34 protein-coding genes are annotated in these 41,428 nt (G+C 64.4%); 16 read left to right on the forward strand and 18 right to left on the reverse strand.

What is annotated here, in order from left to right:
• Positions 1-232 precede the first annotated feature (232 nt).
• The 6 genes from NKH89_RS34105 to NKH89_RS34130 form a co-directional block, all read right to left on the reverse strand.
• On the reverse strand, positions 233-1,231 hold the full coding sequence (locus tag NKH89_RS34105) for an ABC transporter ATP-binding protein (RefSeq protein WP_023718925.1): 999 nt from the start codon (positions 1,229-1,231) through the stop codon (positions 233-235).
• 15 nt (positions 1,232-1,246) lie between these two features.
• The gene (locus NKH89_RS34110) at positions 1,247-2,308 is read right to left on the reverse strand and encodes a Gfo/Idh/MocA family protein (RefSeq protein WP_023718924.1); all 1,062 of its coding nucleotides are present in this window, start codon (positions 2,306-2,308) and stop codon (positions 1,247-1,249) included.
• Complete coding sequence (locus tag NKH89_RS34115; protein WP_023718923.1) at positions 2,305-3,144, reverse strand: carbohydrate ABC transporter permease; 840 nt, start codon at positions 3,142-3,144, stop codon at positions 2,305-2,307. The genes NKH89_RS34110 and NKH89_RS34115 overlap by 4 nt, the downstream gene beginning before the upstream one ends.
• Positions 3,145-3,156: 12 nt before the next feature.
• On the reverse strand, positions 3,157-4,080 hold the full coding sequence (locus NKH89_RS34120) for a carbohydrate ABC transporter permease (RefSeq protein WP_023718922.1): 924 nt from the start codon (positions 4,078-4,080) through the stop codon (positions 3,157-3,159).
• Positions 4,081-4,319: 239 nt separating this feature from the next.
• On the reverse strand, positions 4,320-5,579 hold the full coding sequence (locus NKH89_RS34125) for an ABC transporter substrate-binding protein (RefSeq protein ID WP_023718921.1): 1,260 nt from the start codon (positions 5,577-5,579) through the stop codon (positions 4,320-4,322).
• A 2-nt stretch (positions 5,580-5,581) separates the two neighbouring features.
• Positions 5,582-6,541: an N-acetylmuramic acid 6-phosphate etherase gene (locus tag NKH89_RS34130; protein WP_023718920.1), complete on the reverse strand. Its 960-nt coding sequence runs from the start codon at positions 6,539-6,541 to the stop codon at positions 5,582-5,584.
• Between the two features lie 199 nt (positions 6,542-6,740).
• Between NKH89_RS34130 and NKH89_RS34135 the strand changes: the two genes are divergently transcribed.
• Genes NKH89_RS34135 through nagA form a run of 4 tightly spaced genes read left to right on the forward strand, consistent with a single transcriptional unit; the run spans position 6,741 to position 10,595 of the window.
• Positions 6,741-7,619, forward strand: a complete 879-nt coding sequence (locus NKH89_RS34135) for a glucosamine kinase nucleotide-binding domain-containing protein (protein WP_352640347.1) — start codon at positions 6,741-6,743, stop codon at positions 7,617-7,619.
• Entirely contained in the window at positions 7,616-8,398 is a 783-nt protein-coding gene (locus tag NKH89_RS34140; protein WP_352911714.1) for a GntR family transcriptional regulator, read from the forward strand. The genes NKH89_RS34135 and NKH89_RS34140 overlap by 4 nt, the downstream gene beginning before the upstream one ends.
• On the forward strand, positions 8,395-9,426 hold the full coding sequence (locus tag NKH89_RS34145) for an SIS domain-containing protein (protein ID WP_352495468.1): 1,032 nt from the start codon (positions 8,395-8,397) through the stop codon (positions 9,424-9,426). The genes NKH89_RS34140 and NKH89_RS34145 overlap by 4 nt, the downstream gene beginning before the upstream one ends.
• The gene (nagA, locus tag NKH89_RS34150) at positions 9,423-10,595 is read left to right on the forward strand and encodes an N-acetylglucosamine-6-phosphate deacetylase (protein WP_023718916.1); all 1,173 of its coding nucleotides are present in this window, start codon (positions 9,423-9,425) and stop codon (positions 10,593-10,595) included. Before NKH89_RS34145 ends, nagA begins: the two co-directional genes overlap by 4 nt.
• A gap of 2 nt (positions 10,596-10,597) precedes the next feature.
• On the opposite strand, the gene NKH89_RS34155 is transcribed toward nagA, so the two are convergent.
• The 4 genes from NKH89_RS34155 to NKH89_RS34170 all read right to left on the reverse strand — a co-directional run bounded on the left by NKH89_RS34155 (position 10,598) and on the right by NKH89_RS34170 (position 19,039).
• Positions 10,598-12,121: a malonate--CoA ligase gene (locus tag NKH89_RS34155; protein WP_352911717.1), complete on the reverse strand. Its 1,524-nt coding sequence runs from the start codon at positions 12,119-12,121 to the stop codon at positions 10,598-10,600.
• Between the two features lie 39 nt (positions 12,122-12,160).
• Complete coding sequence (rpe, locus tag NKH89_RS34160; RefSeq protein ID WP_023718915.1) at positions 12,161-12,838, reverse strand: ribulose-phosphate 3-epimerase; 678 nt, start codon at positions 12,836-12,838, stop codon at positions 12,161-12,163.
• A 230-nt stretch (positions 12,839-13,068) separates the two neighbouring features.
• On the reverse strand, positions 13,069-16,821 hold the full coding sequence (locus tag NKH89_RS34165) for a DUF7929 domain-containing protein (RefSeq protein WP_352911720.1): 3,753 nt from the start codon (positions 16,819-16,821) through the stop codon (positions 13,069-13,071).
• A gap of 10 nt (positions 16,822-16,831) precedes the next feature.
• Positions 16,832-19,039, reverse strand: coding sequence for a hypothetical protein (locus tag NKH89_RS34170; RefSeq protein ID WP_502896985.1), 2,208 nt, complete (start codon positions 19,037-19,039; stop codon positions 16,832-16,834).
• 321 nt (positions 19,040-19,360) lie between these two features.
• On the opposite strand from NKH89_RS34170, the gene dnaK reads away from it, so the two are divergent.
• The 6 genes from dnaK (at position 19,361) to NKH89_RS34200 (ending at position 25,022) form a co-directional block, all read left to right on the forward strand.
• Complete coding sequence (gene dnaK, locus NKH89_RS34175; RefSeq protein WP_023718912.1) at positions 19,361-21,277, forward strand: molecular chaperone DnaK; 1,917 nt, start codon at positions 19,361-19,363, stop codon at positions 21,275-21,277.
• 212 nt (positions 21,278-21,489) lie between these two features.
• On the forward strand, positions 21,490-22,620 hold the full coding sequence (gene dnaJ / locus NKH89_RS34180; protein ID WP_023679852.1) for a molecular chaperone DnaJ: 1,131 nt from the start codon (positions 21,490-21,492) through the stop codon (positions 22,618-22,620).
• A 116-nt stretch (positions 22,621-22,736) separates the two neighbouring features.
• On the forward strand, positions 22,737-23,342 hold the full coding sequence (gene pmtA / locus NKH89_RS34185) for a phospholipid N-methyltransferase PmtA (RefSeq protein ID WP_352481404.1): 606 nt from the start codon (positions 22,737-22,739) through the stop codon (positions 23,340-23,342).
• A 62-nt stretch (positions 23,343-23,404) separates the two neighbouring features.
• Entirely contained in the window at positions 23,405-24,001 is a 597-nt protein-coding gene (locus NKH89_RS34190; RefSeq protein ID WP_352495461.1) for an NADPH-dependent FMN reductase, read from the forward strand.
• Positions 23,998-24,711, forward strand: a complete 714-nt coding sequence (gene pyrF, locus NKH89_RS34195; protein WP_023718909.1) for an orotidine-5'-phosphate decarboxylase — start codon at positions 23,998-24,000, stop codon at positions 24,709-24,711. The genes NKH89_RS34190 and pyrF overlap by 4 nt, the downstream gene beginning before the upstream one ends.
• A gap of 23 nt (positions 24,712-24,734) precedes the next feature.
• Positions 24,735-25,022: a DUF1330 domain-containing protein gene (locus NKH89_RS34200; protein WP_023718908.1), complete on the forward strand. Its 288-nt coding sequence runs from the start codon at positions 24,735-24,737 to the stop codon at positions 25,020-25,022.
• On the opposite strand, the gene NKH89_RS34205 is transcribed toward NKH89_RS34200, so the two are convergent.
• The 6 genes from NKH89_RS34205 to NKH89_RS34230 form a co-directional block, all read right to left on the reverse strand.
• A complete protein-coding gene (locus NKH89_RS34205) occupies positions 25,019-26,077 on the reverse strand; it encodes a D-alanine--D-alanine ligase family protein (protein WP_352481402.1) in 1,059 nt (352 codons plus the stop codon). The two genes, NKH89_RS34200 and NKH89_RS34205, sit on opposite strands and share 4 nt — an antisense overlap.
• Before the next feature lie 159 nt (positions 26,078-26,236).
• Positions 26,237-27,118: an SMP-30/gluconolactonase/LRE family protein gene (locus NKH89_RS34210; RefSeq protein ID WP_352481401.1), complete on the reverse strand. Its 882-nt coding sequence runs from the start codon at positions 27,116-27,118 to the stop codon at positions 26,237-26,239.
• On the reverse strand, positions 27,118-27,756 hold the full coding sequence (locus NKH89_RS34215; protein ID WP_023718905.1) for a 2-dehydro-3-deoxy-6-phosphogalactonate aldolase: 639 nt from the start codon (positions 27,754-27,756) through the stop codon (positions 27,118-27,120). The genes NKH89_RS34210 and NKH89_RS34215 overlap by 1 nt, the downstream gene beginning before the upstream one ends.
• Positions 27,753-28,703 (reverse strand): 2-dehydro-3-deoxygalactonokinase, encoded by a 951-nt coding sequence (locus NKH89_RS34220; protein ID WP_031193988.1) that lies wholly within the window; start codon positions 28,701-28,703, stop codon positions 27,753-27,755. The genes NKH89_RS34215 and NKH89_RS34220 overlap by 4 nt, the downstream gene beginning before the upstream one ends.
• Positions 28,703-29,470 carry an SDR family NAD(P)-dependent oxidoreductase gene (locus NKH89_RS34225; RefSeq protein ID WP_352789065.1) on the reverse strand — a complete coding sequence of 256 codons (768 nt, stop codon included), beginning with the start codon at positions 29,468-29,470 and terminating at the stop codon, positions 28,703-28,705. Before NKH89_RS34225 ends, NKH89_RS34220 begins: the two co-directional genes overlap by 1 nt.
• A 132-nt stretch (positions 29,471-29,602) precedes the next feature.
• On the reverse strand, positions 29,603-31,402 hold the full coding sequence (locus tag NKH89_RS34230; RefSeq protein WP_352481399.1) for a GtrA family protein: 1,800 nt from the start codon (positions 31,400-31,402) through the stop codon (positions 29,603-29,605).
• A gap of 130 nt (positions 31,403-31,532) precedes the next feature.
• Between NKH89_RS34230 and NKH89_RS34235 the strand changes: the two genes are divergently transcribed.
• The 6 genes from NKH89_RS34235 (at position 31,533) to NKH89_RS34260 (ending at position 36,380) form a co-directional block, all read left to right on the forward strand.
• Positions 31,533-32,540, forward strand: coding sequence for a glycosyltransferase (locus NKH89_RS34235; RefSeq protein WP_352495457.1), 1,008 nt, complete (start codon positions 31,533-31,535; stop codon positions 32,538-32,540).
• A gap of 7 nt (positions 32,541-32,547) precedes the next feature.
• Positions 32,548-32,922 (forward strand): GtrA family protein, encoded by a 375-nt coding sequence (locus NKH89_RS34240; RefSeq protein ID WP_352495456.1) that lies wholly within the window; start codon positions 32,548-32,550, stop codon positions 32,920-32,922.
• Positions 32,923-33,138: 216 nt separating this feature from the next.
• On the forward strand, positions 33,139-34,080 hold the full coding sequence (gene gshB, locus NKH89_RS34245; protein WP_352640352.1) for a glutathione synthase: 942 nt from the start codon (positions 33,139-33,141) through the stop codon (positions 34,078-34,080).
• 160 nt (positions 34,081-34,240) lie between these two features.
• The gene (locus NKH89_RS34250; RefSeq protein WP_352789071.1) at positions 34,241-35,773 is read left to right on the forward strand and encodes a YifB family Mg chelatase-like AAA ATPase; all 1,533 of its coding nucleotides are present in this window, start codon (positions 34,241-34,243) and stop codon (positions 35,771-35,773) included.
• Between the two features lie 92 nt (positions 35,774-35,865).
• A complete protein-coding gene (locus NKH89_RS34255; protein ID WP_352495471.1) occupies positions 35,866-36,189 on the forward strand; it encodes a hypothetical protein in 324 nt (107 codons plus the stop codon).
• Positions 36,093-36,380, forward strand: coding sequence for a GNAT family N-acetyltransferase (locus NKH89_RS34260; protein WP_352515833.1), 288 nt, complete (start codon positions 36,093-36,095; stop codon positions 36,378-36,380). Before NKH89_RS34255 ends, NKH89_RS34260 begins: the two co-directional genes overlap by 97 nt.
• A 201-nt stretch (positions 36,381-36,581) precedes the next feature.
• Here the strand turns inward: NKH89_RS34260 and NKH89_RS34265 are convergent, their stop codons facing one another.
• Together NKH89_RS34265 and NKH89_RS34270 are read right to left on the reverse strand one after the other, a co-directional pair.
• The gene (locus NKH89_RS34265; protein ID WP_352911728.1) at positions 36,582-38,753 is read right to left on the reverse strand and encodes a malate synthase G; all 2,172 of its coding nucleotides are present in this window, start codon (positions 38,751-38,753) and stop codon (positions 36,582-36,584) included.
• Positions 38,754-39,043: 290 nt separating this feature from the next.
• Positions 39,044-41,071 (reverse strand): hydantoinase/oxoprolinase family protein, encoded by a 2,028-nt coding sequence (locus tag NKH89_RS34270; protein WP_023718895.1) that lies wholly within the window; start codon positions 41,069-41,071, stop codon positions 39,044-39,046.
• Between the last annotated feature and the right edge of the window lie 357 nt (positions 41,072-41,428).

Here is a 41,428-nt window from a genome sequence, read left to right on the forward strand (position 1 = left end):
TGGCCCGTCTGCTTCACTGCCATCGCGATTCCCTCAGACCGTCCACCTCAGAGAATCACAATCAGCGAATTACGCAACAGGCCCCTTGTGGGAGAAGGTGGATCGGCGCGCAGCGCCGAGACGATTGAGGGGTGTTGGAAGGAACTCCAACGCCTCATTCCGTCTAGCACCTCTCATCTGACCGAGCTTCGCTCGGCCACCTTCTCCCGCAAGGGGAGAAGGAAGAGGGGCGCTACTTCATCACCTTGCCATCCGCTCCAAACCGATAGGTCTTTACCGGATCCGGCGTCGCATAGAGCGTGGTGCCGGGTTCGGCATTGTAGACGCCAAAAATGCGCACGGTGATCAAGCCGGCCTTCTCGCAGTCGAGATAGAGGTTGGTGTCGGCGCCGAGGTGCTCGGCATGCACGACCGTGCCTTTCCAGGCGCCGGATTTGGGATCGACGGTCAAATGTTCGGGCCGGACGCCGATGGTCTTTGCCGTTTCGCCAAGCCTGGTGCCGTCGACGAAATTCATCTTCGGTGAGCCGATGAAGCCGGCGACGAATTCATTTGCCGGCGAATTGTAAAGCTCCATCGGGCCGCCGATCTGCTCGATCTTGCCTGCGTTGAGGACCACAATCTTGTCGGCCAGCGTCATCGCCTCGACCTGGTCGTGGGTGACATAGATCATCGTCGCCTTCAGCCGACGGTGCAGCTGGGCGATCTCCAGCCTGGTGTTGACGCGCAGTGCGGCATCGAGGTTCGACAGCGGCTCGTCGAACAGAAAAAGCTTGGGTTCGCGCACCACGGCGCGGCCGATGGCGACGCGTTGACGCTGGCCGCCGGACAATTCGGCCGGGCGCCTTTCGAGGTAGGGCTCCAGCGACAGCATCGACGAGGCGATGCCGATGCGGCGGTCGATCTCGGCCGCCGGCGTGCCCGCCTGCTTGAGGCCGAGGCCCATATTGTTCTTCACCGTCAGATGCGGGTAGAGCGCATAGGTCTGGAACACCATGGCGATGCCGCGCTTGGCCGGCGGCGTGGCGGAAACGTCCGCCCCGTCGATGACCACGCGGCCCGAGGTCGAGTCCTCCAGCCCGGCAATGACCCTGAGCAGCGTCGACTTTCCGCAGCCGGATGGACCGACGAAGACGACGAACTCGCCATCCGTCACCTCGAGGTTGATGCCCTTCAGCACCTCGACCGGCCCAAAGGCCTTTTTCACGTTCTCGATGTTCAGCGAGCCCACGGCTTCGTCCCTGTTCTAGAGTTTCACGGCGAGGCCGCTGCGCACGCTCTCGTCGGCGGCAAGGCAGACGGCGAGCGACTTCACCGCGTCGTCCATGTGGCGGCCAAGATCGAGGTCCTCGCGGATCGCCTTCAGCACAAACGCCTGTTCGAGGTCACAGAGGTCCTGATGGCCGGGCTCGCCTTCCATCGACAGCATCTCGTCCGGTTTGGCGAACTTGCCGTCCGCGCCGGTTGCAGCACTGTGCAGGCGGATGGTCGAGGTCTTGGTGTGGGTGTCGATGTCGTCGGACCTGACGCCCTCCTTCATGACGATCGACACGCAGCCGTTGGGCGAGATCACGTCTTTGACGAAGAAAGCCGTCTCCGAAATCATCGGCCCCCAGCCGGCCTCGTACCAGCCGACCGAACCGTCGTCGAACAGCACCTGCAGGTGGCCGTAATTGTACATCGTGGGCGCAATCTCGTCGCTCAGCCGCAGCCCCATACCGCGCACCTCGACCGGCCTGGCGTCGGTGATCTGCAGCATCACGTCGAGATAATGCACGCCGCAGTCGACGATCGGCGACGTCGTTTGCATCAGCTGCTTGTGCGTCTCCCAGCTGTGTCCGGAGGATTGCTGGTTGAGATTCATGCGGAACACGTACGGGCCGCCGAGCTTCCGCGCCTCGGCGATCAGCCTGATCCAGGACGGGTGGTGGCGCAGGATGTAGCCGATCACCAGTTTCTTGCCGTTGGCCTTGGCCGCGGCTACGACGCGTTCTGCGTCCGCGACCGTCGTTGCCAGCGGCTTTTCGACAAAGACGTGGCAGCCAGCCTCGAATGCCTTGACCGCATAATCGGCATGGCTGTCGGAATAGGTGGCGATGCAGGCGACGTCAGGCCGTTCGTCACGCAGCGCCTCGTCGAATGAACGCCGGATGCCATAGCTCGAAAGCCCTTCCGGCAGCGGCACATCCGAGCGGTTGACCAGTGCGGTAATCTGGAAGCCCGGGTTGGTGTGATAGGCCAGCGCATGGCTGCGCCCCATATTGCCGAGCCCGGCGACGACGACGCGAAGGGGTGTTTGCGAACTCACTTGACCGCTCCCGAAGTGATGCCGCGGATCAGCTGCCGCGAGAAGATGACGTAGAGGATCAGCACCGGCATGATCGCCAGCGACAGTGCGGCCAGAATGGCGTTCCAGTTGGTGACAAACTGGCCGAGGAACAGCTGCGCGCCGAGCGTCACCGTCTTGGTCTCCTCCGACGGCGCCAGGATCAGCGGGAACCACAGGTCGTTCCAGATCGGGATCATGGTGAAGACCGCGACCGTCGCCATCGATGGCCGCACAAGCGGCAGCACCAGCCGGAAGAAGATGGTGTATTCGGACAGGCCGTCGATCCTGCCGGCATTCTTCAGATCGTCGGAGACTTGCTTCATGAATTCCGACAGGATGAAGACGGCGAGCGGCAGGCCTTGCGCCGTGTAGACCAGGATCAGCGCCGTCAGCGTGTTGACCAGCCCGCTCGCCACCATCAGCTGCAGGATGGCGACGGTGCCGAGGCGGATCGGGATCATGATGCCGAGCGCCAGGTAAAGCCCCATCAGCGAATTGCCGCGGAAGCGGTATTCCGACAGCGCGAAAGCCGCCATGGCGCCGAACAGAAGCACGAAGAACAGCGAGGCGACGGTGACGACAAGGCTATTCTGGAAATAGTGGATGAAGTCGCCCTGGCCGATCACCGTGGTGTAGCCGATCAAGTCGAAGGTCCCTGGCGTCGGCGGCGTCAGCGGCGCGCCGAAGATACCGGCACGTGATTTGAACGAATTCATGATCACGAGGATCACCGGAAACAGCGCGATCGCGGTGTAGGTCAGAAGGATCGCATGCGCGCCGATGGTGCGGGGCAGCGAACGGGTTGCGGTGCTCATGGTCACGCTCCCCTAAAACTGGTAGCGACGCAAGCGCGTCTGCACGAGGAATAGGTAGACGCAGACGCCGCCGAGGATGATCAGGAACATCATCGTGGCGATCGCCGCGCCCATATTGGGGTCGCCGACCTGCAGCTGGAAACCGAAGAAGGCGCGGTAGAGGAAGGTGCCGAGGATATCGGTCGAATAGTTCGGCCCGGCCAAGGCGCCTTGCGCCGTGTAGATCAGGTCGAAAGCGTTGAAATTGCCGACAAAGGTCAGGATCGAGATAATGCCGATCGACGGCAGGATGAGCGGCAGCTTGATCTTCCAGAATTGCGCCATGCCGGTGATGCCGTCGCATTCGGCGGCCTCGATCACCTCTTCGGGGATGGACAGCAGTGCCGCATAGATCAGCATCATCGGGATGCCGACGAACTGCCACACTGAGATCAGGCTGAGCGCGGTCAGTGCATATTGCGCCTTGCCGAGCCAGGGCGTGAACAGGCTTTTCAGGCCGACAAGGTCCATCATATGCGGCGCCACGCCCCATAGCGGCGACAGTATCAGCTTCCAGGCGAAGCCGACGATAACGAAGGACAGGATCGTCGGCACGAAGATTGCCGTGCGGTAGAAGGCGGAAAACCGCAATCGGGGGCTGGACAGAAGTGCTGCCAAAAGGACGCCGATCGGGTTCTGCACCAGCATGTGGATGATGAAGAACCAGACATTGTTCCGCAGCGCGTTCCAGAAATTGACCGACCAGTTGGGATCACCGAACAGCATGCGGAAATTTTCCAGTCCGACGAACACCTGCGACTGGTTGATGTTGCGGAACAGCGACAGCTGCAGCGTGCCGGCCAGCGGCAAGATCATGATCGCCGTGTAGACCAGCAACGCCGGTGCCAGGAAAACGCCGATATGCCAGCGGAACGGTCTTTTCGGTGCTGCGGCCATGCGTTCGGTCCCCGCCGATCAGGTCTTGCTATTGCCGTCAAAAGCCACGGCGCCTCCCTCCCCCTCGAGGGGAGGGTGCCTCGCGAAGCGAGGCGGGTGGGGTCGGCCGAGGCAGCGCGCCATCGTCGTTCGACCGTGCTTTCCAGCAACGATCAAGCTGCCGCCTGCCTCGACCGACCCCCTCTGTCGCCTTTGGCGACATCTCCCCTTCAAGGGGGGAGATATCGCTTCGCCGCGCCTTACTTCGCCGGCTTGTACCAGCTGTCGAGGCCGTCCTGCAGCTTCTTGGCGGCAGCTTCCGGCGTGTCGGTGCCGTTGATGACGTTGGCCGATTCAACCCACGTCTCGTTTTCGAGGTTCGGCGTGCCGCGCGACAGGATCTGGTAGGTCGAGCGGATCGTCGACTTGCACTTGCCGCGCCAAGAGACGAATTCCTGGGCCAGCGGGTCTTCCATCTTCACCGGCGTGTTGTTCAGGCTGAAGAAGCCGGGCAGCGCGTTGGCGTAGATGGTAGCGAAATCCGGCGAAGCCACCCAGGACAGGAAGGTCTTGGCCGCATCCGCGTTCTTCGAGGCCGCATTGAGGCCCATGCCGATATCGGTGTGGTCGGAGATGTAGCAGGTGTCGCCGGCCTTCTGCACCGGCGGCGGGAAGGCGCCCATCTTGAATTGCGCCTGCGTGTTGAACAGGCCAATTTCCCACGAGCCGGCCGGGTAGATGGCGGCGCGGCCGAGCGTGAACAGGTTCTGGCTGTCCGGATAGGTCTGCGCCTCGAAGCCGTCGCCGAGATAGTCCTTCCACTTGGCCAGTTCCTTGTAGGGCTCGACCCACTGCGGATCGGTCAGCTTCTGCTCGCCCTTGATCAGCGCCAGGCGGCCTTCCTCGCCCTTCCAGTAATTCGGGCCGATGTTCTGGTAGCCCATGGTCGCGGCTTCCCAGAGATCCTTGGTGCCCATCGCCATCGGGATGTAGGTGCCGTCGGCCTTGATCTTGTCGAGCGCAGCGTAGAACTCCTCATTGGTCGTCGGCACCTTGATGCCGAGCTTGTCGAAGGCGTCCTTGTTGTAGATGAAGCCATGGATGACCGAGGCCATCGGCACGCAGAAGCTCGACTTGCCGTCGTCGGTCTGCCAGGCGGCCTTGGCAACATCGGAGAAGTTCTCCATGCCGGGCAGCGTCGAGATATCGGCGAGATTGCCCTTCTTGAAGAGTTCCAGCGATTTGTCGAACGGGCGGCAGGTGATCAGGTCGCCGGCCGAGCCGGCGGCGAGCTTGGCGCCGAGGGCGGCGTCATATTCGGTCGGCGCCGACGGTGCGAACACCACCTTGATGCCGGGGTTCTTGGCCTCGAAAGCCGGGATCAGCTTGTCCTTCCAGATGGCAAGGTCGTCGCCGCGCCAGCTTTCGATGTTGAGCGTTACGTCGTCGGCATAAGCCACCCCGGCGGTGCCGAGAATGCTGGTGCCGAGAAGAAGTGCCGTCAGTAGCTTCGTTGTCATGCTCAGTCTCCCTGTTGACCTTTTTCAGGTTCGGTTTTGATGAGAACGGAGGCATTGCGCCCCTTGCTCCCCTCGATCGCGGAAAGGGCTGGTCGCAGCTTGTGGCCGGTCCCTTCCAGTATCTTCTCGGCCGCATCGGCGCTGGCGGCGCCGGCGGCGAGCAGAATAGCGGTCTTGACGACGCCGCCGCTCTTATCGAGCAGGCGCGCCGCCTCGTCCTTGTCGCGCCCGCTGACGGCGGCAACGATGCGTGCGGCGCGGTCGCGCAGCTTGATGTTGTCGGCCGTGAGGTTGACCATGTAGCCATCATGGACATGGCCGAGATGGATGGCTGCCAGCGTCGACAGCATGTTGAGTGCGATCTTCTGGGCGGTGCCGGCGCCCATGCGCGTCGAGCCGGCAATCAGCTCGGGCGGCGTTTCGAGCAGGATGGCGATGTCGGCCAGCCGCAGCAGCAGCGCATCCCCGTTGTTGGCGACAGCAATGGTCGCCGCGCCGCGGCGCCTGGCATCCTCGATCGCCCTGACAGCATAAGGCGTCGAGCCGCTGGCCGAGACGGCGATCAGGCAGTCGCCCTTGCCAACGCCGGCGGCGGCGACCGCTGCCGAAGCTTCGTCAGTGTCATCCTCCGGCCCGCCGGCCAGTGTCTTGAAAGCTTCGTCGCCGCCAGCGATCAGGATGGCGATACGGTCGCGCTGGATGCCGAAAGTGCCCGGCAGCTCCAGCGCATCGGCCAATGCCATCAGGCCCGAGCTGCCGGCGGCCGCATAGGCGAGCTTGCCGCCGCTTTTCAGTCTGCTTGCGATGATTTCGGCTGCCGCGGCAATGGCAGGAATGGCGCCGTGAACGGCCTTGGCGGCCTCGATCTGCGCGTTGGCCAAAGAGGAAAGGACGGCTTCCGGGGCCTGGATATCCAGTCCCTCGGCATTGTGGTGAAGCGCTTCGGTGCGCGTTTCGGCCATCCGCTTTCCTCCAATCGAGAAAACCATACCAAAAAAATACCACTTGTCCACACGCATTAATCAAATCCTTGCGGTGGCGCAGGCTTGCGGACGAAATCAGCTGATTTTCCAACAAACTACGCCTTAACTTTTTTGAAACGGAAATTAATCCTTGGCTATTGGTATTTTATTGGTATTATCCGTCTGGAGGAGAAATCGCGTGAAATTCGTGCTCGGCATCGATGGCGGCGGCACCAGCTGCAGGGCGGCCCTTGCAACGGCCGATGGCAGCGTCCTCGGCCGCGCCAAAAGCGGCGCCGCCAACATCCGAACCGATCTCACCGGCGCCAGGGCCAACATCGTCGACGCGGCGCAGCAGGCCTTTGTCGCCGCGGGCAGAGATCCCGGACTGATCCCGCAAACTCCGGCCATTCTCGGCCTAGCCGGCGCCAATGTCGGCACCTACAGGCAGCAGCTCGAAGCGATCTTGCCGTTCCGCATCAGCCGTGTCGAGACCGACGCCGAGATCGCGCTGGAAGGCGCGGTCGGCTCCGGTGACGGCGCCATGGCCATACTCGGCACCGGCACCGCCTATATGGCGCGCAAGAACGGCCGATCGCGTGCCATCGGCGGCTGGGGGTTCCAGGTCGGCGACCAGGGCAGCGGCGCCCGCATCGGCCGCGACCTGCTCGAGCAGACGCTGCTCGCCTATGACGGCATCCGCGAAGGATCGCCACTGACGCAGGCCATGCTCGCCATCTTCCGCAACAATCCCGAGGATGTGGTCGAATTCACCACCAATGCCAAGCCCGGCGATTTCGGCGGCTTCGCACCCAAGGTGTTCGAACATGCCGAAAAAGGCGACGTCGTCGCTATCTGGATCCTCGACAAGGCGGTGGCCGATGTCGAGGCAGCACTTGGCGTGCTCGACCTTGGTGGCGACGATCCGCTCTGCCTGCTCGGCGGCCTGGCGCCGCTTTACGCGCCGCGCCTGTCGGCGCGCTACCGGGCGCTGCTGAAGCCGCCGCTCGACGACGCGCTGGGCGGCGCGGTTCAGATGGCGGTTCGGATTTTTACGAAGGCGGAGGCGGCGCGATGAGCGACGCCGCCGACCAGATTTTCGCGGCGCTGAGACAATCGTCGCAGAGTGGCGCGCCACTCTATCTGCAGCTGAGGAAAAGCATCGAGGACGCCGTCAAACGCGGGCTGATCGGACCGGGCGATGCGCTGCCTTCCGAGCGCGACATCGCCAGCAAGGCCGATATTTCGCGCGTCACCGTGCGCAAGGCGGTGCAGGACCTGGTCAAGGGCGGCATCCTCGTCCAGCGTCATGGTTCCGGCACCTTCGTTGCGCCGCGCATGGAGCGCGTCGAGCAGTCCCTGTCGATGCTGACCTCGTTTACCGAGGACATGGCACGGCGCGGCATGGCGGTGCGTTCGGCCTGGCTCGACCGCGGCCTCTATCCGCCATCGCCCGACGAGATGATGGTGCTCGGCCTAGCGTCGAACGAATTGGTGGCGCGCGTCGCGCGCCTGCGCATTGCCAACGACACGCCGCTGGCGATCGAGCGCGCCTCACTATCGACAAGCGTGCTGCCCGATCCGGCGGCGATCGGTTCGTCGCTCTACGCGGCGCTGGAAAAGACCGGCAACAGGCCGGTGCGGGCGGTGCAGCGCATTTCCGCCACCAATCTCGGCGATGGCGACGCGCATCTGCTGGAAGTGCCGCCGGGCATTGCCGGCCTGCACATCGAGCGTATCTCCTGTCTGGCGAGCGGCAAGGTGATCGAGTTCACCCGCTCCATCTACAGGGGCGACGCTTATGATTTCGTCGCCGAACTCCGGCTGAGCGAGCCGGGCGAAGAGGGCAGGCCATGACCGCAACAATGACCCATATGCGGCGCGAGATCGAGGAGATCCCGGAGGCCACCGCCCGCCTGCTCGACGGCTCGGCCGCCGTGCTGACGGAAGCCGGGCGCGGCATTCGCGAGCGCGACCCGAATTTCATCGTCACAGTGGCGCGCGGCTCGTCCGACCATGCCGCGACCTTCATGAAATATGCCGTGGAGCTGACCGCGGGCCTGGCGGTTGCATCGGTCGGCCCGTCGATCGCCTCGATCTATGGCGCCAAGCTGAAGCTGGGCGGCTCGGCCTGCCTGGCGATCTCGCAGTCGGGCAAGAGCCCGGACATCGTTGCGATGGCGCGAGCGGCGCGGGCCGGCGGTTCGCTGACCGTCGCCATCACCAACACCGCCGATTCGCCGCTCGCGCGGGCTTCGGACTACGCGATCGACATCCTTGCCGGACCGGAGCGCAGCGTCGCAGCGACGAAGACCTTCGTCAATTCGGCGGTCGCAGGGCTCGCTCTGATGGCGCATTGCACCGGCGACGACAAACTTCTGGCAGCACTTGCCCGCTTGCCGGAGCATTTTCGGAAGGCGATCGCTTGCGACTGGATGGCGCTGGCCGGGGCACTCGAGACGCCGAACTCGCTGTTCATCCTTGGCCGGGGCCCGTCGGCGGCGATCGCCAACGAGGCGGCGCTGAAATTCAAGGAAACCTGCGCCATGCATGCGGAAGCCTATAGTGCCGCCGAAGTCATGCACGGCCCGCTGGCGCTAGTCGGTCCCGGCTTCCCAGTGCTGGCGCTGGCTGCCCGCGATGCGTCCGAACCATCCGTCGCCGAGGCCGCCGACAGCCTGGCCGGCAAGGGCGCCGCTGTCTTTGTGACTTCGGACAAGGCAAAGAAGGCGCAGCCTCTGCCGCATGTCGCCACCGGTCATCCGCTGACCGACCCGCTGACACTGATCGTGTCGTTCTATGGTTTCGTCGAGGCTTTTGCCCGCCATCGCGGCCTCGACCCAGACACGCCGCCCAATCTGCGCAAGGTGACGGAAACGCTATGAGCGATCGCTTTGCGCTGACCGGCGCCCGGATATTCGATGGCGATGACTGGCACGACAATGCGGCGCTTGTCGTGCGCGACGGCCTCGTCGAGGCCATCGTTGCCGCCGGCGCCGTCCCATCCGGTGTTGCGCCTATCGAGACCGGCGGCGGTATGCTGGTTCCGGGTTTCGTGGATTTGCAGGTCAATGGCGGTGGCGGCGTCATGCTCAACGACCATCCCGACGTCCCCTCGATCGAGACCATCTGCCGGGCGCACGCGCCCTTCGGCACGACGGCGCTATTGCCGACGCTGATCACCGACACGTCCGAGATCACCGCCGCGGCGGTTGCCGCCGGAGCAGAGGCCGCACAACGGAAGGTGCCGGGCTTCCTAGGCCTGCATCTCGAAGGCCCGCATCTGTCGATCGCCCGCAAGGGCGCACATGACCCGGCCTTGATCCGGCCGATGCTAGATCCCGACCAGGCGATGCTGATCGCGACGCGGAAAAACCTGCCGGTGCTGCTGACTACGGTGGCGCCCGAATCCGTCGAGCCCGACCAGGTATCGGCGCTCAGCAATGCCGGCGTCATCGTCAGCATCGGCCATTCCGATACCGACTATGCCACGGCCCGCACCTTTTCCGAGGCCGGCGCAACGGTGGTCACCCATCTTTTCAACGCGATGAGCCAGATCGGCAATCGCGAGCCGGGGCTGGCGGGCGCGGCAATCGATACCGGCACATTCTATGCCGGCATCATCGCCGACGGTATCCATGTCGATCCGGCCACCATGGCCATCGCCTTGCGCGCCAAGCAGGGGCCGGGCAAGATCCTGCTCGTCACCGACGCCATGGCGACGATCGGCACCGACATGACCTCGTTCACGCTGAACGGTCGCACCATCCACCGCAAGGATGGCAGGCTGACACTTGCCGACGGCACGCTGGCGGGCGCGGATCTCGACATGATTTCCGCGGTGCGCTTCGTGCATCGCGTGGTCGGTCTCGACCTCGACGAAGCCTTGCGCATGGCCTCGCTCTATCCGGCGCAGGCGATCGGCCAGTCGCACCGGCTCGGGCGCTTCGCCAGGGGAACCGCCGCCAACATCGTTTCGTTGTCGGACGATCTGGACATGAAAAGCGTCTGGATCGACGGCGCCAGGGTTTTTGCAGCCAGCCCTGCTTGTTAGGGTTAGCCGGCTTTGGACGTATAGAGGTCTTTGTAGGCTTCGCGCAGCAGGTTCTTCTGCACCTTGCCCATCGTGTTGCGCGGCAGTTCGTCGACGAAGATCACCTGTTTCGGATGCTTGTACCTGGCGAGGTGCCCAGCGATGGCCTCGATGATCGCGGCGGCGCTGATCGTCGAGCCCGGCGCCCTCACCACGATCGCCGTGACACCCTCGCCGAAATCCGGATGGACAACGCCGATGACAGCGCTTTCGGCAACACCGGCAAGAGCGTCGATCTCGCTCTCCACTTCCTTCGGGTAGATATTGTAGCCGCCGGAAATGATCAGGTCCTTGCCGCGGCCGACGATGTGGACATAGCCGTCGGCATCGATCAGCCCGAGATCGCCGGTGATGAAGTAGCCGTCGTCGCGGAATTCCGCCCTGGTCTTTTCCGGCATGCGCCAGTAGCCGCAAAAGACGTTCGGGCCCTTGACCTCGATCATGCCGACCTCGCCCCGGGCAAGTGTTTCGCCGCCATCGGGATCGGAGATGCGCAGGCAGACGCCGGGCAAAGGGAAGCCGACCGTGCCGGCACGCCGCTCGCCCTCGTACGGGTTCGACGTGTTCATGTTGGTCTCGGTCATGCCGTAGCGCTCGAGGATGGCGTGGCCGGTGCGCTCGCGCCACGCTCTGTGCGTCTCGGCCAAAAGCGGTGCCGAGCCGGAAATGAACACCCGGATGTTTTTCGCCGCTTGCCGGTTCAAACCGTCCTGCTGCAGCAGGCGGACGTAGAAGGTCGGCACGCCCATCAGCGCGGTGGCGCGCGGCAGTAGCGAGACGATGCGGGTCGGGTCGAATTTGGTTTCGAACAGCATCGAGGCGCCGGCCATCAGGACGACATTGGTGGCGACGAAAAGGCCATGCGTGTGGAAAACCGGCAGCGCGTGAATCAGCACGTCTGCGGCAGTGAAGCGCCAGAGGTCGACCAGCACCCGCGCATTCGAGGCGAGGTTTTCGTGGCTGAGCATGGCGCCTTTCGAACGGCCGGTGGTGCCGGACGTGTAGAGGATCGCGGCAAGGTCGTCCGGTCCGCGCGCCACATCGTGGAAGTCCACGGCCGCCTCAGAGGCTCGATCAGTCAACGAACCCTCGCCCTTGCTGCCGAGTGTCGCGACCGCAGCGCCCGAGGTCTGCGCCAAAGCGCCGATCTCGCCCGCTCGCGCCGGGTCGCAGACGACCAGTCGCGGCTCGGCATCCCTGAAGAAATAGTCGAGCTCGGTCAGCGTATAGGCGATATTGAGCGGCAGGAAGATCGCGCCGGCACGCAGGCAGGCGAGATAAAGGAAAATGGCCTCCGGGCTCTTCTCGACCTGAACGGCGACGCGGTCGCCGGCTTCGACGCCCAGCTGCGACAGCGCATGCGCCAGTTGAGCGGAGCGCGCCAGCGTCTCGCCATAGCTGATCGAGCGCCCATCCTCTGTCTCCATCAAAAGGCGTTCGGGCGCGGGCATCCGGGCACGGAAAGCATCGAACAGATGGTTGCTCATATTTCCCCCCGAGCGGCTGGTCCGGCCGGACGGCAGCGGTCAGCCGGCCGCCTTGTCCGCCGCTGCCCTGATTGCCTCGATGTTTGCCCGGTAGGCGTCGACGCTGCCGCCCTTGAAGATAGCCGCGCCGGCGACCAGCACGCTGGCGCCGGCCGCGGTGACAAGGGGCGCAGTTTCAGGCGAAATGCCGCCGTCGATCTCGATCCGGATCGGCCGGTTGCCGATCAGCGCCTTCACCCGCTTCACCTTGTCGACGATCGCTGGAATGAAAGCCTGGCCGCCGAACCCCGGATTGACCGTCATGATCAGGACCAGATCAAGCCGGTCGAGCACGTATTCGATCATCGTTTCCGGTGTCGCCGGGTTGAGTGACACGCCGGCCTTCTTGCCAAGGTTTTTGATCGTCTGCAGCGAGCGGTCGAGATGTGGCCCGGCTTCGGCGTGCACCGTGATGCCGTCGCAGCCGGCCTCGGCGAAGGCGGCCAGATAGGGGTCGGCCGGCGCGATCATCAGATGGCAGTCGAAAAACGCCTCGGTGCGGTTGCGGATCGCCTTGATCACCGGTGGCCCAAACGTGATGTTCGGGACGAAATGCCCGTCCATGACGTCGAGGTGGATCCAGTCGGCGCCGGCGGCCGTCACCGCCTCGACCTCGTCGCCGAGCTTCGAGAAATCGGAAGCAAGCACCGATGGCGCGATCAGGGTTTTTTTGCTCATGATGCGGCCTTCCCGTACGCCCCGGTTTGCGGACCCTCTGTCTGTATCGACTGCCTAGACCATGAGTCCGGAAAGTGGAAGCCGGTTTGTCCTTCCGCCGATGCAGCGGCTTCAGGTTTGCGCTGCCTTCTCATCTGCCCGCTGAAGAAAAACCCCGCCGGATCGCTCCGGCGGGTATTGGGTGACGAGTACGGTCACTGTTTGAAGTTCTGGATTTCCCGCGCCGTATCCTATTGCTCCGGCTGCGGCTTGCGCCTTGGCACGACCTGCTGAGGAACATTCGGATTCAGCAGCAGGTTCGGCTCAAGCGTCGATTTCCTGCGGACCGGGACGCAGTCCGGATATCGTCCGACCGTTCCGATAGGGCAGCGCCGCTTGATGATCGGCTGGCACTGGCCATTGATCGGCCGCGCGCCCGGTGCGCATTCCAGCCGTGGTTTGCGGCAGGCGCCGTCGCGCAGCTCTGTCCCACGCGGACAGACGCAGGCGCCGCGCTTGTTGTGGATCTGGCCAGGTATCGGGCACTCCACCACAACCGGCTTCTTGCGCCTGCAGGCATTGCCCTGCAGTTCCGTGCCCCGGGGGCAGACGCAATCGCCGTTGGCGTCGTGGATCTGACCACGGATCGTGCACTGCTTGGGCTGCGGCCGAATTGGCCGGCAGGCATTGCCCCTGACTTCCGTGCCCCTCGGGCAGATGCAATCGCCAGCGGCGTTATGGATCTGGCCCCGAATGGTGCACTGTTCGGGTTTTGGCTGGATTGGCCGGCAGACATTACCCCTGACTTCCGTGCCCCGCGGGCAGACGCACTCGCCGTTGGCGTTGTGGATCTGACCACGAATGGTGCATTGCTCGGGCTGCGGCTTGTTGCCCACGCAAGCGCCGTTCTCCAGCTCGGTCCCGCGCGGGCAGACGCAGCGTCCGTCCTCGGTACGGATCTGGCCTTTGAGGAGAACGCAAGGTTTTGGCTTCGGCACGATGACCGTGCCGCCGCCGGATGAGCATTGGCCGTTACGGAAGGTCGTGCCTGGCGGGCAGACGCAGTTGCCGGCGTCGTTCATGACAAAGCCTTGCGAGCATTCCTTCTTCACCTCATGCGTGATGATGAAGGGATGGCAGGCATAGGCCTTGCCGCGATCGCCCTGCACATTGGCGGCACCACGAGACAACACGTCGCCACCGCCTTGCACCGACGTGTTCGGAGACAGCACGCCGACGCAGTTCTGGCCGTTGACAGTGCCCTGCAGATTGGTCAGACGGCCATCGTCGGGAATGATCACGGTCACATTGTGCACATGGCTTTCCCCGGCGCCGAGCGTCAGTTGGGCGATGCAGGACAGAGGCAAGGTTGCCGGCTCCGGCGAGCAGCCGAAGGGCGGATCGATCGAGGTGATCGCAACGCCTTCCAGCCGGCCGAGGCCTTCGACGCCGATCGCATCGCCGATGCGAACCGGACCGGAGAAGGCGCTCGTCCCATCGTTCGTGATGGTGATCTCGAACGAGCAGGGCTGGCCGGGCTTGCACTCGGCGTCGCCGGTCTTCTCGACCCGGATGGTCGAGGCACCGCCGCCCTTGGCGCAGGCCTGGCCGATCGGATAGACGATATCGTCTCCCGGAGCCGGGCCGTAGGAGCCGCGTGCGCAGTTCTCGAATTCGCCGTTCGCAGCAACCGTCACGTCGAAATGGCGGCTGGTTCCAGGCGTCATAACGGCGCCGGGAATCTGGCACGACAGCGCATTGGCCGGAACCGGTCCGCAAGCCCATTCCGCGCCGTCTGGGGTGACGCTCTGGATCTGGACCGGCGCTCCGCCGGCTATCAGCGTCGCGGCATCGTTGACCCGCACCGGACCGGTCGGGGCTGTGGCGCCGAGGCTGATGACGGTAATGCGGCAGGAAACGACCGCAGCACCGGCCAGCGAGCCATTGCACACCTTGGTGATGCGCATGGCCGGCTGCCCGCCATTCGGATGACGGATGCGTTCCTTGGCGCAGGCCCTGTTGTTGGTGATCTCGTTCTCACCGGGAATGGCCTTCACCTCGGCGCAGTTCTCGACACTATCGGGCCGGAAGTTGGCCGGCATCACCGCCCTGACGAAGATCGGCGTCGAGGCGCCCGGCATAAGCGCGATGCCGGGATTGTCGCAGCGGAACTTGCCGGAACCGTTCGGTCCGCACGTCCATGGCGGCGTCGGGCCGAAGGTCGAGGATGCCGGCGCGCCGCCCGGATAGCTATCGACGACCGTCAGCGGCCCATTGTAGGGGACGCTGCCATTGTTGATGATGTCGATCACGAAGGTGCAGACGCCATCGGCCGAACAGAATTCGGTGCGGGCGCGCTTCTTCAGGATCAGGTCGACCTTCTTCTCCACCGGTGGCCGGCAGTCGCGGTCACGATCGCCACGGCGGCAGACCGGGATCGACGCACAGCCGCGGTCGTTTAGCTGGCTGCCGAAAAGCGGCTTGCCGCTGGCGCCGTAATTGTAGGTGGCGCAGTTGCGCAAAACGCTGCCTTGCCAGCCTGCGGCCGGCTTGAAGCCAAGCTTGAGGTCGACTGAGGCGCCCGGATTGAGCGTGGTCACCGGATGAGTGCAAATCATCGGGGTGATTCCAGGCGCGCAGACCCAAGGCGGGTTCGGCCCTGAATCGAGGGTGGAGCCGGCCGGCAGGGTGACTTCGTCGAGCACGATCTTGCCGTGGTAGGGCGCATCGCCGACATTGGTGACCCTGATGGTGAAGTCGCAGCCGCCCGCCATCGTGCAACGTTGCACGTCGGCACGCTTTTCGACTTTCAGATCCGGTTCCTTGTCCTTCGGCGGGCACCTCTGGTCACGCGGGATGACGATGTCGACGGTCTGCGTGCAGCACAGGCCCCAGCCCTCCTTCGGGCCGGCATAGGTTTCGATACCGGTGACGATGATGTGGATAACGTCGCCGGGTGAAGCACCGACGATCTTCCAGTTGAGCACACCGCCGCCGGCCGGCACCAATTGGGTGTCGGGAATGATTGTGATGCCGGGTGTCGTCGTCGAAAGCTGCACCCATTTGCCAGCCATCTCTGGGCCGACCGGCATATGGTAGATGAAGGCGCCGCCGCCGGGCACGCAATCGACCGTGCCTCGCTCCACCTTGAAGCATTCACGATTGCCAGGAGGTGGAGGCGGTGGGTTGCACTCGGTGACGTCGATCTTGATCGACGTCTTTGCACCCGTGAGATAGTTGCCGTCGTCCGGCTTGCCCGGGTCCTGCGACGGAATTTCGACGCCAGCACCGCGGTCGCCGCGGCTCACCTTGATCAGCCCCTGGTTATCGACGATTGCCGGCGACGGAAACGCCGCATGGTCGATCTTGGCGGTGATCTGGAAGGTGATGGCGCGCTCGTTCGCAGCGCCGATGCCGTCGAGGTCGCTGGCGGAAATCCGGAAATCGGACACCGTCGCCGTATCGTCCGGGCCAGCCGAGCTGCTGATCGCAGCGCCGGGCAGCGGTCCGCCGGATGCGTCGGCGCCGTCGCCGGTCACATGCACGCCGACAATCCGCAGGCCGTGCGGGAGTTGGTCCCTGAAGTCGAGCCTGACCTTTTTCAGCATGGCCGCGAGGCCCGGGCCGGCAAAACCCTGCGGATTGCCGCGCAAGCCAAAGCTCAGCGAGTATACGACATAGTCGCAGCCTCTCTGGCCGCCTTTCTTGGTGAAGAAGGGCACGATCCGGCCCGGCTCCGGGTTGACGATGCGAGGATTGTCGAAATCGAGCTTGGGATCTGGAATGACAGTGCCTGCATCGGCAGGCTTGGCCTTGGCCGGAGCAAGGTCTTCAGCGAAGCCTTGCAGCGGGCTCAGCATGGCGACCGCGATACCGGCCGCCATCAGCCAGCGCGCGCCGCGCCTGGCGAGTGACAGGGGTTTCATGATGGTCTCCATGACGAATGATTGTTTGCCGGTTGATTGGCTGCTCGTCGCAAGCGGGGACTGTGCAAGATTGCTCATCTTCCCCTTCTCACGGTTCGCAGCTGACGGCTGGGGTTCTGAGCGGCAAGGTCATCTTGCAGCAAGGGTAGTAGCCACCCTTGTCGCGGTCGGACTGCCTGTAGAAGCAGAGCCCGACATCGACCCTGTCGCCAGGATAATGGCCGGTGATACCGATCGTGAATGGCGCGCCGGGCGCATGCGACAGGGGCGAAGTCACCCCGACGCCAGGCGTCCTGGACAGAGCCTTGATCGAATCGCCGCCGAAGCCGGTATGGTCATGAAGATAGAGATCGGCCTCGAGGCCGGAGGGCGTGCAGAAATACTCGACATCCTCGACATCAAGGCAAGGAGGCAGATTGCCGGGGGGCGGGAAGTCCGGCGGATAGAACGGTGGCAGATAGCCGCCCGGCACCTGCTCGTAATAGCCGGCACGGCCTTCGCAGGGGCGCCAGACCTCGACGTCGCCGACATGGCCTTCCACTTCCGGGTCTTCGAAATAAGTGTCGAAATCGACGAACCACGAGCCGAAAGGCGGCACGTTGGCCGGCCTGACCAGCGCCGTCGGCGTGATCTGCACGCCGTGCACGGCAAGCGGCCCCCCGGCTGCGAGCTGTTCGGCGAGCGCCGGGTTGTCGCGCAACTTGTCGCCGGTATCGACCAGCGTGTCGGTGCAGATGCCGGTATCGAGATTGCCTTCGGAATCGTAGCCATATTGCAGGTCGAGGCCGCCGGCCGACTGCCGGTTGTCTTGCGGGAAGCCGACCGCATATTCCTGCGGCACTTCCACCCAGACCGATTCCGTTGCCGGATCGTCCGGATTTTCGCGCCAGTAGCGGATGACCTCACCCTTGCCGGAATCGGCGAACTGGCTGTAGTCGTAGCGGTTTTCCACCGGGCCGCGCTGAGCCAGATACATGAAGCCCTTGTTGTCAAAGGCGATGTCGGTGACCGCGTAATCCTTGTCGGCCTTGACGGCCAGCTCCCAGCGCGGGTCGCCGAAGCTGCCGTCGCCGGCAATGCCCACCGACCAGATCTCCGCCTTTTCCCCGACCGAGTAATAGAGCCGGCCGCCACGATAGGCGACCGACCAGACGCGGCGCTCGTCCTGTGTGTAGCCCCAGCTATCGGGGTCCTCGCTGTCGAAGGCAGCACCCTGGATGTCCATCACCGAGCCGTCGTCGGCGACTGGGGGCAGCCCGTGCGCCGGGCGGCCGGCGACGCCGTGGTCGAACGTGTCGACTAGCGCGCCATTGGCGTCGATGCGGTGGATAAGGCCGGTGTCGAGATCGCTGGCGAAGAACTGGCGGTGGATATTGTCGAAAGTGACGTCGCCGATGCCGGGACCGCTATTGGCGTCGATATCGGCGAATTTCGAGACGGCGCCGGTGATGCCATCGATCTTCCAGATCGTTCCGGGGCCGCCGCCGTTTTCGGTGCCGAACTGGCCGTCCATGAAGACCGCGTCAGCCGTGCCGCGGCGCTGCCGCTCCGGCCGGCCGTCGGCATCGCCGTCTGGTGTGACGATGCGGATGCCGTGCAGCGAGGTGGCGCCGGCATAGAGGTTTGGAATGGCCGAGGGAACGCCGTCGCGCACGCCGTCGTCATAAGTGATGCCGAACACCTGGCCGATTTGCTCGGCCGTGACCTCGAAGGGTGGCGGGGTGAAGACCAATTGGCCAGACGCCGGCCCGCCCAGCCTTGAAACGTCGAAGACGCGCAAGGTTGCGCGCGCCGTGTCGATGAAGGTCTCGTCGACCGGATCGACGCCCGGCGGCAGGCCTTCCTCGAAATTGGGGATGATGGTGCCAGAGAATCCGGTCACTGCCATCGAGCCGGGATAGATGATCTGGGTTTCCTGGGCCTGTGCCGAGCCGCCGAGCCAGAGCCCAGCGGCGAGTGCCAAGGCCGATAATCCGCTGGCAGCCTGGATTGCGCGGCGCAAATGGCCGGCACGAGAGCGCACGGACGCGCCATGGTCGCAAGACATGGATCTCCCCCCACAGGTCATGGGAGAAACATCCGGTCTCGGCGCGCAAATCAGGGCAAGGCGCGGCGTTCCGGCACGTTCATCCCTGATCGAATTGTCTGCTTTCCTCACCGTCATGATACGCCGGCGTCCGCGCAGGGTCAACGGAACCAGCGGAAAGCCCAGCGCATCGACCCGGTCCCGAAGGCGACTGTCGCGCTGAGTTCCTGCTGTTCCCGGAGACCATCGAGCCTCTGGATCTGTGGTCATGGGGCTTTCCTTTCCGGGGCCGCACCACGCGGCACCTGAGCGTCAGTCGCGAGGTGAGGCGGAAAGGTTCATGGACCGGGGCCGGGCCGGCTGGATCACGGCCGGAAAATACGGGCCTGCCGGTCCCGAATCCGATCAACCGCGATGAATGGTGAACGCCTTGCGCAGAATGCTTGCGCGCCACGCAGCCTGTTCTTATATACGCGCCAAGCCGTCCAGCGCCGAATGCCGGTTGCCGGAGCGGAATTTCTTGTGAACAGGGGCTTTCGTCGGAACGCCTGTACGGGTCCTGAGAGCCTGCTTAGCGGAGAGATTAGAGAAATGGCAAAAGTAATCGGTATCGATCTGGGAACAACCAACTCCTGTGTCGCCATCATGGACGGCAAGGAATCCAAGGTCATCGAGAATGCGGAAGGCGCGCGCACGACCCCTTCGATCGTCGCCATCAACAGCGACGGCGAGCGCCTCGTCGGCCAGCCGGCCAAGCGCCAGGCGGTCACCAATCCTGAAAACACCATTTTCGCGGTCAAGCGCCTGATCGGCCGCCGCTATGACGATCCGGTGACGGAGAAGGACAAGAAGCTTGTCCCCTACAAGATCGTCAAGGGCGACAATGGCGATGCCTGGGTCGAGGCCGGCGGCAAGAACCAGTCGCCCAGCCAGATCTCGGCGATGATCCTGCAGAAGATGAAGGAAACGGCGGAAGCCTATCTCGGCGAAAAGGTCGAGAAGGCGGTCATTACCGTTCCGGCCTATTTCAACGACGCCCAGCGCCAAGCCACCAAGGATGCAGGCAAGATCGCCGGCCTGGAAGTGCTGCGCATCATCAACGAGCCGACGGCGGCAGCACTTGCCTATGGCTTGGACAAGAAGGAAGGCAAGACGATTGCCGTCTATGACCTTGGCGGCGGCACGTTCGACATTTCGGTGCTCGAAATCGGCGACGGCGTGTTCGAAGTGAAGTCGACCAATGGCGACACCTTCCTCGGCGGCGAGGATTTCGACATGCGTTTGGTCGAATATCTGGCGGCCGAGTTCAAGAAGGAACAGGGTATCGACCTGCGGAACGACAAGCTCGCCCTGCAGCGCCTCAAGGAAGCGGCTGAAAAGGCCAAGATCGAGCTGTCGTCCACCACGCAGACCGAGATCAACCTGCCCTTCATCACCGCCGATGCCAGCGGCCCTAAGCACCTGACGCTAAAGCTGACGCGTGCGAAGTTCGAGAGCCTTGTCGAAGATCTCGTCCAGCGCACCATCGAGCCCTGCAAGGCGGCGCTCAAGGATGCCGGCCTCAAGGCCGCTGAGATCGACGAGGTCGTTCTGGTCGGCGGCATGACCCGTATGCCCAAGATACAGGAGATCGTGAAGCAGTTCTTCGGCAAGGAACCGCACAAGGGCGTCAACCCGGATGAGGTCGTCGCACTTGGCGCTGCCATCCAGGCCGGCGTGCTGCAGGGCGACGTCAAGGACGTGCTGTTGCTCGACGTGACGCCGCTGTCGCTCGGCATCGAGACGCTGGGCGGCGTATTCACGCGGCTGATCGAGCGCAACACGACGATTCCGACGAAGAAGAGCCAGGTGTTCTCGACGGCTGAGGATTCGCAGTCGGCGGTGACCATCCGCGTCTTCCAGGGTGAGCGTGAAATGGCCGCCGACAACAAGGCGCTCGGCCAGTTCGACCTGGTCGGCATCCCGCCTGCGCCGCGTGGCGTGCCGCAGATCGAGGTCACGTTCGACATCGACGCGAACGGCATCGTCAACGTTTCGGCCAAGGATAAGGGCACCGGCAAGGAGCACCAGATCCGCATCCAGGCGTCTGGCGGCCTTTCGGACGCTGACATCGAGAAGATGGTCAAGGATGCCGAGGCCAATGCCGAAGTCGACAAGAAACGTCGCGCACTGGTCGAGGCCCGCAACCAGGCCGAGGCTCTGGTGCATTCCTCGGAGAAGTCGCTGAAGGACTATGGCGATAAGGTCTCGGAGACCGACCGCACGGCGATTGCCGATGCGATCGCGGCGTTGAAGACCGCTGCCGAAGGCGATGATGTGACCGAGATCGAGGCCAAGACGCAGACGCTCGCCGAAGTCTCGATGAAGCTCGGCCAGGCGATGTACGAGGCTTCGCAGAAGGAAGCCGCCGAGGCCGACGCCAAGGCTGATGCCGCCAAGGACAGCGATGTGGTCGATGCCGATTTCGAGGAAATCGACGAAGACGACGAGAAGAAGAAGTCGGCCTGAACCGCCTGACGGTACAGGTAAGCAAAAAGCCCGGCGCACAGCCGGGCTTTTTTGCAACCCTTTGCCGGAAAAACGCCGAGCTACCCGAAAAAATGCGGACAAAGCCTCGTAGACACTGGCATCCCGACTCCATCACACCTAAATCGGAACAGCGTGCCGGCAAACGACGCAACGATACTTCAAGACGTTGACTATCCGGACTGCGGGAAAACATGAAAGCTGATTTTTACGAAACGCTGGGCGTGCAAAAAGGCGCCGACGAGAAGGAGCTCAAGAGCGCTTTCCGCAAGCTGGCCATGCAGTTCCATCCCGACCGCAACCCAGGCGACCATGCCTGCGAGCACAAATTCAAGGAAATCAACGAAGCCTACGAAACGCTGAAGGACCCGCAGAAGCGCGCCGCCTACGATCGCTTCGGCCACGCCGCCTTCGAGCACGGCGGCATGAATGGCGGGGCGCAAGGCTTTGGCGCCGGCGGCTTCGCCGACATTTTCGAGGACATTTTCGGCGACATGATGGGCGGGCGCCAGCGTCGCTCGTCCGGCGGTCGCGAGCGCGGCGCCGACCTGCGCTATAATATGGAAATCACGCTGGAAGAGGCATTTTCCGGCAAGACCGCGCAGATCCGCGTGCCGGCATCGATCTCCTGCTCGGAATGCTCGGGCAGCGGCGCCAAGCCCGGCACCCAGCCCGTCACCTGCTCGATGTGCAACGGCCACGGCAAGGTGCGCGCCACGCAAGGGTTCTTCTCGATCGAGCGCACCTGCCCGCAATGCCAGGGGCGCGGCCAGACCATCAAGGATCCATGTCCGAAATGCGCCGGCCAGGGCCGCGTCACCGAGGAGCGCTCGCTGTCGGTCAACATCCCTGCCGGGATCGAGGACGGCACCCGCATCCGGCTTGCCAATGAGGGCGAGGCCGGCCTGCGCGGCGGCCCATCGGGCGATCTCTACATCTTCCTCGCGGTCAAGCCGCACGAGTTCTTCCAGCGCGACGGCGCCGATCTTTATTGCAAGGTGCCGATCTCGATGACGACGGCAGCACTTGGCGGCTCGTTCGAGGTGACGACATTGGACGGCACCCAGACGAAGGTGAAGGTGCCGGAAGGCACCCAGAACGGCCGCCAGTTCCGCCTCAAGGGCAAGGGCATGCCGGTGCTGCGCCAGCCCAATATCGGCGACCTCTACATCCAGACCGTGGTCGAGACGCCGCAGAACCTTTCGCGCCGCCAGCGCGAATTGCTGGAGGAATTCGAGCAGCTTTCCTCAAAGGACAATTCGCCCCAGTCGAGCGGATTTTTCGCCCGCATGAAGGACTTTTTCGAAACGTTCGGCGAGCATTGAAGCTGATCCCTGGAAACGCTTCCCGAGCGTCATCAACACCTTATCCGGGGATTCGCCTTGTCTTGCACCTCGTAGCTGCTAAGTAGCATGCGAGGGAGCGTTGAGGAGGACTTTCGATGACGCGTAGTCCCGGACTGCGAAAGACGCTGGCGGAAAAGTTCGACGACGAACTGAAGTTCTTCAAGGGCTGGATCGACAAGCCGAAGGCGGTCGGTTCGATCGTCCCGACCAGTTCCATCACCGCGCGCAAGATGGCCTCGATCGTCAATCCGAAATCCGGCCTGCCGGTGCTCGAGGTCGGGCCTGGCACAGGCGTCATCACGCGCGCCATCCTCGCTCAGGGCATAAAGCCTGAAAATCTCTACGCGGTCGAATATTCCACTGATTTCGTGCGCCATCTGCGCCAGCTTTATCCAGGCGTCAACGTCATCGAGGGCGACGCCTTCAATCTCGACGCGACGCTCGGTGACAAGCGCGATCTGGTCTTCGATTCGGTGATATCGGGCGTGCCGCTGCTCAACTTCCCGGTCGCCCAGCGCATCGCCTATGTCGAGAGCCTGCTCGACCGCATCCCGGCGGGCCGGCCGATCGTGCAGCTGACTTACGGGCCGCTGTCGCCGATCCCGCCGGGCCGCGGCGACTATACGGTCGAGCATTTCCATTTCGTCATCCGCAACATTCCGCCGACGCAGCTTTGGATCTACCGACGCGGGGCCGCCTGAATTGCAGCGTTGGGTTTTGAATAGCACTTGTCTTATACCCATCGGGTGACAAGGCAGACCCCATGGCTGTGATCCCGAAAATTCTCGTCGTCGCCGGTTCGGTGCGCAGCGGCGCCTATAGCGCCAGGACCGCCGACGTTGCGCAGAAGGAACTTGCCATGCAGGGCGCGGAGGTGACCCGCATCTCGCTCGCCGACTATCCGTTGCCGATCCTCGACCAGGATCTGGAAAAGGAAGAAGGCATTCCCGAAGACGCCGTCAAGCTCGGCCGGATGATCGCCGCCCATGACGGGCTGCTGATCGCGACGCCCGAATATAACGGCTCCATTCCACCGCTGCTCAAGAACACCATCGACTGGGTAAGCCAGCTGCGCAAGGATGGCGGCCGGACGTTCAGGCCGCTTGCCGGCAAGGTTGCCGGCCTCTGCTCGTCTTCCAACGGACCCTTCGGCGGGATACGCTGCATCAACCATCTGCGCGCCGTTCTGGTGCGCTGCCGGATGGAGGTGGTGACACCGGAATGCTCGGTGCCGGAGGGCGGCAACGCCTTCGACGACGAGGGCAACTTCAGGGACGAGAGACTACGCCAATCGATGGAGCACCTATGCCGAACGCTGATCGAAACCTCGCGCATGCTGTCGACGCGGATCGAGGCATGATCCCGGACGCCGCGCATGCCGACACAATGCAGGAAAGGCTGATCGTCGGCCTCGACCTGCCGACGCTGAAGGAAGCCGAGAAAGCGGTGCGCGAGCTCGACGGGATCGTCTCCTTCTACAAGATCGGTTACCAGCTCGCCTTTGCCGGCGGGCTCGACTTCGCCCGCGAGCTGGCCAGCGGCGGCACCAGGATCTTTCTCGACATGAAGCTGCTCGACATCGATAACACGGTGGCCAAGGGGGTCGACAACATCGTCAGGATGGGCATGAGCATGCTGACCATCCATGCCTATCCGAAGACGATGAAGGCGGCGGTCGAGGCTGCGAAGGGCAGCGACCTTTGCCTGCTCGGGGTCACCGTGCTGACCTCGATGGACGAGCAGGACGTGATCGACGCCGGCTATGAATATGATCCGCATACGCTGGTGCTGAGGCGCTCCGAGCAGGCGCTACATGCCGGCATGGGCGGCATCGTCTGCTCGGCCGAGGAAGCGGAGGCGGTGCGCCGCATCGTCGGCCCCGACCTGGCCGTCGTGACGCCGGGGATCCGGCCCACGGGCAGCGACCATGGCGACCAGAAGCGGGTGGTGACGCCGGCGCAGGCGATCCGCAACGGCTCCAGCCACCTCGTGGTCGGCCGGCCGATCGTCGGCGCGGCCGACCGGCGGGCGGCAGCTGAAGCCATCCTCGATGAAATGCGCTCGGCATAAGGACCAAAAACCAGGAGAAACCGATGCCCAAGGGATACTGGATCGCTCGCGTCGACGTGCGCGATGCGGAAGGCTACAAGGACTATGTCGCAGCCGCCAAGCTGGCCTTCGACCGCTTCGGCGCCAAGTTCCTGGCGCGCGGCGGCGCGCATGAGAAGGCCGAGGGGCCGGGCCGCGACCGCAATGTGATCATCGAGTTTCCGTCGCTTGCGGCGGCGCATGACTGCTACCACTCGCCCGAATACCAGCGCGCGGTCGCGATCCGCCAGAAGGTGGCTGATGGTGAAATCGTGCTGGTCGAGGGGATTTAGGCGCGAAGTCGGTTCATCGCGGTCTCGGCCATCGCATTGGCGAGGCTCAGGCCCCATTGCTGGCGACAGTAATCGCGGAAATCGAAGCAGGGCAGGCCGGGGCAGACCTCGAACTCGATGAGGTGCACGCTGTCGTCGGCTTCGACCCGGAAGTCGATGGAAAACACATCCCGCAGGCCAAGCCCGACCATCAGGCTTTCGGCGATGCGACGAATTCTTGCATCGGCTCGAGGCTGGCTGGCGCCAACGGGAAGCAGCAACGGCTCAGCGTAATTTCCCGCGGCTTTCGCCGCTACACCGGTATCGCCGTAAAGCGCCAGGCTGTCCTGCATGGTCTGGAAATCGCTGCCCGAATCGACAAGGGCGATGCCGATCGCCTCGGCGCCGGTATCCGGCTTCAATCCGAGAAAACTGGCGCGCGCGTTGCGGCCGGCGACATAGGGCTGGACCACGACATCGTCGCGATAGGCGGCGAAGACGCGCCGGCTAAGCTCCAGCGCGTGGCCGAGATCGTGGCAGCGCGAATCCGGCCAGATGCCGATCTTGGCGCCGAGCCGGTTCGGCTTGACGAACCAGCCGGCGGGCGAGTCCGGCGGCGCGACCAGCCAGGCTCCGTCACGGGCAAGGCCCGCCCGCGGCACCGGCAAGCCAAGCGCGCCGAGCACGGCGCCGGAACGGAACTTATCCTGACAGAGCGCAAAAAGCGCATCGTCGGCGCCGATCGCCTTCAGGCCGTTCAGCCGTGCCAGAGCTGGTGCCGCGCCGCCGCGGAAATAGGCGATGCCGTCGGTCAGTGTCCAGACGAGCGTGGTCTTCGGGTCCTCGCCGGCGAGAACGCTTGCGGCGGCGTCGAGTGTCACCGGCGCAAACGACAAGCCGCGCTTCTGGCAAGCGGCGGCAAGTGCGTCGAATTCAGCAGCGATGTCGGTCGATTGCGCCAGATAGGAGGCGATTTCGACGGCACGCTCCGGCACGTGGTTATCGGCGACCAGCCGATCGAAGCAGGCCTTTTCCGGCTCGTAGACAAGGATCAGCTTCGGCTTGCGGCTTGACATGGGTGGAACGGCTCCTGGCAGCACGATTGCCTACCATCGCACGGGGAACGCATTCGGCTTGCGCGGAACCGACGTTGATCGGACGCCTGCACGACAGCAAGCGCACCATCTTCTTGTTTGACCATGATCTTTTCCGAACCAAAGGTTCGGGACCATGGTCTAGCCAATCAGCACGCGCGGCTCGAAGCGACCATTGACTGGAATGTCGAGCATAAACGTCATGCCGGCTTGCGGGTCGAGCAGGCGCTGCTTCTCGCTCTTGCCGGACCAGGCGGAGGTGACCGCGATCCGGTCGGCATTCCTGCCGACAAAAGCCGGACAGGACGGCTGCGTCGCCGGCATCGCCACCGAACGGACAAGCTTGCCGTCGGGTCCATAGGCTTCGACGACGCTGCCGCCCCAGCAAGCGTTCCACAATATGCCGTCGCGGTCGAGCACCGAACCATCGATATAGCCCTTGGCCGAACGGTGATCGACGAAGACCTTCGGTTCGCCAACCGGCAGGCCGGTCGCAGGATCGCAGCCGACGCGCATCAACAGCCCGGTGCTGGTGTCGGTATAATGGGCGATGGTCCCATCTTCGGAAAAGCAGATCGAATTGGGCACCGTGAGATCCGCATAGAGCCGGCGCAGCTCGCCCTTGAAGAACCAGTAGATAGAACCGGCGGCCTTCTCCTCGCCCTTACCCATGGTGCCGACCCAGAGGGCGCCGCAAGGGTGAACGCGGGAATCGTTCGAGCGGGTGACCGTATTATCGGCCTCGATCGGCGTGTGCAGCGTCAGCTTGCCGGTCGCGACATCGCGGACATGCAGGCCGGTCTCGGTGGCGATCAGCTGGCGTTGGTCGTCGACGATGGCGATGGCGCTGGCCATCTGACCGAGCTCGTGGATTTTGACCGCACCGCCGGACAAGCGCTGTTCCAGGAGCTGGCCGTTGACGATGTCGAACCAATAGAGCGTGTCCGTGGCAGGGTCATAGCTTGGCCCCTCGCCGAGTTGGCAGACATGGTCGGAAAAAACCGAAACGATGGTCTCGCTCATCATGCCGCTCCAAACGCCGCGTCCCAGGCCACGACCGCAGCCTTCGCCCGTGCTGCCACTTCGTCGATGCTCATGCCCGGCTTGAACAGGCTGGAGCCAAGACCGAAGACGGTGACGCCGGCCGCTTTGTAGCCGGCAAAGTCCTTGTCCGAAACGCCGCCGACGGCGCCGACCAGCACACTGGCTGGCAGCACCGCGCGCATCGCCGAAATGCCCGCCGCGCCAAGCACGCTCGCCGGGAAGAATTTCAATGCCGAGGCGCCGAGCCGGATTGCTTGAAATGCCTCGGTCGGCGTGAACACGCCGGGCATCGTCACCATGCCGTACTGCATGGCACGGCCCATGACCTCGGCATCGATATTGGGGCTGACCAGCAGCCGCCCGCCGGCCTTGTGCAGACCGTCGACATCGGCGGCGGTGAGCACCGTGCCGGCGCCGACCAGCGCCGTCGGAGGAAGCGCTTCGACAATACTGGCGATGGAAACAAAAGGCTCGGGCGAGTTGAGCGGCACCTCGATTGCTTCGATGCCGGCGCCGAAGATCGCCTGGCCGATCGCCACCGCCTCGCTTGGCTTGAGGCCACGCAGGATCGCGACCAGACCCCGCTTGAGCTTTGGAAAAGGTGCGGTTTCGGTCATGCGGCAACTCCATTTTTGGCGATCATGCCATTTTCGCGCGCGGCTTCGGCAAGGCCGGCACGCACCGCCTCATCGGCGTCGACCGCCCTGAAAGCGAGCCCGGCAAGGCCGAGCGCCTCGGCATAGAGCCTGCCGAGTGCGCCCGATGCGATCAGCACGACGGGCACGGCGCTTGCCCCATAGCGGCTATTTGCCGAAGCGATCTCGCCGCCGATCAGCAGGCCGGACAGAGAGGCTGCGGCATCTTCGGGCTTCAGGTCCTGCAACAGGCTGGCGGCGCGGATCGAGAACAGTCTTGAAACGATGTCACCGCCCTCGGCCAACGCCTTCAGGCACCAGTCCCGGAAAAACGGACTTTCGGCGGCAACCGGCTGCGGCGGCTCGCCCAGCGAATGGCGCAGGATCGAGTGCGCAGCCAGCACCGAAAACAGCTCGCCGGTCGGCCAGGTGCCGAAGCCGGCAATGGAACCGTCCTCGACCAGCACCCATTTCGAATGGGTGCCGGGCATGCAGACGAGGTGGCGTCCCTGTGCCGGCAAACCGGCGCCGGCAAGCTGCGTTTCCTCGCCGCGCATGACGTCAGGCGCATCGGCAAGGCGTTGGGCAAGGCCGGGCACGATGCGGATGTCGCGGCGCTGGCCGGGGATGCGGGCAGCGCCGGCGAGGATAGCGCCGATCGGCGCCGGCACGCTGACATAGGGCGCCTCCAGCCAGCCCTGGCGCGAACCGGCCATCCCGCAAATGATGACCGGCAGCGCCTCGGGGGCACCCATGGCAGCCAGATGCCCTTCGAGAACGGACGAAAATCCTTTAGCCTGGGCGGTGATCAGCCCGTCATCGCCGCGCCGCTCGGCGAGAACCTTGCCGGCGCCGTCGAGCAGCCACACCCTCATCCGGGTGGTGCCCCAGTCGACGGCCGCGACAGAAGGGGCCTTGCTCGATGAGATCACAGGAACCCCCCGTCGACGATCAGCATCTGCGCGGTCAGCATGCGTGAAGCATCCGACGCCAGGAACAGCACGGTGCCGACAACGTCTTCCGGCTGCATCACCTCTTTGATGCACTGCTTGGCGACGTGGGCGGCGAGCGCCTGTTCGGTGACCCAGAGCTTTCTCTGTCGCTCGGTGATCACCCAGCCGGGCGCGATTGCGTTGACGCGAATGCCGTCGACGCCGAGCTTGCCGGCAAGACCCTTGGTGAGGCCGACGATGCCGGCCTTGGCGGCGGTATAGGCCGGCATATCGGGATGGTTGATGAGAAACGAGGTCGAGGTGAAATTGATGATCGAGCCGCCACCGGCCCGCTTCATGCCCGGCGCCACCGCCTGTGCGCTGAAGAAATGCGGGCGCAGGTTGATGGCATGATTGTTGTCCCAGAACTCGACCGTGACGTCTTCGACGGCATGACGGTCATCCTGCGCGGCATTGTTGACCAGCACGGTCACGTCGCCATGCGCCTCGGCGGCTTTGGCAACTGATAACCGCAATGCCTCGATATCGCGTATATCGGTCTTGAGATAGAGCGGCCGCCGGCCGAGCTCCTTGTCTAACCGATCGGCCAGCGCCAGGCTCGGACGGTCGGCGATATCGATAAAGGCGACCTTTGCCCCCTGGCGGATAAATCCCTCGGTCAAGGCGGCTCCAATGCCGGAGCCGCCACCGGTGATCAGCACCGAAGCGCCTTCGAGGTCGGCAAAGTGTGCCGATGGCATCATGAATTCTCTCCCGGTCCAACGATCTCGGTCTGACCGGCGCGCATCCTATCCAGCCATGTCGGGCGGGCAAGGGCGAAAGAGTGGATAGTCGGGACTTATGTCCGACAAAAGGCCGCACGCGCCCCCGATCGATCAGCCGCCCAGCCGGACGTGGTACAATTCGACGGCGGCTCCGCTGGTCCCGGCAACCGGCTCAAGCCATTCCGGTACGCTGCCGCGCATCAACCCGGCGAGAAAACCTGCCGGCGCCTTGGCGGCGAGGAGCTTGCTTTCGGGGCTGCCGGGGCACAATGCGACGAGGCCGACGTGATGATCCGCCAGGATTGTCCTGGCATCGGCATCGGACCCAAGGAAGGCATCGAGCGCCAGCAGGTTGCCGGCGACGTTGCGATGATAAGGCCCGGCGAAGACGCGGTGTCCGGAATAGGCCAGGATCGGCGATCCGAGATTGGAAATTGCCAGCACCGTGGTGCCGGGCAGGCGGCCAAGCGCCGCAAAGGAGGCCATGCGCTGGCAAGCGACATCGGCGCCGTCGCCATTATCGGCGGCGGTATTGCTGTCCTCGAAGGCGACCGAGGTCGCCGCGGCAGCCCCAGTCCAGACGGCATTCACCGAAACCAGCCAGACGGCGGCCATGCGCAGCGCCACGCCGCGCGACGGGCTGGCCTCGGCCCGTTGACGCCATTTGGCAATCCAGGCAGCAAGCGGGATGACGGCGAAGGCGATCGAGAATGTCGAACCGCGCACCTGCCAGGCACTGACGATGAAGGCCACGACAAGCAGCGTGCCGACAAGGCTGTCCTGCCGCCGCCAGCCGCCACGGCCAAGGCGAAGCGCCATCAGCACGAGCGCGATGAGCGGCGTAGCATAGCGCGCCACCACCCCGGCCGGATCTTCAGCGAGAAGCTTGAACAGCGATTGCGCCTCGTCGATGTGATCAAGCCATAGCTCCTTGAGGCGCGGATCGAGGTTGGCATAGGGCGCTGCCAGGCATTGCGGGAACAAAAAGACGACGACTGCGGCCAATATCAGGGCAAGCAGGCCAAGCGAGGCGATGCGCCGTTGGCGCGTGCGGCCAGCGGGCTCGACCGACGCTATCGCCGCAAGGCCGGTTCCGGCAATCGCTGCGACGACGAACTGCACGGTCGAGAAGGCGTCGCATTGCGCCTGACCCCAGGCGGACGGTGCGATGGTGGCGACAAAGACGAGAGCGGACACGCCGGCAAAGCCGAGGCCGAAATCCCTGGCAATCGGCCTCTCGCCATCGGCGTCGAGGGCAAACAGCGTGGCGACAGAGGCGCCGATGGTGGCGACATAAGGCGCGGTTTCCATGCCGACGGCCAGCATCAATCCGGCGCACAGGCCGGAGAGTAGTGCCGCCGGCCTGCGCAACGGCGCTTCAAGCAGAAGGCTCAGGCTGGCCATGCTCAGCATCAGCTGGACATTGTGGTGATCGAGCGCGCCAGGCGAAAAAATGCCGAGGAAGTGCAGTGCGGCGGCGCCGACGACGACAGCGGGCAGCACGGCGCCGTCACCGGCAAAGCTGCGCGCGGTGCGAGCGGTGAAAAACACGGTCAGGCAAAAGAGCAGCGCCGGCCACAGCACTTGCGCAAAATTCTCGGCAAAGACCGTGCTCCCGGTCAGGGCCGACACGGCCGTGATGGCGGCGATCGGCGCATCGACCAGCCGCGACCAGTGCATGACGAAGCCGCCTTCCAGGCCCATCCTGTACTGGTGCAGATCGAACCAGCTTTGGCCGGCCAGCATGTCGCGAACTTCGACAAGGCGCAGCAGATTGTCGTTGTCGCCGCCGGCATTGGTCAGTTCCGGGAAACCGGCAAAGGCATTGACGGCAAGCGCCAGCAGCGTGGCAAGCAGCGCCAGCGCGATATCGGACCTCCAAATGGAGGCGCCATCGTCGGCTGTGCTCATATCAGGACCTTTGGAAGGAATACGGGGCGGTTTAAACCTAGCCTTAACAGCTTCAATAAATAGTAAAGCCGCCCCGAGCGAGGCCGGCGTTTGAGCGGTCAGGGACCTCACAGGGCATCCGGAGACGAAAATGCCACAAGAAGTGCGCCATGAGCCGAGCATCGCCGTGCTCCTGCCTTGCTACAATGAGGAGCTGACGATCGGCGAAGTGGTGCGGCGCTTTCGCGAGACGCTGCCTGCCGCCGCGATATATGTCTACGACAACAATTCGCGCGATCTGACGGCGCTCCGAGCCCGCGCCGCCGGCGCCATCGTGGTGCGCGAGCCGCGCCAGGGCAAAGGCAATGTCGTGCGCCGCATGTTCGCCGACATCGAGGCCGACATCTATCTGATGGCCGACGGCGACGGCACCTATGCGCCGGAGGACGCGCCGCAACTGATCAACGCGCTGCTGACCGAGCGCTCCGACATGGTGGTGGGCACCAGGCGCGGCGTCGCCGACGATGCCGGCAGGACTGGCCATGCCTTCGGCAACCGCATCTTCAACAGCCTCTACAAGCGGCTGTTCGGCTCGGACTTTACCGATATCTTCTCGGGGTACCGCGCCTTCACCAGGCGCTTCGTCAAGAGCTTTCCCGCCGTTTCCGGCGGTTTCGAGATCGAGACCGAAATGTCGGTGCACGCCTCGCAGCTCAAATTGCCGGTGAGCGAGATCGGGCTCGACTATGGCCGCCGGCCGGAAGGCTCCTCGTCGAAGCTGTCGACCTTTCGCGACGGCGCGAAGATCCTGTGGATGTTCGCCATGCTGATGAAGGAGACACAGCCGCTGCGTTTCTTCGGCGCTTTTTCGGTGTTCTTCCTGGCATCGAGCCTGTTCCTGATGGCGCCGGTGCTGATCGAGTTCGCCGAAACCGGGCTTGTGCCGCGCATGCCGACCTGGGTGCTGTCGGTCGGGCTGCTGCTGCTGTCGATGCTGGCGGCGGTGACCGGGGTAATCCTCGATTCGGTGTCGCGCGGCCGGGCCGAGCAGAAGCGCATCTTCTATCTGTCGATGCCTTCCGGTCGCGTCGAACGTGAACGTGCAAGCGCCCTCGCGACTTTGAAGGCCGGACCGGGCAAGACCCCGCGCGCGGCCTAGAGCCTGAATGGGACGCCTCGCCCGCTTCATTTTCGCCGGCGGCATCGGCTTCGTCGCCGACGCGGCGGCGCTTTGGCTGGTGCTGACGATAGCGCCGCTCGGACCATTCGCGGCTCGCATCATTTCGATCGGTTTTGCCCTGTCCGTCACCTGGTTGATCAACCGCCATCTGACGTTTTCGCCTTCCAGCCGCGGCATCGCGCAAGAGGGCGCACGCTATGGCGGCGTCGGCATTGCCACCAGCGTCGTCAATTATCTCGTCTATTGCGCCATCCTGTTCGCGCTGCCGACGGTGTCGCCGCTCATCGCCCTTGCGGTCGCCTCGCTGATTGCCATGGCGCTGTCCTTCCTCGGCTATTCCAAGCTGGTCTTCGATCGCTGACGGCACATCGCATTGGGATCTGCGCCAAACGAAGCGCAGCCTCATCATGACCTTGGCCGATTGGCAGAAGCCGCCGATTTCCTTATATCGCTGTCGTCGATGCATCGGCGCGAAAATCGGAATCGATTTTCGGACAGCACGATGCATGGATTCAAAAGTGTTGGAGCGTACTTTGTGCATCCAAGTGGATCGCTGCAAGTGCGCCGGAGAGCTGCCATGCCCCTGAAAGTCGCCGTCCAGATGGACCACATCTCCACCGTGTCGATTGCCGGCGACACGTCGTTTGCGCTGTCGCTGGAAGCGCAGCGGCGCGGCCACCAGCTGTTCCACTACACGCCCGACCGGCTGTCGCTGCGCGACGGCAAGGTGTTTGCCCGCATCGAGGCGATGCAGGTCCGCGACGAGAAGGGCAGCCATTATTCACTGGGCGAAGAAATCCGTACCGATCTTTCGGAGATGGACGTCATCCTTTTGCGGCAGGATCCGCCCTTCGACATGAACTACATCACCACCACGCATATCCTCGAGCGCATCCATCCGAAGACGCTGGTGGTCAACGACCCGGCCTGGGTGCGCAACAGCCCGGAAAAGATCTTCGTCACCGAATTTCCCGACCTGATGCCGGACACGCTGATCACCAAGGATCCGCTCGAAGTCGCCGCCTTCCGCAAGGAGTTTGGCGACATCATCGTCAAGCCGCTCTACGGCAATGGCGGCGCCGGCATCTTCCACCTGCACGAGGCCGACCGCAACCTCGCCTCGCTGCTCGAAATGTTCGGCCAGATGTTCCGCGAACCCTACATCGTGCAGCGCTACCTCAAGGAGGTGCGCGCCGGCGACAAACGCATCATCCTGATTGACGGCGAGCCGGTCGGCGCCATCAACCGCGTGCCGGCCGAGCACGATTCGCGCTCCAACATGCATGTCGGCGGCCGCGCCGAAAAGACCGAGTTGACAGAGCGCGAACGCGAGATCTGTGCCCGCATCGGCCCGTGGCTGAGGGAGCGCGGCTTCATCCTCGTCGGCATCGACGTCATCGGCGACTACATGACCGAGATCAACGTGACCTCACCGACCGGCATACGCGAAGTGAAGCGCTTCGGCGGCGCCGACATCGCCAGCCTGTTCTGGGATGCGGTGGAGGGCAAGCGTAACTAGTCTCGCTTCGGAGCGGCCGCGTTGCAACCCATTGGAGCCGCTGCGTTCAGCCGTTCCCCAAATGTTCTTGCCTTCGCCGGAAATCTGTGGTTGTCTCCGGTGACGCCGTTCGCGGCATGATCGCAAGGGCTTGGGGCAAGCCTGCAGCCGGGGTGAAGACATGGTGGCGCGGGTTCGCACGGTTGCTTTCCAGGGCATCGAGGCCGTGCCGGTCGACGTGCAGGTGATGATCGCGCCGGGCAAGGTCAACATGCACATCGTCGGCCTGGCCGACAAGGCTGTAGCCGAAAGCCGCGAGCGGGTGCAGGCGGCGCTGCATGCATCCGGCCTGTCGATGCCGTCGAAGAAGGTCACCGTCAATCTGGCGCCTGCCGACCTGCCCAAGGAGGGCAGCCATTACGATCTGCCGATCGCGCTCGGTTTGATGGCGGCACTCGGCGCCATTCCGGGCGACATGCTGGCCGGCTATGTCGTGCTTGGCGAATTATCGCTCGACGGCACCATTGCCGCGGTGGCCGGCGCGCTGCCGGCGGCGATCGGCGCCAATGCCGAAGGCAAGGGCCTGATCTGCCCGTTTGCCTGCGGGCCGGAAGCGGCGTGGGCCGGCAAGGATTTCGACATATTGGCGCCGCGCAGCCTGATCGCCATCGCCAATCATTTTCGCGGCACGCAGGTTCTGTCGCGGCCGGAAGCCGGCATCCACGCCTCGGCGCGCGACTTGCCCGACCTTGCCGACATCAAGGGCCAGGAGACCGCCAAGCGGGCGCTGGAAGTGGCGGCGGCCGGCGGCCACAATCTGCTGATGGTCGGGCCGCCGGGGTCGGGAAAATCGATGCTGGCCCAGCGGCTGCCGTCGATCCTGCCGCCGCTTGCGCCGAAGGAATTGCTCGAAGTCTCGATGATCGCCTCGGTGGCCGGCGAACTCGGCGAAGGCAAGCTGACCGACCGGCGGCCGTTCCGCGCGCCGCACCATTCGGCCTCGATGGCGGCGATGGTCGGCGGCGGCCTGCGCGTGCGGCCGGGCGAGGCCTCGCTTGCCCATCACGGCGTGCTGTTCCTCGACGAGTTTCCGGAATTTTCGCCGCAGGCGCTCGATGCGCTGCGCCAGCCGCTGGAGACCGGCGACTGCATGATCGCGCGCGCCAATCATCGCGTCACCTATCCGGCGCGTATCCAGCTTGTCGCGGCGATGAACCCGTGCCGTTGCGGCATGGCCGGCGAGCCGGGCTATCGCTGCCTGCGCGGCGACCGCTGCCGCACCGACTACCAGGCGCGCATTTCCGGCCCGCTGCTCGATCGCATCGATCTCAGGATCGAGGTACCGGCGGTTTCGGCCAGCGATCTGATCCGGCCGGACCGGGCGGAGAAGAGTGCAGCCGTGGCACTGCGCGTCGCCCGTGCCCGTACGATCCAGCGTGAGCGTTTCGAACGGCTCGGCGCGACCTCCGCCACCACCAACGCGCATTGCTCACCGTCGGTTATCGAGGAGATCGCCATGCCCGATGCCGCCGGCCTGTCGCTACTGAGGGACGCCAGCGAAAAGCTCGGCTTTTCGGCAAGAGCCTACCACCGCGTCTTGAAGGTGGCGCGGACGCTGGCCGATCTCGAGGCCAGCGAAACGGTCGGCCGCATCCATCTGGCCGAGGCGATTTCCTACCGCATGAGCTCGGAGCGGATGGCACAGGCGGCGTAGTGCTTCTGCTGCTCGCTGGAAGTACGGTTGCGGGTTCGCGCCCGATGATCGCATATGTTACGGTCATGCACCTAACCGGGGCTGAGGCGGGGATGATTTCTGTTTCGCCGGCACGCAGTGCCGAAGACTTCGAGACCATGGCCGGGCTTTGCCGCAAGCTTGCACAATGGGATGTCGACGCCGTGCAGCCTTACGGCGTCTCGGAGGAGGACGTGAGGACCATCTTCCACCCCGAAAGGAGCGGCAGTTCGCTGGCAGCGAAGTTCGGCGCGCCAGATGCCATGGCGTTTATCGCGCGATCGGAGAACCTACCGGCGGGCTGCCTCGCCTTGACCAGTTCGACGACCATACGGCGGAGATTCACAAGTTTTTTGTCGACGCGTCGTTTCGCGGAAAAGGAATCGGCCGGGCGCTGATGGGGGCCGCGCTGGCGGAGATCCGGAAAGGCCGAATCCGGACGGTATTGATCCACACGACGTTCTACATGAAAAACGCCATTGCCGTGTATGAGTCGTTCGGCTTCAGGCCCTGCCCGCCCTTCCGTGAAACCCCGGAGCCGGTCAGACATACCGATATTTTCATGTCGTGCTCGATCTCGCCCGCGTGAGGTTAGAGGCAGCCGCGGTGTGGAGGACGCGGCGTCCCTCGACTTGCCCTATTTTTGGAAATCGAACCTGGGCCCCGATGATCCTCTTCCTGAGGCGCATCGTCAGAATGGGCGTTGGCGCACTTCATGCAGGACCCCTCCCGGCCCTTCGGGTCACCCTGCCCTCAAGGGGAGGGGGACGCCGGCTCCCGCGCCTTCGCTTCAGGCGCCTTGCTTCGCCTTCAGTTCCAGCCGCCGCGCGTGCAGCACCGGCTCGGTGTAGCCGTTGGGCTGGACGCGGCCTTTGAAGACGAGGTCGCAGGCGGCGAGGAACGCGATTGAATTGTTGAAGTCCGGTGCCATCGGCCGGTAGAGTGGATCGCCTTCGTTCTGGCGGTCGACGATCGCCGCCATGCGTTTCATCGTTTCCATGACCTGATCGGGCGTGCAGACGCCGTGATGCAGCCAATTGGCGATGTGCTGCGAGGAGATGCGCAGCGTGGCGCGGTCCTCCATCAGGCCGACGTCGTTTATGTCAGGCACTTTCGAGCAGCCAACGCCCTGGTCGATCCAGCGCACGACATAGCCCAGAATGCCTTGCGCGTTGTTGTCTAGCTCCTTCTGGATGTCTTCAGGCGACCAGTTCGGCCGCCTTGCTACCGGCACCGACAAGATGTCGTCGAGCCTGGCCTTGGGCCGGCTTTTCAGCGCCTTCTGCACGGCCTGGACATCGACCTTGTGGTAGTGCGTGGCGTGCAGGGTTGCCGCCGTCGGCGACGGCACCCAGGCGGTGTTGGCGCCGGCCTTAAGGTGCGCGATTTTCTCGGCCAGCATCGCCGCCATCAGGTCGGGCATCGCCCACATGCCCTTGCCGATCTGGGCGTGGCCGGCCAGCCCGCATTCGAGCCCGGTATCGACGTTCCAGGCTTCATAGGCGGCAATCCAGGCGGCCTGCTTCATGTCGCCCTTGCGGATCATCGGGCCGGCTTCCATCGAGGTATGTATCTCGTCGCCGGTGCGGTCGAGGAAGCCGGTGTTGATGAAGACGACGCGGTCCCTGGCGGCGCGGATCGCCTCCTTGAGGTTGACGGTGGTGCGCCGCTCCTCGTCCATGATGCCCATCTTGATGGTGTTTTTCGCCATGCCGAGCAGCGCCTCGACGCGGTCGAAAATCTCGACGGCAAAGGCAATTTCCTCCGGCCCGTGCATCTTGGGTTTTACGATATACATCGAGCCGGCGCGAGAATTGGCGCGGCGCCCGTTGGGGCCAACATCGTGCAGCGCGATCAGCGCCGTCAGCGCCGCATCCATGATGCCTTCCGGCACCTCATTGCCGTCGCGGTCCGATATCGCCGGATTGGTCATGAGGTGGCCGACGTTCCTGACCAGCATCAGCGAGCGGCCGGGCACGGTCAGCGTGCCGCCATCGGGCGCGGTATAGGTGCGGTCGGGGTTGAGCCTTCGGACAAAGCTCTTGCCGGCCTTGGTGATCTCTTCAGCCAGGTCGCCCTTCATCAGGCCGAGCCAGTTGCGGTAGACCAGCACCTTATCCTCGGCATCGACGGCCGCCACCGAATCCTCGCAGTCCTGGATGGTTGTCAGCGCCGATTCCAGCACGACATCGGCAATGCCGGCCGGATCGGTGCGGCCGATCTGGTTGTTGCGGTCGATGGCGATTTCGATGTGCAAGCCATTCCTGACCAGCAAGACGGCTTCGGGGTCGGCGGCATCGCCGCGATAGCCGGCAAACTGCTTGGGGTCGGCAAGCGTGGTGGCGCCGCCGCCCTCGCCCAGCCGCAACATGCCGTTGGCGACCGAAAGCCCGTTCACGCCGGCCCATTTGCCTGTCGTGAGCGGCACCGCCTCGTCGAAGAAGCTTTTCGCCCAGGCGACGACCTTGGCGCCGCGCGCCGGATTGAATTTGTTGCCTCGCTCGGCGCCGTCCGTCTCCGGGATGGCGTCGGTGCCGTAGAGCGCATCATACAGTGAGCCCCAGCGCGCATTGGCGGCATTCAGCGCATAACGCGCATTCATCACCGGCACCACCAACTGCGGCCCGGCGACCAGCGCGATTTCCGGGTCCACATTTTCGGTCGTCACGCTGAAGGCCGGCCCCTCGGGCAGGAGATAGCCGATCTCGCGGAGGAAGCTCTTGTAGGCCTCCATGTCGACGGGCGCGCCATTGTCGCGGTACCAGCGGTCGAGCTTGTCCTGCATGGCATCGCGTTTTTCGAGCAGCGCCCGGTTTTTTGGCGAGAGATCATGGACGATCGCCGAAAAACCGCTCCAGAATGCCTCCGCTTCAATGCCGGTGCCCGGCAACGCCTCGTTCACGACAAAATCATGAAGCTCGCGGGCAATCCGCAATCCGGCGATCTCGACGCCATCGGTCATCAGGGCTTCTCCAGACGAAAGGCTAGGCCGGGCCTTTGGCATGTCGCGGTTGCAGGGTCAATTCGGCATAGGTGAAGGTAGGGCGTTTTCGCCGTTGCAGGAGCTGCCAATCTCCCCACTTGTGGGTGAGATGCCCGGCAGGGCAGAGGGGGGCGTGAAGGATCGCCGACCTTGCCATTTACGACCAGCCGCAAGTCTGAGGTGTTACCGCGAAAGACTGAGACGTTGGCGGGACAGCGCGCCCCTCTGTCCTGCCGGACATCTCCCCCTCGAGGGGGGAGATCGGCTAATCACACCGCCATCCTTGGCCTGCCCGACGCGACCGCCACGACATGCGCCTCGATGAACATGCGCTGGCCCTCGACGGTGGAGACGCGGAACTCGCTGGCGATTTCGATCTCGGCGCTGTCGGTGCCGGCGTCCTTCGCCCGCCCGGCGGCAATAGCGCGCACATCTCTCTCCGCCGCGGCGATCGCCGCCGCCTCGTCGTTGAAATCGCGCACGCTTTCGCCTGAGGCGACACGGAACAGCCCTTCCTTGGGCTGGCTGACCCGCGCCTCGGCCGAAACCCGGACCTGGCCGACGACGGCGCCGAGCGCATTGGCCACATCGGTATCCTCAGGCACCACGCAGTCATTGCCGACCAGCTCGGCCAGGCCGGCATAGTGCAACGGCGCCGAGGCGCCGAGGCCGATGACCGGACGGTCGAGCGCGACGCTGAGCCGGGCGATGCCGGGATGGGCGTCGACGGCGCGCTGGACCAGCGCGTGGGCGACGGTCGCCGCGCCATCCAGCCCATCCTCGGCGAAGGCGGTCTCGAGGATGACTTCCGCCGACAGGCGGGTCAGCGTGGTCAGCACCCGTTCCGAGATCGCCTCCGGCGAGGCGGCGATGAACTGGCCGCGGCCGTCACGCCTGCGCGCGAACAGCTCGGCACCCAGACGCGCCGCAGCCAGATCCCAATTGGCCTGCCTGCCCAGCACATGCGCGGCATCCGACGGCGTGAAGCCGGCGACATGCACCAGCCCGCGCGACACCAGCCGGTTCAAGGTGGCGTTCTGGGCATTCGAAGTCAGCAATCTGTCGAGAGCCTGCGGCACGGCACCGATCAGCTCGTAAAGCTTGGCTTCGGCACCGGTCAGTCCGGCCGCGAGCCGCTCCGGCACGCCGGTGCGCACCGCGAGGCGGCCATCCATGCGGCCGGGATTGGGTGCGCGCAGCTGGCGTTCCAGTTCTGATGTGACCGCGTCGCCATGCATCATGCCGGCCAGCGCCAGCGGCACCAGGCGGCGCGGCCCGAGCAGGATCTTCGGGTTGAGCGCGCCGTCCTCCAGCGCCACTTCGGAATCGCCGCCGAGGCCAAAAGTGCGCATGGCGACGGCCTCGACCATGGTGCGGAAGCCGCCGACGGTGGCGCCTTCCGGATCGAGCCGCGGCCGGCCCTTGTCCAACACCGCGACGTCGGTGGTGGTGCCGCCGATATCGGAGACCACGGCATTGTCGAGGCCGGTCATGTGGCGGGCGCCGACAAGGCTGGCGGCCGGGCCGGACAGGATCGTCTCGATCGGCCGCTGGCGGGCAAAGGCGGCCGAGACCAGCGCGCCGTCGCCGCGCACCACCATCAGCGGGGCGGCGATCTTGCGCGCGGCCAAAAAACCTTCGGTTGCCGCGACCAGCCGGTCGATCATCGAGATCAGCCGGGCGTTGAGCAAGGTCGTCAGTGCCCGGCGCGGGCCGCCGAGCTTGGCCGACAGCTCGTGGCTGGCGGTGACCGGCAGGCCTGTTATGTCGCGGATCAGGTCGCGGGCGGCAAGCTCGTGCGCCGGGTTGCGGGTAGCAAAATAGGCGCAGACGGCAAAGCCGGACACCGACTTTTCCAATTCCGGCAAAGCTGCCTCCAGCCCGGACAGATCGAGGCTCGCCGCATTGCCGTGGACATCGTGGCCGCCGGGGCAGAACACCACCGGATCGGTGCCGAGCGCCGCCTTCAGCCCGTCGCGGGCAAGGTCGCCCTCGGCAAAACCGATCATCACAAGTGCTACGCGGCCGCCCTGGCCCTCGACCAGCGCATTGGTGGCAAGCGTCGTCGACATCGACACCAGCTTAATCGCCGCCGGGTCGGTGCCGGCTTTTTGCAGCACCGCATCGACCGCGCCCGATATGCCGACCGCCAGGTCGTGACGGGTGGTTAGCGCCTTGGCCTTGGCCAGAACTTTTCCGCCGGGGCCGCCGGCCTCCGACCACAGCACCGCGTCGGTGTAGGTGCCGCCGGTGTCTATGCCGAGGAACAGGGGGGAGGGTTTGAGCTTGGCGGTCATTGGCGGGTCCGGAGAATTCGTCTCCGCCCCTTAGCGGATACCGGCCGATCGATAAAGCCGCGATGGCTGGGCCACGGGCGAACACGCTGCAGGCTCGCCCAATGCCGGCGGGACAGCACCCCCCTCTGTCCTGCCGGACATCTCCCTCTCAAGGGGGGAGATTGGGTGTCACCCACGCTCTCGCAAATTTTCAACGCTGCAAACAGGGTGGCCGCCGGCGAAGCTGCCAATCTCCCCCCTTGAGGGGGAGATGTCCGGCAGGACAGAGGGGGGTGTGACGGATCGCAACCTTGGCAATTACCCGACAAACCCCACGCGCTTGTGGCTGCCATCGCAGAACGGCTTGTTGGCGGAGTG

The organism is Mesorhizobium sp. M0923 (assembly GCF_040319365.1).
Taxonomy (GTDB): domain Bacteria; phylum Pseudomonadota; class Alphaproteobacteria; order Rhizobiales; family Rhizobiaceae; genus Mesorhizobium.

Bases quoted from the DNA above. Each gene is read 5' to 3' on its own strand.
- NKH89_RS34115 (WP_023718923.1), bottom strand. From the start codon at position 3,144: ATGAGCACCGCAACCCGTTCGCTGCCCCGCACCATCGGCGCGCATGCG.
- NKH89_RS34120 (WP_023718922.1), bottom strand. From the start codon at position 4,080: ATGGCCGCAGCACCGAAAAGACCGTTCCGCTGGCATATCGGCGTTTTC.
- NKH89_RS34125 (WP_023718921.1), bottom strand. From the start codon at position 5,579: ATGACAACGAAGCTACTGACGGCACTTCTTCTCGGCACCAGCATTCTC.
- NKH89_RS34130 (WP_023718920.1), bottom strand. From the start codon at position 6,541: ATGGCCGAAACGCGCACCGAAGCGCTTCACCACAATGCCGAGGGACTG.
- NKH89_RS34140 (WP_352911714.1), top strand. From the start codon at position 7,616: ATGAGCGACGCCGCCGACCAGATTTTCGCGGCGCTGAGACAATCGTCG.
- NKH89_RS34145 (WP_352495468.1), top strand. From the start codon at position 8,395: ATGACCGCAACAATGACCCATATGCGGCGCGAGATCGAGGAGATCCCG.
- nagA (WP_023718916.1), top strand. From the start codon at position 9,423: ATGAGCGATCGCTTTGCGCTGACCGGCGCCCGGATATTCGATGGCGAT.
- NKH89_RS34155 (WP_352911717.1), bottom strand. From the start codon at position 12,121: ATGAGCAACCATCTGTTCGATGCTTTCCGTGCCCGGATGCCCGCGCCC.
- rpe (WP_023718915.1), bottom strand. From the start codon at position 12,838: ATGAGCAAAAAAACCCTGATCGCGCCATCGGTGCTTGCTTCCGATTTC.
- NKH89_RS34165 (WP_352911720.1), bottom strand. From the start codon at position 16,821: ATGAGCAATCTTGCACAGTCCCCGCTTGCGACGAGCAGCCAATCAACC.
- NKH89_RS34170 (WP_502896985.1), bottom strand. From the start codon at position 19,039: ATGACCACAGATCCAGAGGCTCGATGGTCTCCGGGAACAGCAGGAACT.
- dnaK (WP_023718912.1), top strand. From the start codon at position 19,361: ATGGCAAAAGTAATCGGTATCGATCTGGGAACAACCAACTCCTGTGTC.
- dnaJ (WP_023679852.1), top strand. From the start codon at position 21,490: ATGAAAGCTGATTTTTACGAAACGCTGGGCGTGCAAAAAGGCGCCGAC.
- pmtA (WP_352481404.1), top strand. From the start codon at position 22,737: ATGACGCGTAGTCCCGGACTGCGAAAGACGCTGGCGGAAAAGTTCGAC.
- NKH89_RS34190 (WP_352495461.1), top strand. From the start codon at position 23,405: ATGGCTGTGATCCCGAAAATTCTCGTCGTCGCCGGTTCGGTGCGCAGC.
- pyrF (WP_023718909.1), top strand. From the start codon at position 23,998: ATGATCCCGGACGCCGCGCATGCCGACACAATGCAGGAAAGGCTGATC.
- NKH89_RS34200 (WP_023718908.1), top strand. From the start codon at position 24,735: ATGCCCAAGGGATACTGGATCGCTCGCGTCGACGTGCGCGATGCGGAA.
- NKH89_RS34205 (WP_352481402.1), bottom strand. From the start codon at position 26,077: ATGTCAAGCCGCAAGCCGAAGCTGATCCTTGTCTACGAGCCGGAAAAG.
- NKH89_RS34210 (WP_352481401.1), bottom strand. From the start codon at position 27,118: ATGAGCGAGACCATCGTTTCGGTTTTTTCCGACCATGTCTGCCAACTC.
- NKH89_RS34215 (WP_023718905.1), bottom strand. From the start codon at position 27,756: ATGACCGAAACCGCACCTTTTCCAAAGCTCAAGCGGGGTCTGGTCGCG.
- NKH89_RS34225 (WP_352789065.1), bottom strand. From the start codon at position 29,470: ATGATGCCATCGGCACACTTTGCCGACCTCGAAGGCGCTTCGGTGCTG.
- NKH89_RS34230 (WP_352481399.1), bottom strand. From the start codon at position 31,402: ATGAGCACAGCCGACGATGGCGCCTCCATTTGGAGGTCCGATATCGCG.
- NKH89_RS34235 (WP_352495457.1), top strand. From the start codon at position 31,533: ATGCCACAAGAAGTGCGCCATGAGCCGAGCATCGCCGTGCTCCTGCCT.
- NKH89_RS34240 (WP_352495456.1), top strand. From the start codon at position 32,548: ATGGGACGCCTCGCCCGCTTCATTTTCGCCGGCGGCATCGGCTTCGTC.
- gshB (WP_352640352.1), top strand. From the start codon at position 33,139: ATGCCCCTGAAAGTCGCCGTCCAGATGGACCACATCTCCACCGTGTCG.
- NKH89_RS34250 (WP_352789071.1), top strand. From the start codon at position 34,241: ATGGTGGCGCGGGTTCGCACGGTTGCTTTCCAGGGCATCGAGGCCGTG.
- NKH89_RS34255 (WP_352495471.1), top strand. From the start codon at position 35,866: ATGATTTCTGTTTCGCCGGCACGCAGTGCCGAAGACTTCGAGACCATG.
- NKH89_RS34265 (WP_352911728.1), bottom strand. From the start codon at position 38,753: ATGACCGATGGCGTCGAGATCGCCGGATTGCGGATTGCCCGCGAGCTT.
- NKH89_RS34270 (WP_023718895.1), bottom strand. From the start codon at position 41,071: ATGACCGCCAAGCTCAAACCCTCCCCCCTGTTCCTCGGCATAGACACC.